Source organism: Rahnella rivi (assembly GCF_019049655.1).
GTDB classification, from domain to species: Bacteria; Pseudomonadota; Gammaproteobacteria; order Enterobacterales; family Enterobacteriaceae; genus Rahnella; species Rahnella rivi.
In genome coordinates this window covers 57672-115342 of record NZ_JAFMOX010000055.1, presented here as the reverse complement: position 1 = coordinate 115342, position 57671 = coordinate 57672, and the positions used below count along the sequence as shown (strand labels likewise).

Annotated in this window: 50 protein-coding genes (2 of these 50 cut by a window edge); 23 read left to right on the top strand and 27 right to left on the bottom strand. The window is 55.1% G+C overall.

Annotated features, from left to right (window positions below):
- The first annotated feature begins 164 nt into the window (after positions 1-164).
- The 3 genes from J1779_RS09435 (at position 165) to J1779_RS09425 (ending at position 5029) form a co-directional block, all read left to right on the top strand.
- On the top strand, positions 165-944 hold the full coding sequence (locus J1779_RS09435) for a helix-turn-helix domain-containing protein (RefSeq protein WP_238485117.1): 780 nt from the start codon (positions 165-167) through the stop codon (positions 942-944).
- Positions 945-1030: 86 nt separating this feature from the next.
- Complete coding sequence (locus J1779_RS09430) at positions 1031-2329, top strand: MFS transporter (RefSeq protein WP_122095247.1); 1299 nt, start codon at positions 1031-1033, stop codon at positions 2327-2329.
- Positions 2330-2371: 42 nt separating this feature from the next.
- The gene (locus J1779_RS09425) at positions 2372-5029 is read left to right on the top strand and encodes a glycoside hydrolase family 78 protein (protein WP_238485115.1); all 2658 of its coding nucleotides are present in this window, start codon (positions 2372-2374) and stop codon (positions 5027-5029) included.
- Between the two features lie 67 nt (positions 5030-5096).
- Here J1779_RS09425 and nifJ read toward each other — a convergent pair whose 3' ends face one another.
- Complete coding sequence (gene nifJ / locus J1779_RS09420) at positions 5097-8621, bottom strand: pyruvate:ferredoxin (flavodoxin) oxidoreductase (RefSeq protein ID WP_217203634.1); 3525 nt, start codon at positions 8619-8621, stop codon at positions 5097-5099.
- A 304-nt stretch (positions 8622-8925) separates the two neighbouring features.
- On the opposite strand from nifJ, the gene J1779_RS09415 reads away from it, so the two are divergent.
- A complete protein-coding gene (locus tag J1779_RS09415; RefSeq protein WP_056770399.1) occupies positions 8926-9210 on the top strand; it encodes a putative hemolysin in 285 nt (94 codons plus the stop codon).
- A 109-nt stretch (positions 9211-9319) separates the two neighbouring features.
- Here the strand turns inward: J1779_RS09415 and hslJ are convergent, their stop codons facing one another.
- The gene (gene hslJ / locus J1779_RS09410; protein ID WP_056770403.1) at positions 9320-9742 is read right to left on the bottom strand and encodes a heat shock protein HslJ; all 423 of its coding nucleotides are present in this window, start codon (positions 9740-9742) and stop codon (positions 9320-9322) included.
- Between the two features lie 237 nt (positions 9743-9979).
- On the opposite strand from hslJ, the gene J1779_RS09405 reads away from it, so the two are divergent.
- The 5 genes from J1779_RS09405 (at position 9980) to J1779_RS09385 (ending at position 15124) form a co-directional block, all read left to right on the top strand.
- Positions 9980-11080: an ABC transporter ATP-binding protein gene (locus J1779_RS09405; protein ID WP_217203633.1), complete on the top strand. Its 1101-nt coding sequence runs from the start codon at positions 9980-9982 to the stop codon at positions 11078-11080.
- A gap of 65 nt (positions 11081-11145) precedes the next feature.
- Positions 11146-12426 carry an ABC transporter substrate-binding protein gene (locus tag J1779_RS09400; protein ID WP_183847191.1) on the top strand — a complete coding sequence of 427 codons (1281 nt, stop codon included), beginning with the start codon at positions 11146-11148 and terminating at the stop codon, positions 12424-12426.
- Between the two features lie 8 nt (positions 12427-12434).
- On the top strand, positions 12435-13346 hold the full coding sequence (locus J1779_RS09395; protein WP_056770412.1) for a carbohydrate ABC transporter permease: 912 nt from the start codon (positions 12435-12437) through the stop codon (positions 13344-13346).
- 11 nt (positions 13347-13357) lie between these two features.
- A complete protein-coding gene (locus J1779_RS09390; protein ID WP_122095627.1) occupies positions 13358-14173 on the top strand; it encodes a carbohydrate ABC transporter permease in 816 nt (271 codons plus the stop codon).
- 21 nt (positions 14174-14194) lie between these two features.
- Positions 14195-15124 carry a metallophosphoesterase gene (locus tag J1779_RS09385; RefSeq protein ID WP_056770417.1) on the top strand — a complete coding sequence of 310 codons (930 nt, stop codon included), beginning with the start codon at positions 14195-14197 and terminating at the stop codon, positions 15122-15124.
- A 79-nt stretch (positions 15125-15203) separates the two neighbouring features.
- Here J1779_RS09385 and J1779_RS09380 read toward each other — a convergent pair whose 3' ends face one another.
- Positions 15204-16196 carry a 2-hydroxyacid dehydrogenase gene (locus tag J1779_RS09380; RefSeq protein WP_056770420.1) on the bottom strand — a complete coding sequence of 331 codons (993 nt, stop codon included), beginning with the start codon at positions 16194-16196 and terminating at the stop codon, positions 15204-15206.
- A gap of 236 nt (positions 16197-16432) precedes the next feature.
- Between J1779_RS09380 and J1779_RS09375 the strand changes: the two genes are divergently transcribed.
- The 3 genes from J1779_RS09375 to J1779_RS09365 are packed head-to-tail and all read left to right on the top strand — an operon-like array spanning position 16433 to position 19697.
- Positions 16433-19159 (top strand): YdbH family protein, encoded by a 2727-nt coding sequence (locus tag J1779_RS09375; protein ID WP_217203632.1) that lies wholly within the window; start codon positions 16433-16435, stop codon positions 19157-19159.
- The gene (locus tag J1779_RS09370) at positions 19156-19350 is read left to right on the top strand and encodes a YnbE family lipoprotein (protein WP_122095252.1); all 195 of its coding nucleotides are present in this window, start codon (positions 19156-19158) and stop codon (positions 19348-19350) included. The genes J1779_RS09375 and J1779_RS09370 overlap by 4 nt, the downstream gene beginning before the upstream one ends.
- Before the next feature lie 8 nt (positions 19351-19358).
- A complete protein-coding gene (locus J1779_RS09365) occupies positions 19359-19697 on the top strand; it encodes a YdbL family probable chaperone protein (RefSeq protein ID WP_235533375.1) in 339 nt (112 codons plus the stop codon).
- 138 nt (positions 19698-19835) lie between these two features.
- Here J1779_RS09365 and J1779_RS09360 read toward each other — a convergent pair whose 3' ends face one another.
- Positions 19836-20453: an FMN-dependent NADH-azoreductase gene (locus tag J1779_RS09360; protein WP_056770427.1), complete on the bottom strand. Its 618-nt coding sequence runs from the start codon at positions 20451-20453 to the stop codon at positions 19836-19838.
- Positions 20454-20756: 303 nt separating this feature from the next.
- Here J1779_RS09360 and hrpA point away from each other — a divergent pair, with 303 nt between their 5' ends.
- The gene (gene hrpA, locus J1779_RS09355) at positions 20757-24632 is read left to right on the top strand and encodes an ATP-dependent RNA helicase HrpA (RefSeq protein ID WP_183847184.1); all 3876 of its coding nucleotides are present in this window, start codon (positions 20757-20759) and stop codon (positions 24630-24632) included.
- An 80-nt stretch (positions 24633-24712) separates the two neighbouring features.
- On the opposite strand, the gene J1779_RS09350 is transcribed toward hrpA, so the two are convergent.
- From J1779_RS09350 to rstA, 6 genes are all read right to left on the bottom strand, one after another.
- Positions 24713-25585 (bottom strand): trypsin-like serine peptidase, encoded by an 873-nt coding sequence (locus J1779_RS09350; RefSeq protein WP_217203631.1) that lies wholly within the window; start codon positions 25583-25585, stop codon positions 24713-24715.
- Between the two features lie 147 nt (positions 25586-25732).
- Positions 25733-25813 (bottom strand): small membrane protein YdgU, encoded by an 81-nt coding sequence (gene ydgU, locus J1779_RS25830; RefSeq protein ID WP_455567028.1) that lies wholly within the window; start codon positions 25811-25813, stop codon positions 25733-25735.
- A gap of 117 nt (positions 25814-25930) precedes the next feature.
- Positions 25931-26359, bottom strand: coding sequence for an acid resistance repetitive basic protein Asr (gene asr, locus J1779_RS09345; protein WP_056770436.1), 429 nt, complete (start codon positions 26357-26359; stop codon positions 25931-25933).
- Between the two features lie 774 nt (positions 26360-27133).
- Complete coding sequence (locus tag J1779_RS09340; protein ID WP_217203630.1) at positions 27134-28615, bottom strand: carboxypeptidase M32; 1482 nt, start codon at positions 28613-28615, stop codon at positions 27134-27136.
- A 2-nt stretch (positions 28616-28617) separates the two neighbouring features.
- The gene (rstB, locus tag J1779_RS09335) at positions 28618-29943 is read right to left on the bottom strand and encodes a two-component system sensor histidine kinase RstB (RefSeq protein ID WP_217203629.1); all 1326 of its coding nucleotides are present in this window, start codon (positions 29941-29943) and stop codon (positions 28618-28620) included.
- The gene (gene rstA / locus J1779_RS09330) at positions 29940-30671 is read right to left on the bottom strand and encodes a two-component system response regulator RstA (protein ID WP_056770445.1); all 732 of its coding nucleotides are present in this window, start codon (positions 30669-30671) and stop codon (positions 29940-29942) included. Before rstA ends, rstB begins: the two co-directional genes overlap by 4 nt.
- Before the next feature lie 316 nt (positions 30672-30987).
- Between rstA and J1779_RS09325 the strand changes: the two genes are divergently transcribed.
- The gene (locus tag J1779_RS09325) at positions 30988-31407 is read left to right on the top strand and encodes a hypothetical protein (RefSeq protein ID WP_056770448.1); all 420 of its coding nucleotides are present in this window, start codon (positions 30988-30990) and stop codon (positions 31405-31407) included.
- Between the two features lie 88 nt (positions 31408-31495).
- Here the strand turns inward: J1779_RS09325 and J1779_RS09320 are convergent, their stop codons facing one another.
- The 3 genes from J1779_RS09320 to J1779_RS09310 are packed head-to-tail and all read right to left on the bottom strand — an operon-like array spanning position 31496 to position 35256.
- The gene (locus J1779_RS09320; RefSeq protein ID WP_217203628.1) at positions 31496-32731 is read right to left on the bottom strand and encodes a cytochrome c; all 1236 of its coding nucleotides are present in this window, start codon (positions 32729-32731) and stop codon (positions 31496-31498) included.
- Positions 32728-34491, bottom strand: coding sequence for a GMC family oxidoreductase (locus tag J1779_RS09315; RefSeq protein WP_122095257.1), 1764 nt, complete (start codon positions 34489-34491; stop codon positions 32728-32730). The genes J1779_RS09320 and J1779_RS09315 overlap by 4 nt, the downstream gene beginning before the upstream one ends.
- 15 nt (positions 34492-34506) lie before the next feature.
- Positions 34507-35256 (bottom strand): gluconate 2-dehydrogenase subunit 3 family protein, encoded by a 750-nt coding sequence (locus tag J1779_RS09310; RefSeq protein WP_056770454.1) that lies wholly within the window; start codon positions 35254-35256, stop codon positions 34507-34509.
- 364 nt (positions 35257-35620) lie between these two features.
- Here J1779_RS09310 and J1779_RS09305 point away from each other — a divergent pair, with 364 nt between their 5' ends.
- Complete coding sequence (locus J1779_RS09305; RefSeq protein ID WP_217203627.1) at positions 35621-37135, top strand: YchO/YchP family invasin; 1515 nt, start codon at positions 35621-35623, stop codon at positions 37133-37135.
- Positions 37136-37239: 104 nt separating this feature from the next.
- Here J1779_RS09305 and uxuA read toward each other — a convergent pair whose 3' ends face one another.
- A complete protein-coding gene (gene uxuA / locus J1779_RS09300) occupies positions 37240-38424 on the bottom strand; it encodes a mannonate dehydratase (protein ID WP_122095259.1) in 1185 nt (394 codons plus the stop codon).
- Positions 38425-38621: 197 nt separating this feature from the next.
- Here uxuA and J1779_RS09295 point away from each other — a divergent pair, with 197 nt between their 5' ends.
- Complete coding sequence (locus J1779_RS09295) at positions 38622-39320, top strand: FadR/GntR family transcriptional regulator (RefSeq protein ID WP_217203626.1); 699 nt, start codon at positions 38622-38624, stop codon at positions 39318-39320.
- Positions 39321-39454: 134 nt separating this feature from the next.
- Here J1779_RS09295 and J1779_RS09290 read toward each other — a convergent pair whose 3' ends face one another.
- Positions 39455-39739 (bottom strand): DUF1161 domain-containing protein, encoded by a 285-nt coding sequence (locus tag J1779_RS09290; protein WP_217203625.1) that lies wholly within the window; start codon positions 39737-39739, stop codon positions 39455-39457.
- 46 nt (positions 39740-39785) lie between these two features.
- Positions 39786-40154, bottom strand: a complete 369-nt coding sequence (locus J1779_RS09285) for a DUF1283 family protein (RefSeq protein WP_056770469.1) — start codon at positions 40152-40154, stop codon at positions 39786-39788.
- A gap of 134 nt (positions 40155-40288) precedes the next feature.
- On the opposite strand from J1779_RS09285, the gene J1779_RS09280 reads away from it, so the two are divergent.
- Complete coding sequence (locus J1779_RS09280) at positions 40289-40615, top strand: YnfA family protein (protein ID WP_183848176.1); 327 nt, start codon at positions 40289-40291, stop codon at positions 40613-40615.
- Here J1779_RS09280 and J1779_RS09275 read toward each other — a convergent pair.
- Entirely contained in the window at positions 40612-41517 is a 906-nt protein-coding gene (locus J1779_RS09275; RefSeq protein WP_056770472.1) for a LysR family transcriptional regulator, read from the bottom strand. The genes J1779_RS09280 and J1779_RS09275 overlap by 4 nt on opposite strands.
- Positions 41518-41827: 310 nt before the next feature.
- Between J1779_RS09275 and J1779_RS09270 the strand changes: the two genes are divergently transcribed.
- Entirely contained in the window at positions 41828-43123 is a 1296-nt protein-coding gene (locus J1779_RS09270) for an NCS2 family permease (protein ID WP_056771944.1), read from the top strand.
- 78 nt (positions 43124-43201) lie between these two features.
- Here J1779_RS09270 and J1779_RS09265 read toward each other — a convergent pair whose 3' ends face one another.
- From J1779_RS09265 to J1779_RS09245, 5 genes are all read right to left on the bottom strand, one after another.
- A complete protein-coding gene (locus J1779_RS09265) occupies positions 43202-43579 on the bottom strand; it encodes an HVO_A0114 family putative DNA-binding protein (protein ID WP_056770475.1) in 378 nt (125 codons plus the stop codon).
- Entirely contained in the window at positions 43576-43950 is a 375-nt protein-coding gene (locus J1779_RS09260; RefSeq protein WP_217203624.1) for a toxin-antitoxin system TumE family protein, read from the bottom strand. The genes J1779_RS09265 and J1779_RS09260 overlap by 4 nt, the downstream gene beginning before the upstream one ends.
- Positions 43951-44106: 156 nt before the next feature.
- The gene (gene ydfG / locus J1779_RS09255) at positions 44107-44856 is read right to left on the bottom strand and encodes a bifunctional NADP-dependent 3-hydroxy acid dehydrogenase/3-hydroxypropionate dehydrogenase YdfG (protein WP_056770477.1); all 750 of its coding nucleotides are present in this window, start codon (positions 44854-44856) and stop codon (positions 44107-44109) included.
- A 123-nt stretch (positions 44857-44979) separates the two neighbouring features.
- The gene (locus tag J1779_RS09250; RefSeq protein ID WP_217203623.1) at positions 44980-46035 is read right to left on the bottom strand and encodes an aldo/keto reductase; all 1056 of its coding nucleotides are present in this window, start codon (positions 46033-46035) and stop codon (positions 44980-44982) included.
- A gap of 47 nt (positions 46036-46082) precedes the next feature.
- A complete protein-coding gene (locus J1779_RS09245) occupies positions 46083-47528 on the bottom strand; it encodes an MFS transporter (protein ID WP_238485114.1) in 1446 nt (481 codons plus the stop codon).
- A gap of 362 nt (positions 47529-47890) precedes the next feature.
- On the opposite strand from J1779_RS09245, the gene J1779_RS09240 reads away from it, so the two are divergent.
- Entirely contained in the window at positions 47891-48910 is a 1020-nt protein-coding gene (locus J1779_RS09240) for a DUF3829 domain-containing protein (RefSeq protein WP_217203621.1), read from the top strand.
- Between the two features lie 57 nt (positions 48911-48967).
- On the opposite strand, the gene J1779_RS09235 is transcribed toward J1779_RS09240, so the two are convergent.
- The 5 genes from J1779_RS09235 to J1779_RS09215 all read right to left on the bottom strand — a co-directional run bounded on the left by J1779_RS09235 (position 48968) and on the right by J1779_RS09215 (position 54087).
- The gene (locus J1779_RS09235) at positions 48968-50056 is read right to left on the bottom strand and encodes an ABC transporter ATP-binding protein (RefSeq protein WP_217203620.1); all 1089 of its coding nucleotides are present in this window, start codon (positions 50054-50056) and stop codon (positions 48968-48970) included.
- Positions 50057-51010, bottom strand: a complete 954-nt coding sequence (locus tag J1779_RS09230; protein ID WP_217203619.1) for a carbohydrate kinase family protein — start codon at positions 51008-51010, stop codon at positions 50057-50059. It lies immediately after the preceding gene.
- 26 nt (positions 51011-51036) lie between these two features.
- On the bottom strand, positions 51037-51876 hold the full coding sequence (locus tag J1779_RS09225) for a carbohydrate ABC transporter permease (protein WP_122095266.1): 840 nt from the start codon (positions 51874-51876) through the stop codon (positions 51037-51039).
- On the bottom strand, positions 51873-52775 hold the full coding sequence (locus tag J1779_RS09220) for a carbohydrate ABC transporter permease (protein WP_056770501.1): 903 nt from the start codon (positions 52773-52775) through the stop codon (positions 51873-51875). The genes J1779_RS09225 and J1779_RS09220 overlap by 4 nt, the downstream gene beginning before the upstream one ends.
- Positions 52776-52836: 61 nt before the next feature.
- Positions 52837-54087 carry an extracellular solute-binding protein gene (locus J1779_RS09215; protein WP_122095267.1) on the bottom strand — a complete coding sequence of 417 codons (1251 nt, stop codon included), beginning with the start codon at positions 54085-54087 and terminating at the stop codon, positions 52837-52839.
- A 306-nt stretch (positions 54088-54393) separates the two neighbouring features.
- Between J1779_RS09215 and J1779_RS09210 the strand changes: the two genes are divergently transcribed.
- Positions 54394-55566, top strand: coding sequence for an ROK family transcriptional regulator (locus J1779_RS09210; protein WP_205965082.1), 1173 nt, complete (start codon positions 54394-54396; stop codon positions 55564-55566).
- 120 nt (positions 55567-55686) lie between these two features.
- Entirely contained in the window at positions 55687-57039 is a 1353-nt protein-coding gene (gene guaD / locus J1779_RS09205; RefSeq protein ID WP_217203618.1) for a guanine deaminase, read from the top strand.
- Positions 57036-57671 carry the 5' portion of a TetR family transcriptional regulator C-terminal domain-containing protein gene (locus J1779_RS09200; RefSeq protein ID WP_217203617.1) on the top strand. Its footprint extends 3 nt past the window's final position, so only the first 636 of its 639 coding nucleotides appear in the window; it begins with the start codon at positions 57036-57038; its stop codon lies off the right edge, out of view. Before guaD ends, J1779_RS09200 begins: the two co-directional genes overlap by 4 nt.
- Position 57671, top strand: partial view of a xanthine dehydrogenase small subunit gene (gene xdhA, locus J1779_RS09195; protein ID WP_217203616.1) — a 1-nt sliver only. 1403 nt of this gene lie beyond the right edge of the window; only 1 of the gene's 1404 nt is visible here; the start codon is cut by the window's right edge — 1 of its three bases falls inside, at position 57671; its stop codon lies beyond the right edge, outside the window. Before J1779_RS09200 ends, xdhA begins: the two co-directional genes overlap by 4 nt.

Below are 57671 nucleotides of genomic sequence, written 5' to 3'. Positions count from 1 at the left end.
CGCTTTAATCATGCCATCGGAGCGGAATAATCATTCAGGGAACAGGATGAATAATTAAATCCCTTATAAGGAATTAACTCGGTGATTTTATGAGGACATTACAGGTCAGGGATTTCTTTCTTTCAGAACAGCACGCTTTCAGTTTATTCGATATGAATCACCAAATGATGGAAGATGTCCACCGGCATGAATTTGATGAGTTGGTTATTGTTCGTCACGGTAGCGGGTTTCATATTATCAACGATCAGGTGGAGTTTATCTATAAAGGGGACTTCTTTCTGGTGGCGGCTAATGATATTCACTGCTATCAGTCAACCAATAAATTGTCCGTGATAAATGTCTTGCTGCATAAAGAAAGGGAATTTAAATTCATTCAAAACATTGATGCGTTAATTCATCCAATCGCCGAACCTCCCTGTACGATGAAAAAACATCACGTAAGCCTTACCGATGAGGAACTGAATAAAATAGGCAGCGTGGCTGACATGATTAATTCACAGTGCGACGCAGAGTTTGACAGCCATTACTTTGCCTGCGCGGAGTCCGGCCTGCTGTCGATCATCGTGACGCTCTTTCAGTGCGCCAGCAGAAAAGGGGACCGCATCCACAACACTGATAGCGGCAAGCGACACCTGCTCAATTATTTACGCGAGAATTACGCCAGCAGCATTAACTGGGACTATTTATGCGAAGAAAGCGGCGTGGCGAAAAGAACCATGTTCCGCTTTATTAAAGAAATAACCGGATATACGCCTGAACAGTTTCAGAGCCGGTATCGCCTGTTAAAAACGCAGGAGTTATTACGCACATCAGATTATCCGATTGGCAAAATTGCCACGCTGTGCGGATTTAATAACGCCCCGCGCTTAACCGAAGCCTATAAAAAACAGTTTCAGCGCACCCCCTCTCAGGAACGTGCGCGGGTGAGTAATAGTGTTATTTGAACGTCACGGATAAAAATAAGTCATTCCTCTGCAAAACAAAAAACAGTGAGAGATAAAATTAACGATAACTCATAAAGGTAATTATTATGTCAATCATCAAACGGACAAATCCCTGGTATGTGGGGGGAGTCTCTGGCATGGCCTCTTATATTGATTCTTCGGCAATTGTATCAAACGGAACGGCACTGGTTATTTATCAGAAAGCCATCGGAACAACGTCAGTGGAAATCGGGATCCTTTCCGGTGTATTAACGTTATGTATTGCACTCGGGGCACTTCTTGGCGGCAGGCTGGGAGATTGTTATGGCAGACGTAAAGTCTTTATCACCACCATGGCGATGATTATTACCGGCACCCTGTTACTGGCGTTTGGCATTAATTTCCAGATGCTGCTTATCGGCACTCTTTTCGTCGGGCTGGGAACGGGGGCCGATCTGCCGGTTTCATTAGCCACCATTGCCGAAGCGGCTACCGATAAAAACCGGGGCAAAATTATCGGGCTTTCCAATCTTTTATGGTTCCTGGGCATCGTGATGACGATGGCGATTTCCGCCATGGTGGGCGGCTGGGGCCAGGCTGGGGCACAAATCATGTACCTTCATGTTTGCGTTGTCGCGGCAATATTACTGTTATTACGCTGCACTATACCGGAATCGGGATTATGGCTGAGTGCTAAACAAGATCGTGAAAAAGGCATTTCCAGCGTTCGTGCCCAAAAGACAGCATTTAAGGATCTGATCCGGGGGAAATATCTCTGGCCCTTCGTCGCGCTGTGTATTTTCTACAGCTTCACCAATCTTGCTGCGAATACAGGCGGGCAGTTTGGGACATATATTGCGGTGAACGTGGTAGGCATCAGCGTGGAGAAAAATTCTCTGTGGAACCTGATGACCATGCCGGTAGGCGTGGTGGCGGGAATTATGTTTATGCGGTTTGTCGATACGAAAAAACGGATGCCGACCTTTATTCTCGGCGCCTTCTGTTTTGCCGGGGGATTTTTCCTGCCGGTAATATTTAATTTCTCTCCCATCTCCTGGTTCAGCTGTTTGTTCTTTACCGCGCTGGGCAGCGGGCTGGCGTTTGAAGGCATTATGAAAGTCTGGTCGCAGGAATCATTCCCGACCATGCTCCGCTCAACGGCGCAGGGCATTATTGTGGCGATTTCCCGTTTATCCTGCGGTTTGCTGGCCTTTGTCACTCCGTTATTACTCGATGCCGGGCCGATTGCGCTGTACTCGATTTTATCCACGGTCGTGGCACTCGGATTATTGATTGGCTGGCTGTGTTTCCACGGTAAACCCCGTAATGAATTTAAAAGTGAGGCTGAACCTTTCTTTGAGGATTCGCCGGTATTTCATATTGATACGCCCGCAGCAAAAATTTAATTCTTTCACAGTGAAAGGATCCCCTTACATAAGGAATGCGAAATGATGTTATCAGTGAGCAAACTGACGTTAGACCACGAACCGGCTTTATCGGGCGTGGAAAGGTTACCCGTGATGGGATGGAAAATCGAGAGCCGTCATCGCAATGTCAGACAAACCTCGTATCAGCTGCAAATCAGTCAGGATATTTGTTTTAACCAGATCATTTTCGACAGCGGCGTCCAGCACAGTGAACAGTCGAACAATATTGTTTTAGCGAATGTCACATTAATGCCTTCTGCCCGTTATTTTGTCCGTGTACGTGTACAGGATAATTATGCTGAAACCAGCGCATGGAGCGAACCTGCCGGGTTTATTACCGGTCTGCTTGATAGCGGTTGGCGCGCAGAGTTTATTTCGGCGGAGAAACCAGAGGACAAAAATAACTCAAAAGCCACGCTGGTAAGAAAAACCTTCGAAGCAGACAGTCATAAATCCATTTCCTCCGCGTTTGCGCATGTCAGTGCGTGGGGTATTTATCAGTTGTATGTGAACGGGAATAAAGTCGGCACAGATGAACTGACGCCGGGATGGACCAGTTACGCTCATCATTTGCTTTATCAGACGTATGATCTCACGGATATCCTCAGCGGCGGGCTAAATGTTATCGGCGCGATGTTAGGTGCCGGCTGGTATAAGGGCGATATGGGGTTCACCCGCGACCGTAATTATTATGGCGAAAATACCGCGCTTATTTGTCAGGTTGTCATTACCTATACCGACGGCTCACAAGACATCATTAACACTGACGAAAGCTGGGAAGGGGACGATTCTCCCATTCTGTTTGCGGAAATTTATGACGGCGAAATTTACGACGCCCGGCAAGAACAAACCGGCTGGAGCTCGCAGAAATTCACCCCGCGGGTCTGGCGGCCGGTCAGGGTGATGGCAGGCGATAAAACGGTGCTTAAAGCGCAGGCAAGCGGCGCGGTCAAGCAGACAGAAAGGCTGAAGCCGGTCGCGATGATCACCACGCCGCAGGGCGACCGCGTGATCGACTTCGGTCAAAACCTCAGCGGCTGGGTGGAATTTTGCGTTAAAGGCCGCGCGGGGCAGAAAGTGATACTGCGCCATTTCGAAGTGCTGGACGCCGCGGGAAATGTCTATCTCGATAATCTGCGCTCCGCGAAGCAGCGCACCGAATATGTGCTCAAAGGTGAAGGGGAAGAGTGCTGGCATCCGCACTTTACCTGGCAGGGGTTCCGTTATGTAAAAGTCGAGGAGTATCCGGGTGAGGTGGATCTGAATAATTTCACCGCCATTGTCCTGCACTCTGCGATGGAACAAACCGGCGAATTCTCCTGCTCCAGTGCGGAACTCAATCAGTTGCATCACAATATTCTGTGGGGACTGAAAGGCAACTTTATCGATGTGCCAACGGACTGCCCGCAGCGCGATGAGCGGCTCGGCTGGACGGGGGATGCGCAGATTTTCTGCCGCACCGCCAGTTATCTGATGCAGACGCGAAATTTCTTCGCCAAATGGCTGACCGACCTGCGTTATGACCAGACACCTGAAGGCGGCGTGCCGCATGTTGTCCCGGACATTCTGACCAACCATTGCGGCAAAGATCGTTTGCTGGCCGATGGCGGCACCCATTCGGCTTCTGCGTGGGCCGATGCGGCGGTGATCAACCCCTGGACGATGTATCTGATGTACGGCGATACGCGGGTGCTTGAAGATCAGTACGACAGCATGAAAGGCTGGATTGATTTCATGGAGGCGCATTCAGAGCATCACCTCTGGCGCTATAAACTCCAGTTTGGCGACTGGGTGGCGCTGGACGCAAAAGAAGGCAGCTATTTCGGGGCAACGCCCAACGATCTGACCTGCACGGCCTACTTTGCTTATTCCACGCTGCTGTTTTCTAAGGCCGCCAGCGTATTAAACCGCACCGCGGATCACCGCAAATACGCCGATCTGCATGACAAAATCGTCCACCGTTTCCAGCAGGAGTTCTTCACTCCCGCCGGCAGGCTGGCGGCCAGAACCCAGACGGCACATATTCTGGCGCTCTATTTTAATCTGGTTCCGGAGGCCTTCCGCCAGAGAACAACAGAGACGCTGGTCGAACTGTTAAACGAGCACGACGGCCATCTGGTGACCGGCTTCGTCGGCACATCTTATTTCTGTCATGCCCTCAGCCAGAATGGCCGGCTGAAGGAGGCCTGGCAGTTATTGCTGAAAGACGATTTCCCGTCATGGTTGTATCAGGTCAAAGCCGGTGCGACGACGATTTGGGAGCACTGGGATGGCATCAAACCCGACGGCTCAATGTGGAGCGCGGACATGAATTCATTCAATCATTACGCCTATGGCGCGGTGGGTGAATGGTTATACCGCGTAGCGGCAGGCATTGAAGCTGACGAAGATCAGCCCGGATTCAAACATGCGGTCATTCAGCCGCGGCCTGGCGGCGGCCTTGACTGGCTCGATGCCCGTTATCAGTCGATTTACGGCGCGATAGGCGTGCGCTGGGAAGTGAATGGTCAGACAGTGGATCTTCGGGTCAGCATTCCGGCCAACACCTCCGCAACGCTCCTTCTGACGGACGGCAAAACATTGCATGAAACCGATGGCATTGATTTTGTGCCCTGCGTGCAAGGGTATACGGCGGAAGTGGGGTCGGGGGAATATCGGGTGAAATATGCGTTAGTTTGATTTTCAGGTCGTGGGTTGCCGCTGGCGGGCTATATTCCACCAGCGGCTCCGGTTATTACCGCGAGACTTAAGACTCCGTTTTCTTCCCTGCCAGCATCGCCAGAAAATCATATTTCTGCTGCAACTCTTTCTCCGCTGCGGCATACAACATTTCCGCGACTTCCGGCTGCTGTGCATTCAGCCTTCTGAAACGCTGCTCGTTATTGAGCGTGTCAGTCAGCCCGCTGGATGGTGGCCTTGAGTCGAGCGCCAGCGCCGGTTTCCCTTCTTCCACACGACGCGGGTCGAAGCGGTACAGCGGCCAGAAACCGGTGGTGGTCAGCTGTTTCATCTGATCGTGGCTGAGTGCCAGATCATAGCCGTGTTCCTCGCACGGGCTGTACGCGATAATCAGCGACGGCCCCGGATAGGCTTCGGCTTCCTGAATGGCTTTGACGGTCTGGTTGAGCTGCGCACCGAGGGAAATCTGCGCGACGTAAACATGGCCGTACATCATCATGCTGACACCCAGATCTTTACGCGATTTGCGTTTGCCCTGTTCGGCGAATTTCGTCACCGCGCCGAGCGGGGTGGCTTTCGACTGCTGTCCGCCGGTGTTGGAATAACACTGGGTATCGAGCACCAGCACGTTGACGTTTTCCGTCAGGCTCAACACGTGATCCAGCCCGCCGAAACCAATGTCATACGCCCAGCCGTCGCCGCCAATCAGCCAGATGGATTTATCCACCAGATAATCGGCGTCCGTTGCCAGCTGCCGTGCGTCCGGCGTGTCGATGTCTGCCAGAATTTTACGCAGCGCCGTGACGTGTTCGCGTTTCACTTCCGGCGTGGAAGTGTCATCGCGCAGGCCGCCTAAGACGTCCGCCGGAATATGTTCCTCCAGCGAGGCGACTAAGCGCAGCACGCGGCGGCGGTGCTGATCAACCGTCAGCCGGAAGCCCAGACCGAACTCGGCGTTATCTTCAAACAGCGAGTTCGCCCAGGCCGGACCACGGCCTTCGGCGTTGGTGGTGTAAGGCGTGGACGGCAGGTTACCGCCGTAAATCGAGGAACAACCGGTGGCGTTGGCGATCAGCAAGCGGTCGCCATACAGCTGGGTAATCAGTTTGATGTACGGCGTTTCGCCACAGCCGGAGCAGGCACCGGAATACTCAAACAGCGGCGTGATCAGCTGCGACGTGCGGATGTCGATGCGTTCCAGCGTGCTTTGATCAATCTCCGGCAGTTTGAGGAAGAAGTCGTAGTTTTCGCGTTCTTCCTCCAGATGCTCAATGCGATCCGCCATGTTAATGGCTTTGATCGACGGATCCTGACGATCTTTCGCCGGGCAGACTTCGACGCACAGATTACAGCCGGTGCAGTCTTCCGGTGCGACCTGCAACACGTATTTCTGGCCGCGCATATCGCGGGATTTCACATCCAGCGATTGCAGTGCAGACGGCGCAGCGTCCAGGTATTCAGGCTGAACCACTTTGGCGCGGATCGCCGAATGCGGGCAGGCGGCGACGCAGTGGTTGCACTGGGTACACAAATCCGGTTTCCAGATCGGCACTTCTTCGGCAATGTTGCGTTTTTCCCACTGCGTGGTGCCGGTTGGCCAGGTGCCGTCCGGCGGGAACGCCGAAACCGGCAGCGCATCGCCAAGACCTGCCAGCATCGCGGCGGTCACCGTTTTCACAAAGTCCGGTGCGGCATCGGAGACGATCGGCGGGCGTTTGCGCGGGTTTTCAGGAATGGGCTGCAACGGCACGGCAACCAGTTCTTCCAGCGTTGCCCCGAGCGCCATCCAGTTGCGGGTCACCACGTCTTCGCCTTTGCTGCTGTAGCTGCGGGCGATTGCACCCTGCAATTCTTTCAGCGCTTCGTCACCCGGCAGGATCTGCGTCAGGTGGAAGAACGCCATCTGCATGACGGTATTAATGCGTGCGCCGAGTTTACATTCCCGGGCAATTTTGGCGGCGTTGATCACGTAGAAACGGGCTTCACGCTGATGCAGGGTCGCCTGCACTTCCAGCGGCAGCCGCGCCCAGACTTCATCGGCGCTGAATGGCGTATTCAACAGGAAAATACCGCCATGACGCAGGCGCTCTGCCATCTGGTAAAGATCGATAAACTGCCACTGATGACACGCCACGAAATGCGCCTGCGTCACCAGATAGGCAGACTTGATCGGAGATTGGCTGACGCGCAAGTGCGACACCGTCAGGCCTCCGGCCTTTTTGGAGTCGTAAACGAAGTAACCCTGCGCGTACATCGGCGTGCTGTTACCGATGATTTTGATGTTGTTTTTGGTCGCCGACACCGAGCCGTCGCTGCCCAGCCCGTAGAACAACGCTTCCAGAGAGGCGCGCTCCGGCAACTCTTCTTCTGTTACCGGCAGGGACAACCCGGTGACGTCGTCATAAATGCCGACAGTAAAGCGCGGGCGCGGCTGGCTCAGCGACAGTTCGCGAAATACTGACATCACGCAGTCCGGGCCGAACTCTTTCGAGGATAATCCGTAACGGCCACCGATCACTTTCGGCAGCGAATCACGTTCGCCACGCGAATAGGCTTCGGCCAGCGCGGTCATCACGTCCAGGTACAACGGCTCGGCCAGCGAGCCCGGCTCTTTGGTGCGATCGAGCACCGCAATGTTTTTCACCGTTTGCGGCAGCACGGACAACAGATGTCCGGCACTGAACGGGCGGTACAAACGCACTTTCAGCACGCCGACTTTCTCGCCCCGCGCATTCAGGGTTTCGATCACTTCTTCTGCGGTGCCAATGCCGGAGCCCATAAGGACGATCACCCGTTCGGCCTGCGGATCGCCGACATAGTCGAACGGCTTATATTCGCGGCCGGTGAGGGCGGCAAATGCATTCATTGCGTCAATAACATGCTGGCAGGTGGCGTTGTAGTAAGGATTGGTGGCTTCACGCGACTGGAAATACGTGTCCGGGTTAGCGGAGGTGCCACGGATCACCGGATGATCAGGTGAAAGTGCGCGGGCGCGGTGGGCGTCAATCTGCGCCTGCGGCAGCATCTGCTGGAGGGTATCGTCACTCAGCGGGGCAATTTTATTGATTTCATGCGAGGTGCGGAAACCGTCGAAGAAATGGATAAACGGCACGCGGCTGTTGAGGCTGGCGACCTGCGAAATCAGCGCGAAATCCTGGGCTTCCTGCACACTGGCGGCAGAGAGCAGGGCGCAGCCAGTCTGGCGTACCGCCATAACGTCGGAGTGATCGCCAAATATCGACAGCGCGTGCGTCGCCACGGTACGGGCGGCGACGTGCAATACAAACGGCGTCAGCTGACCGGCCAGTTTGTACAGAACCGGGATCATCAGCAACAGACCCTGCGACGAGGTGAAAGAGGTCGATAATGCGCCGGTCTGCAACGCGCCGTGGACGGTGGAAATCGCGCCGGCCTCGGACTGCATTTCCATTACCGTCGGGACATCGCCCCACAAATTTTTCTTTCCTTCGCCTGACCAGGCACCGGCAATTTCGGCCATGGTAGAACTCGGCGTGATCGGATAGATGGCAATGACTTCGTTAGTGCGATAAGCCACGGAAGCGACTGCGTTATTACCGTCAGTGGTGATCATGGAATACCCTTTGCTTGCTCACAAAACAGGCCGGTAAATATGCGGTTTTACCGGCAAGAATGATAAAAGCTTAGCAGAGGGCGGAATAATCAATTTATCCTGATTGTGTGCAAGGTTTTTTATTAGTCAGGTGAATGAATGGGCCGTGCGGGAAGCGAAAGTGTTTCTGTTTATGAACAAAACCCCGATTTTTAGGAAAAAGTTGATGTTCTTTCGCCGGAAGGCTCGACGCAGACGAAAAACGTCGGATATGATGACCGTTCTATAATTCCCCGCTATATCGCACTATTCAGGAGCAGGACAGATGATCACTGCGTTTCGCGTGTTACTGGCCACCGGCGTGCTGGTGTTATCCGCATGCAGCAGCCACGAAGAGTCGGCTGATGTTCCACAAAAAGGCAACAGCGTGAATGTTGGCCAGCGCACCGTGAATATGGACAGCCCGGCGTTTGCTGCCTGTTCTATGGCAGGCGGACAATTGCGACTGGCTCCTCAGCTTGACGGCAGCCGCGTCGGGATGTGTTCAATGGCGAATGGCCGTCAGTGCTCTGAAAGCGCGTTGATGCAGGGCCGTTGTACTGCAGGCTAATGTACCGCAGGCTAATGTACCGCAGGCTAAGCTTTTACCCCAGTCACTGACCTTGGTGAGCTTCCGGGGCATGATGTTACTTGTTGCTCAGACCTGATCCCAAACGGGATTACATCCGGTCTTTGAGGCGATAAATCAGCGTATGTTTGCCCTGTGTCAGGATCATTTTGTGATCCTGCAAGGTCACTGCTGCGCCATGACTGAGCACATCACCTATCACCTGATCCCATTTGTTCAGATTCTCGTCGCTGCACAGCATCCGGGTGGAGGCCAGCCCTTTCACGGTCAGCACGTTGTTTTGCAACTCGCCCTGGCCGAAGAAGTTATTACACATTTTGCCGGAAACGTGCATTTTCTCGCCAAACTCGATCTCCGGAATACGCCCCTGCGCCGCCGGAACGGTCTGCCCGTCAACGCTCAGCAGTTCAAACCGGTGATGCTGTAAATCGTGTTGTTTCACGGTGGTGTCCTGACCCATGCTGCATGCACTCAGTGTGATGGCTGTCGCCAGAATAAACAGTGCCTTTTTCATCTTCTCTCCTGAGAAATATTCCATTCACATTCTCCGATGCAATAGATTCATCTGGATAATGCGTAATTTTCAATTCTATTGTAGCGTGAATGAATAAGGATGTTAAAGGCCAGATTGGCCTGGGAGAGCCACTGCGCCCGTTCTGCCCGTATTCCCCCTGTCATCTGCACATCATAAAACCGTCATTTTACCCCGCTAGGTTATGCCCATCCTCGGTCACAGAGATGCATTACGGGCATGAGCTATTTATCACTCCATCACATCCAGAAATCATGGGGAAACAAGGTCGCACTTAACGACATCAGTTTTGATGTGGAAGAGGGCGATTTCATTGCGTTACTGGGGCCGTCGGGCTGCGGTAAATCCACCATGCTGCGCACTATCGCCGGGCTGGAGTCTGCCGACAGCGGGACGATTTATTTCCGTCAGGAGGATGTCACCGCGCTCTCGCCGTCGCAGCGCAAACTGTCGATGGTCTTTCAGTCCTATGCGCTTTTCCCGCACATGAGCGTGCGCGAAAATCTGCTGTTCGGCCTGCGGGCACGGGGGGAAGACAAGCGCCATTTCGCCGCCCGTCTGGCTGAGGTCGGTAAACTGATGGAGTTGGATCAACTGCTTGACCGGTTGCCGTCGCAGCTTTCCGGCGGACAGCAGCAGCGCGTGGCGCTCGGGCGGGCGGTCATCGCCAATAATAAGCTCTGCCTGATGGATGAACCGCTGTCCAATCTTGACGCCAAACTGCGCCAGAGCATGCGCCGCGAAATCCGCGCGATTCAGAAAAAGCTCGGTCTGACGATGGTTTATGTCACCCATGACCAGACGGAAGCCATGAGCATGGCCGATAAAATCATTCTGCTTAATGACGGCTGCATCGAGCAGCACGACACGCCGGACAACCTCTATAACAACCCAACCAGCATTTTCGCTGCGCAGTTCATTGGTGCGCCGCCGATGAATATCCTGCCGCTGGTGCATCGCGGTGCGCATCATTATCTCGCCAGCATGCCGGTACCGGTGGTGGAACATCCGGACGAGGCGCTCAGTCTCGGGCTGCGGGCTGAAGATATTCAGCTGACCGACGCGGCGCACGCCGGTCTTACCGCGCTGGTCATCAGCCACGAATACATGGGGGCCGACACCCTGGTGGTGTGCGCGCTGGCCGGATACCCGGAGCCGCTGACCGTGAAAGTCGCCGGTATGCGCCGCTTTGCCGAAGGCCAGGCGGTCGGGCTGCAATGGGCAACCGGCGCACAGTATTTTTTCTTCACGGCGGGCGGCAAGCGCTGTTATCGCGCTGAACGTGCCTGTTTACCCTCAGAAAATAAAGTCGCTGTGTAATTTGTACCTTTTGTTTTTATTCATTTTTTGACTTCACAACACGGTTAAATGCCAAAGGGAAAATCATGTCACCTGCTCATCGTTTCTCACGCCTTGCCACTGCATTGTTGTTGATCACCGGCACCTCCGCATTTGCGGCTGACCCGGTTAAATTGCAAATGTATTACCCGATCGCCGTTGGCGGCAAAATCAGCCATACGGTAGATACCCTGGTGGAAGACTTCCAGAAAACCCATCCGGACATCAGCATTCAGCCGGTATATACCGGTGATTACGCCACCACCGTCACCAAAGCGCTGACCGCGTTTCGCGGTGGCAATGCGCCGCAAATCGCGGTGATCGGTGATATCGAAGCCTATTCCCTGATTGACGCGGGCGCGATCCTGCCGGTCAGCGATCTGGCCAATGACGCCGAGGGCAAAAAGTGGATCGACGGCTTCTATCCGGCGTTTATCCGCCACATTCAGGACAAAGTGTGGAGCATTCCGTTCCAGCGTTCGACCGTGGTGTTGTACTGGAACAAGCAGGCGTTTGAGAAAGCCGGTCTGAACGGCGACACGCCACCGGCCAACTGGCAGCAGGTGGTGGATTTCGGCAAGAAACTGGTGATCCGCGACGGTAACGACGTCAAACAGTGGGGCATCGAGATCCCTTCCACGCCAAACGGCTACTGGAACTTCCAGGGGATCGCCGCCACTAACGGCAGCCATCTTGATAACGGCAAAGGCACGGCGGTCACCTTCGACACGCCGGCTAACGTCGAAGCCTTACAGTGGCTGACCGATCTGGCACAGAAAGACGCGGTATCGCCTAAAGGCGCGATTGCCTGGGGCACTACGCCGCAGGACTTTATCGACGGTAAAACCGCGATGATGGTCACCACCACCGGTAACCTGACTACCGTGCGCGACAACGCGAAATTCCCGTTCGGCGTGGCGATGCTGCCTGAGAAAACCCGGCGCGGCAGCCCGACCGGCGGCGGTAACCTGTACGTCTTCAAAAATACCACGCCGGAACAGCAGAAAGCGGCGATGGCGTTTATCCGCTGGGTCTCCGCGCCTGAACAGGCTGCCCGCTGGAGTATCGCGACCGGTTATGTCGCGACGTCTCCTGCCGCGTGGGAAACACCAGTGATGCAGGAGTACGTAAAAAAAGTGCCACAGGCGCTGGTTGCCCGTGAACAGCTGAAATATTCCCAGCCTGAGCTTTCCACCTACAACAGCGTGCAGATCCAGGAACTGATGAACCATGCGATCGAAGCCGCCGTGACGCAGGCGAAAACCCCGGCAGATGCGCTCAGTTCTGCGCAAAAACAGGCTGACCGTCTGTTGAAACCGTACCAGTAAGGAACGGCATGAGCACTCTGCACGCTGTCGCACCGGCACCCCGCACACGCGGGTTGTCTTTACAGGTTTATGGCTACCTGCTGCTGTTACCGGCACTGGGCTTTTTGCTGATGTTTACCCATTACCCGATGCTGGCAACGCTGTGGGAAAGCGTGTTCAGCGCCGCGCGCAACGGGCATCCGGCGCAGTTTGTCGGGCTGGATAACTACCGCGCCTTGCTTGACGACGATACTTTCCTGCTGTCGCTGCGTAACAACCTGCTGTACGCGGCGATCACCATTCCACTGTCTGTCGTGCTGGCGCTGCTGATGGCGCTGGCGGTTAACCGCCGCCTGCGCGGTAACGCCGTGACCCGTGCGGCCTTCTTCATTCCTTCTTTACTGCCGATGGTGGCGATCGCCAATTTGTGGCTGTTTTTCTACACGCCGCAGCTCGGGTTGCTCAACAAGCTGCTGGCGCTGTTTTCTCTGCCCGCCGTCAACTGGCTCGGGCAGCCGGATACCGCGCTGTACAGCCTGATGGCCGTCTCGGTATGGCGTGAAGCGGGATTCTTCATGATTTTTTATCTCGCCGCGTTGCAGCAAATCGATCCGCGTCTTGCCGAGGCGGCTGAAATCGAAGGGGCGTCGCGGGGGTATTATTTTCGTCGCGTGCAGTGGCCGCTGCTGATGCCCACCACGCTGTTTATTTTGATCAACGCCTCGATGAATGCGTTCCGTATTGTCGATCAGGTGATCGCCATGACCAACGGCGGGCCAAACAACAGCACCAGTTTGCTGCTGTTTTACATCTACCGCACCGCCTTCAGTTACTGGGATTTGCCGTATGCCTCGGCGATGACCGTTGTGCTGCTGGTGATCCTGGCGAGCATTGCGCTGATCAAATTTAACCTGATGGATAAAAGGGCACATTATCAGTGAAACCTGATGCACTGCGTCACACCGCGTTCGGCCAGTACGGCCTGAATCTGATCACCTGGCTGGCGGCCTTACTGTGGTTTTTGCCGATTCTGGTGGCAATCTGGGTCGCGCTTCATCCCGCGTCCGAGCAGGGCAGTTTCTCGCTGTTTGCGCCGCTGACGTTGCAGAATTTTATCAACGCCTGGCATGCCGCGCCGTTTGCCCGCTACTTTCTCAATACCACGTTACTGGTACTGATGATTGTGGTCTGCCAGATGGTGCTGGCCACGCTGGCGGCCTACGCGCTGGTGCGGTTCAAAATGAAAGGCGGCGGGCTTATTTTTGCGCTGATTTTATTGCAGCTGATGATAAGCCCCGACGTTCTGATCCTGAATAACTATAAAACCATCAGCGCGCTGGGATTGCGCGACAGCCTGCTGGGGATTGCCTTACCGTATTTTGCCTCGGCGTTTGCCATTTTCATGCTGCGTCAGACCTTCAAAAGCATTCCGCTGGTGCTGGAAGAGGCGGCGATTGTGGAAGGCGCCAGCCGGTTTTACATTCTGCGCAAAATCTACATTCCGCTGGCGAAGCCGATTTATGTGGCGTTTGCTCTGGTGTCGATAAGCTTTCACTGGAACGACTTCCTCTGGCCGCTGGTCATCACTGATTCGGTGAAGGTCCGGCCAATCACCGTGGGCTTGCAGCTTTTCTCCGCGCCGGAACAGGGCGTGCAGTGGGCGCTGATCAGCGCCGCGACGCTGATGACCGTGCTGCCGCTGCTGGTGTTGTTCCTGGTGTTTCAACGTCAGTTCGTTCAATCCTTTATGCGGGCGGGCATCCGTTAATTCGCCCGACAGGAGTTTCTTATGACCGATATTCTCACTTCTCCGTCGTTGTCCCCGGAGCAGGAACAGGCGCTGGGTAAGGTCAGCGCGCTCTATCAGACACCGAAGATGCATGATGCCAGCGTCTCCGGTCAGCGCCTGCGTTTCGGGCTGATTGCCGACCCGCAATATGCCGACGCCGTGACAGAAAAGGATCGTTATTACCGCAACAGCCTGAATAAACTGGCCACCGCGATCACCGAGCTCAATGATCTGAAGCTGGATTTCGTGGTCACGCTGGGCGATCTGGTCGATCGCGACTGGTGCAGTTTCGAACCTGTGCTGAACACCTACGCCGCACTGCGCCATCCGCATGCGGCGCTGATCGGCAATCATGATGCGCAGGTGATTTCACAACATCTGGGCGCGCAGACACCGGCGCTCGGCCTGCCGAAAAGCTACTACGCGTTCACGTTGCCGGGTTACCGCTTTCTGGTGACCGATGGCAACGACGTCAGTCTGTACTGCAATCACGCCAACGGCGACGATCATCAGCTGGCAGAATTTATGCTCGATGAACTGACCGAATGCCAGCAATCGCAGGCGCAGCCGTGGAACGGTGCGGTAGGGCGCAAACAGCTGGCGTGGATCGAAGAACACCTGAAACAGGCGAAAGCGCAGGGCGAAACGGTGCTGGTGTTCGGGCATTACCCGCTGACGCCGGTGAACAGCCATAATCTGTGGAATTGTGAAACGCTGGTGGAACTGCTGTGCCGCTATCAGGTGCGCGCCTTCTTTGCCGGGCACGATCATCGCGGGGGTTACGACCGGATCGAAAACACCGACTTCATCACCCTGAAAGGCATGGTGGATGGCGAAAACCGTTTGCCGTTTGCCAGTGTCACGCTGGACGGTGATGTCCTGACGATCACCGGCTACGGGCCTGAAGTCAGCCGGGTGCTGAGTTTTTAAGGGCAGGTTCTGCCGGATGACCCAAAAAAAAGGCTCACCGCAGTGAGCCTGATTTTGCACAAACCGTTTCGCGCAGTAGTTACGCCGTCAGCAGATTTGGACAGGCCACGCCTTTCCCCAGCTGATCAATATTCATCAGCGTGGTTTCTGAAATGCTGGTCAGCGCGTCACTGGTCAGGAATGCCTGATGTCCGGTGAACAGCACGTTGTGGCAGGAAGAGAGGCGGCGGAAGACGTCGTCGAGAATGACTTCGTTGGAGTTGTCCTCGAAGAACAGATCGCGTTCGTTTTCGTACACGTCCATCCCCAGTGCGCCGATTTTCTGCTTTTTCAGCGCATCAATGGCGGCGGTGGCATCAAGCAGTGCGCCACGGCTGGTATTGACGATCATCACGCCATCTTTCATTTTGGCGAAAGATTGCGCATTCAGCAGATGGTGGTTTTCCGGCGTCAGCGGGCAGTGCAGGGAAATCACGTCAGACTCGGCGTACAGGGTGTCCAGATCGACATATTCTGCGCCAAGTTCCAGCGCCAGCGGGCTCGGGAACGGATCGTAGGCCAGAATACGCATACCAAACCCTTTCAGGATCCGCATGGTCGCCACGCCGATTTTACCGGTGCCGATGATCCCGGCGGTACGCTGATACATGTTAAAACCGATCAGCCCTTCCAGTGAGAAGTTGGCTTCACGGGTACGCTGATAGGCGCGGTGAATGTGACGGTTGAGACACAGCATCATGCCGACCGCGTGCTCGGCGACGGCTTCCGGTGAGTAAGCCGGAACGCGCACAACGTCAATGCCCAGCTCCCGGGCGGCGTCCAGATCGACATTGTTAAAGCCCGCACAGCGAAGCGCCAGCGTTTTCACCCCAAGGGTCGCCAGCTCCTGTAACACATCACGCGATCCGTCATCATTCACGAAAATGCACACGGCATCTGCGCCGATAGCGGTTTTCGCCGTTTGCGGGGTCAGCAGAAAATCGAAGAACTCAAGTTCATAGCCATAATGCTGATTCACCAGTTCCAGATATTTCCGGTCATAATTTTTAGTACTGTAGACAGCCACTTTCATGGTGTTTCTCCGCAGTGAGTTTGAATCTGTGGCGATGTTGTTTCCTTATGTTTTCTAAGGAATAAAACGTTTTGGAAACAATTCGCGCAATACGACCAAAGTAACAGAGCGCGGGATGGCAGACAATTTATCCTGTGCTATTCAGGCTCAGGGCACTGGTTTTTCAACCATCAGTTGTTACGCTAATTATGTTATCTTGCGGGCAGTTACACATTTAGCGAAGAACAAGGCAAGTCATGCGGAACGGACTTAAGAAAAGCGTACACGTGATCCTGAGTATAGTGGTGATTCTTGTCCTGCTTATTTGGGTGTTATGGAAAACCGTGCCGCGCTGGCTGCCGCCTCTCGCCAGCCACTGGCTGCCCGCGGGAACACAGCTCTCGCTGAACGGTTCCCCGCACTGGTCGGGCGGCAGCCTGCAACTGCCGGGGCTGCGCTATGCCGCCGGTGATTGCGTGCTTGCCAGCGCAAAAGATGCGCGCCTGAGCAAAAAGACCGGGCGCTGGGCGCTGGATCTGGACACCCTCACCGTTGACACCGCCTGCCTGACGAAGCTGCCCGCCAGTGACGGCCAGTCCACCTTATCGCTGGCCGACATCCAGAGTGTGCTTCCCGCAGGGCGGGTCAATATTGCGCATTTCTCTGTCACGCCGTGGCAGCGCTATGCCGGGAAATTACAGCTCGATAATACCGGCGGCGTGCAGCACCTTTCCTTTAACGGCGAATCGCTGACGCTGGATGCAATCCTCGACGGCAACCTTACACTGGCGATCCACACCTTCAGCCTGACACCGCCGGGCAGCGATCAGCCCATCACCCTGAGCGGAAAACTGCTGCTTCCCGCCACCTTCGACAGGCTGCCTGAATCCGGTGAACTGCACGCGGAAATGCGCACCGCCCAGGTGCCCAATCCGCTGGATATTCAGCTGAGCTGGCAGGCCACCGAAGGCGTACTGACGCTGACTGAAAAAGGCAGCGAGTCGCCACTGGCGAGATTACCGTGGAAGCTCAATGACAAAGAGCTGAACATCACTCAGGGACAATGGCGCTGGCCGTACGCCCTGCAACCGCTGGCGGGCGGCATCAACCTGACGCTCAGCGACTGGACGCAGACCTTTGATCAAACCAACATCACCGCGCGCCTGAACGTGCTGACTCAGGGTCACAATGGCAAAGCCAACGTGGTGCTGACGATGGGGCCGGGCCGTATCGGGCTGCTCGACAGCAATCTTGATTTCCGGCTGACCGGTCAGGCGAATTTGCAGGCGACCTCGCTGAGCGCGTCACTGCCTGGCGTGCTCAGCGGCTCGGTGCTCAACCCGACGCTGTTATTGCGCAGCGGTTCCCTGTTACGGGCCTGGGGTAAACCTGTGCCTGAACTGACCATTACCGATGCCCGCTGGCCGCTGGCCGGTGTGAAAGTCTCTGCGCAAGGCGTCAGCGGCCCCTTACAGGCGATCCTCAAAGCGCAGCACAGCTACTGGGGCAAGTTTGATTTGCATCTGAACGGAAAATCGCAGGCGTTCTGGCCGGATGCCGGGCAGTGGGATTTCAATTACTGGGGCAACGGGCATCTGCCGCCGCTCAGCGGCCGCTGGGATATGTCCGGAAAAGGCCAGTGGCATGACAACGTGATCCGCATAAACAGTTTGTCGACCGGGTTTGCCCGGCTGCATTACGGCATTGTGGATGTGGATGCGCCGCGCCTGACGCTGGAACAACCGTTTGTCTGGCAACGTCCGGTGCCTGAACGTTTCAGAAAACAGTACCCGGATCAGCCTACGGTGTTTAAAGGCGACATCAGGCTGGTGGCGAAGAAAATCGCCTTTACCAACGGCGGTTATCTGCCGCCTGCAACCCTGACGCTGCAACTCAGCGGCGATACCCCCTCGCACTTTACCCTGCGCGGATCGCTTGACGCCAAACCGATTGGCCCGATCCGACTGTCCGGGCGCTGGGACGGTGAGCGTCTGCGCGGAGAAGGCTGGTGGCCGAAACAACAGCTCACGGCGTTTCAGACGCTGCTGACACCGGATCTCGACATCAAATTACGTGAAGGATCTTTCTACGCGCAGTCGGCATTTTCCGCCGCGCGCGGTCAGGGTTTCATTGCGGGCGGTCACTGGGTGGTGAAAAACGGCGGCATGTGGCTGAAAGACGGCGACCTGAGCGGGCTGGATTTCAGTCTGCCGTATCGCCTGCAGGATGCGGTCTGGCAGCTGGGCGTCACACAGCCGGTGATGCTGCGCATCGGCGAAATCAACAACCTGATCACGATGAATAATATTACGGCGGATTTGCAGGGCCATTATCCGTGGAGTGAAGACAAACCGCTGACGCTTTCCAATCTCGGTGTGGACGCGCTGCGCGGGCACCTGAGTTTGTCGGCGCTGCGTATGCCGCAACACGATGCGGCCGTGCTCAAACTGGAAAAAATCAGTCTCAGTGAGTTATTCACCGCCCTGAAACCCAAACAGCTGGCGATGTCAGGAATGATTTACGGAGAGTTACCGCTGTATGTGGACAATCCAAAATGGATTATTCATAACGGCTGGATAAAAAATGACGGCGGCCTGACCCTGCGTCTCGATCAGCAATTTGCCGATGCGATGGCCAGCGGCAACTTCGCCAATGGTATGGTGATTGGCCTGCTGCGATATATGGAAATCAGCCGGTCAGAGGCGCAGGTCAGCCTCGATAATCTCGGTGAAATGACAATGGCCGCAAAAATCGACGGCGTAAATTATACCGACACGACGCACGGCGGTGAAAAAGAGAAACGGGAAGTCGTGCTCAATTACACCCATCAGGAAAATATCTATCAGCTGTGGCGCAGTTTGCGCTTTGGCGACAATCTTCAGGAATGGCTGCAACAGCAGGTTTCCTTACCCGCGAATGCGCTGTCGAAAAGCCCCGCAGACGCCGGGCAGAAAAAGGATCAATCAGTGAGGAAGGTACAATGAAACAGCGACTTGTCGGCCCGTGCGTGGTGCTGGGCGTTATGATGCTCAGCGGCTGCGTTCCCCGCATCGAACTGGCTGCGCCAAAAGAGCCGATCACCATCAATATGAACGTCAAGATTGAGCATGAGATCCACATCAAAGTGGATAAAGACGTCGAAAATCTGCTTAAAAACCAGAACGATCTGTTTTAGGAGCCGATATGCCCAGGGCATTTATCAAAAGATTCAGCCTTATGCTGCTGACCAGCGGTTTACTGCTGTGCAGTCAGGCGTTCGCGTTAACACTCAGCGAAGCGAAACAGCAAGGTCTGGTGGGGGAAACGCTTTCCGGCTATCTGGCGCCGGTCAGAGACGATCAGGAAAGTATCGCCTTCGCGACGCGCATCAACGACGCCCGCAAACAGCAGTATCAGCAAGTCGCGCAGGATAATCAGGTCACCACCGACGATGTCGCCAAACTGGCCGGGCAAAAACTGGTCGCCAGAGCCGGAAAGGGCGAATGGGTGCGCGGCATTAACGGGAAGTGGTTGCAGAAGTAAAAACAGACGTATTCATTCATGGCGCAGGGAAATAAAAAAGCGCGCTATTAAGCGCGCAAGAGGGTTTTCACAACAACATCAGAGCGGGTTTTCAGACACAGATTTTAAAGAGAGTAGCCCGCGCCCTGATTGTGAAAATTAAGCAGCAGCCAGTTCTTTGATCGCGGCGTCGATGGCGGCTTTCGCATCAGTCTGCGCTTTGGTCGCCACTTCAGGGCCGTATGCGATGCCTTCCGCGTAAACGAATTCTACGTCGCTCATGCCCAGGAAGCCCAGGAACAGAGACAGGTAAGGGGCAACCAGGTCGCTCGGGGTGTCTTTATGGATGCCACCACGGCTGGTCAGAACGATAACGCGTTTGCCTTTCACCAGGCCTTCAGGGCCTTTCTCGGTGTATTTGAACGTCACGCCCGCACGCGCTACCAGGTCGAAATAGGTTTTCAGCTGTGTAGGAATGTTGAAGTTGTACATAGGTGCAGCGATAACGATCACGTCGTGCGCCTGCAGTTCGTCGATCAGGGTGTTGGACAGCGCCAGTGCTTCTTCCTGACGTGGTGACAACGGAGCATCGGAAGGACGCAGCGCGCCAACCAGTTCACCGTCGAGTACCGGGATCGGGTCCGCAGCCAGGTCACGTACTGTCACGGTAGAACCGCTGTTCGCAGCCTGATACTGTGCAACAAGATAATCAGCCAGTTGGTTTGACTGAGAGAAGTTAGCCAGAATGCTTGATTTCAGGACGAGTACTTTGCTCATTAGAGAGTTCCTTAACTGTGTGATACATAGGGTGCAGGTTTTTATAACCAGAACGTACCCGGAATGGAACTTACTTTATTCAGAAAGCTTATGCAGTGATAGCGCAATATTTAGAGATCTATCATCAGTTTTTTTGAATAAATCAGAAACCGAACATTCCTCGCCCGATTTTCAGCATGTTCAACACCTTGTGCTAACATAGCGCCAGGCAGGTAAGGCGTGGCCCTTCCTCATCACCCATTCAGATTCAGTTGACGGCATCTCTGATCCCCGTCAGCAGACATGTAACAAGGAATTCCGAACGTGAAATCACCGCTCGCGGCACTATCAGCGCAGTTAGACGGGCTGATGCTACGTGACCGGCAACGCCTGCAACGTCGTTTGCAGGGTGCCAACAAGATCAACAAGCCTGAAGCCCTCGAGGCATTAAGTGCTGAAATCCAAAACGCGATCACTGAGAGCCTGAAAAAAGTCAGCTCCCGCGAAGCATCACGACCAAAAATCAGCTATCCGCAAAATCTGCCGGTCAGTCAGAAAAAAGACGATATCTTTAACGCCATTCGCGACCATCAGGTGGTGATCGTTGCCGGGGAAACCGGTTCCGGTAAAACTACGCAGATCCCAAAAATCTGCATGGAGCTTGGGCGCGGGATAAAAGGCGTGATCGGCCACACCCAGCCGCGACGTCTGGCGGCGCGTACGGTGGCGAACCGTATTGCCGATGAGCTGGACACCACGCTTGGCAACACGGTCGGCTATAAAGTCCGCTTTACCGATCAGGTCGGTGACAACACGCTGGTCAAACTGATGACTGACGGTATTCTGCTGGCCGAAATCCAGCAGGATCGCATGCTGATGCAATACGACACGCTGATCATCGATGAAGCGCATGAGCGCAGCCTGAACATCGATTTCATTCTCGGTTATCTGCGTCAGTTGTTGCCCAAACGCCCGGATCTGAAAGTCATCATTACCTCGGCCACCATCGATCCGCAGCGCTTCTCACGTCATTTTAACAACGCGCCGATCATTGAAGTGTCAGGCCGTACCTATCCGGTTGACGTGCGTTACCGGCCGATTGTCGATGACGCTGACGATGTGGACCGCGATCAGCTGCAGGCGATTTTTGACGCCGTTGATGAGCTTGGCCGCGAAAGCATGGGCGACATCCTGATTTTCATGAGCGGTGAGCGTGAAATCCGTGATACCGCTGATGCGCTTAACCGGCTGGATTTACCGCACACTGAGATTTTGCCGCTGTATGCGCGGCTGTCGAACAGCGAGCAGAACCGCGTTTTCCAGTCGCACACGGGCCGGCGCATCGTGCTGGCAACCAACGTCGCCGAAACCTCGCTGACCGTGCCCGGCATCAAGTATGTGATTGACCCCGGCACTGCGCGTATCAGCCGCTACAGTTTCCGCACCAAAGTGCAGCGCCTGCCGATTGAACCCGTCTCACAGGCCTCCGCCAACCAGCGTAAAGGCCGCTGTGGCCGTGTCTCTGAAGGGATTTGTATCCGTCTCTATTCTGAGATGGATTTCCTGTCGCGCCCTGAATTTACCGACCCCGAAATTCTGCGCACCAATCTGGCGTCCGTTATTTTACAAATGACCTCGCTCGGGCTGGGCGATATCGCCGCATTCCCGTTCGTCGAAGCGCCGGATAAGCGCAATATTCAGGACGGCGTGCGTCTGCTGGAAGAGCTGAACGCCATCAATAATGCCGTCGATGGCCGTTACACCCTGACCCCGCTCGGTCGTCAGCTGGCGCAGTTGCCGGTGGATCCGCGTCTGGCGCGCATGGTACTGGAAGCGCAGAAAAACGGCTGCGTGCGCGAAGTGATGATCATCACCTCGGCGCTGTCGATTCAGGATCCGCGTGAGCGCCCGATGGACAAACAGCAGGCGTCCGATGAGAAACATCGCCGCTTTGCCGATAAAGACTCTGATTTCCAGGCGTTCGTCAATTTGTGGGATCACCTGAAAGTGCAGCAAAAAGAGCTGACCTCGGCACAGTTCCGTAAGCTGTGCCGCAGCGATTTTCTGAACTATTTGCGCGTACGCGAGTGGCAGGACATCTACACCCAGCTGCGTCAGGTGGTGAAAGAGCTCGGGCTGCCGGTGAACAGCGAACCGGCTGAGTATCGCGAAATCCACTGTTCGCTGCTGACCGGTTTGCTGTCACATATCGGCCAGAAAGATGTGGATAAACAAGAGTATACCGGTGCGCGCAACGCCCGCTTTGCGGTGTTCCCTGGCTCCGGTTTGTTCAAGAAGCCGCCAAAATGGGTGATGGTCGCCGAACTGGTGGAAACCAGCCGCCTGTGGGGGCGCATTGCTGCACGTATCGAACCGGAATGGATTGAGCCGCTGGCGAAGCATCTGGCGAAGAGCAGTTACAGCGAACCGCATTGGGAAAAAGCCCAGGGCGCGGTGATGGCGACGGAGAAAGTGACGCTGTACGGCCTGCCGATTGTGGCGGCGCGCAGCGTCAATTACGGCACCATCGATCCCGTGGTGTCGCGCGAACTGTTTATCCGCCATGCCCTGGTGGAAGGCGACTGGCAGACGCGTCACGCGTTCTTCCGCGCCAACCTGCGTCTGCGTTCTGAGGTCGAAGAGCTGGAACACAAATCCCGCCGCCGCGATATTCTGGTGGATGAAGAGACGTTGTTCCTGTTCTACGAACAGCGTATTGGCATGGAAGTGGTTTCAGGGCGGCATTTTGATACCTGGTGGAAAACACAGCCGCAGGACAGCCTCAACTTCGAAAAAAGCATGCTGATCAAAGAGGGCGCAGGCAATATCAGCGCCCATGATTACCCGAACTTCTGGCATCAGGGCAACATCAAACTGCGCGTCACTTATCAGTTTGAGCCGGGCACCGATGCCGACGGGGTCACGGTGCATATCCCGCTGCCGTTGCTTAATCAGGTCAGCGAACAGGGCTTTGACTGGCAGATCCCCGGCATTCGCCGGGAGCTTATTATGGCACTGATCAAGTCATTACCGAAGCCGTTACGCCGTAACTTTGTTCCTGCGCCAAACTACGCGGATGCCCTGATGGGGCGCATCAAACCTTTTGAAATGCCGCTGCTGGATGCGATGGAAAAAGAGCTGCGTAAGATGAGTGGAGTGACGTTGTCACGTGAAGACTGGCAGCTGGATCAGGTGCCCGATCATCTTAAGATGACGTTCCGCATTGTTGATGACAAAAACAAAACACTGCGTGAAAGCAAAGACCTGACGGCGCTGAAAGCCGGCCTGAAAGAGCAGGTGCAGCAGACACTTTCCGCCGTCGCCGACGACGGTATCGAACAGCGTGACTTGCATGTCTGGAGTTTTGGCACGCTGCCCGAGCGTTACGAACAGAAGCGCGGCGGGTATGAGGTGAAAGCCTACCCGGCGATAGTTGATGAAAAAGACAGTATCGCCATCCGATTATTTGACAGCGAACTGGAACAGCAACAGGCAATGTGGGGCGGAATGCGTCGCCTGCTGCTGCTGAATATTCCTTCCCCCATCAAATATCTGCACGATAAGTTGCCGAATAAAGCCAAGCTGGGGCTGTATTTCAACCCGTACGGCAAAGTGCTGGATCTGATCGACGACTGCATTTCCTGCGGCATCGACAAACTGATCGCTGAGTCCGGCGGGCTGGTGTGGCGCGAAGAGGATTTCGCCAAATTACACGAGCACGTTCGCGCTAACCTGAATGAAGCCGTGGTGCAGATTGCCATTCAGGTCGAGCAGATCCTGACGACGGTTTTCAACATCAATAAACGGCTGAAAGGTCGTATTGATATCAGCCTGGCGCTGGCGCTTTCAGATATCAAAGCGCAGATGTCCGGCCTGATTTACCGTGGTTTCGTGACGCAAAACGGCTGGAAACGTCTGCCGGATACCCTGCGTTATCTCAATGCTATCGAGCGGCGGATGGACAAACTGGCGATGGATCCGCACCGTGACCGGGCGCAGATGCTGAAAGTCGAGAGTATTGAGAAACAGTGGCAGCAGTGGCTGAATAAATTGCCGCCGGTACGCCAGCAGAGTGAAGACGTGAAGGAAGTGCGCTGGATGATAGAGGAACTGCGCGTCAGCTATTTTGCGCAGCAACTTGGCACACCGTATCCGATCTCAGATAAACGGATTTTGCAGACCATGGAGCAACTGGTGTAATTCATTTTCGTGTGCAATAAAAAGCCGCCGGTTGTCTGTTGAACAACCGGCGGCTTTTTTATTTCCGCTGAGCGTATGGCTTATGGCGCTGGCGTTGTGCTCGCGCTGATCACCCCGGAAGAGAGCGTGCTCAGGGCATCGCGGATGGCGGGAACGGCCAGTGCGCGGTTATCGGCCAGATAGCGGTCCTGCGCGGCGGGCGCCGAGCTTTGGATCGCCACCAGTGACCAGCCGTCGGCATTTTTTATCAATAACGGCGAACCGCTGTCACCCGGAAGCGTGTCACAGCGGTGCGACAACACGCCTGGCTGCGCCCATCCGGTGACCTGACAATCCTGATGGACGTACAAATCATCCAGATGATCTTCCGGATACCCTGCCTGCGTCACTTTCCGGCCTTCCTGTTTAAGCAGGGCGGTCAGATCGTCGCGCGATCCACTCCATAACGGCAGGGGCTTGATCGGCAACGCCAGCTTCTCGTCAGTCAGGCGAATCAACGCAAAATCAAAAGGTGCCGCTTTCGGTGGCACAATCCAGCCTTCGCCATCGGCTTTGAGTTTCTTACCCAGTTTAGGATCCACCAGCGTTTGCAACGCGGTGATCTGATAACGCCATTTCTGATTATGGGAAATAAAGCGCAGGGCGACGACTTTATCGATGTTGCCCGGAGGCGCGAGAACGCAATGGCCGGCGGTCAACACCAGGTGTTTTGAAATCAGGGTCGCGGTACATAAATTACCGCTGGCGGTTTCTATCTGTCCGATAGCCTGCCAGGGCCAGTGCGACGAGGCAGCCACAGGCTGGCGCTGGTCATGACCAAAGAACAGGGCAGTTTTTTCTTTAACAGAGATAGCAGGTGCGTCATCGTCTGCATCATCCGGGGAGTCTGCATGGACAAGGGAACTGGCGGTAAAACAGAAAAAGCACAAAAACAGCGGTAACGCGATGCGCATAACATTCTGACCTTGAAAACAGGGAGAACCCAAGAACCCGTTATTATTGAACGATTATAGACGGTTATCATTGATGGTGGCTATTTTTGTATGATAATTCAATCTTTTGAGCAGATAACGAGCGTCATCTTCGCGGGTATAAACACTTCAGAAGTAGAAGAACAAGGTGATCAGACCGCAGAGGATCAGAGAGCACAGGGTGATTTCGAACAGGTAGCGGCGCAGCATCTTCCATCAGTACCTCAAGATAGAAACCGGAGAAAAAAACACCCGGCGAACCGGGTGTTAACTCTTCAGTCTTGATAATGGTGAGTGGATACGCTCACAAAGACTTCTTAGTACATCTTATGCAGCTGGTGTTGCTTTTGCAGCAGGAGCGGCTTTCTTAGCATGTTTTACGTGTTTTTTAGCAGCCTGCGCTTTCTGAGCAACCGGCGCTGCTTTTTTAGCGTGTTTCACGTGTTTTTTAGCGGCCTGTGCTTTCTGAGCAACTGGCGCTGCTTTCTTAGCGTGTTTCACGTGTTTTTTAGCGGCCTGCGCTTTCTGAGCCACTGGTGCTGCTTTCTTAGCGTGTTTTTTGTGTTTTTTAGCAGCCTGCGCTTTCTGGGCTACTTTCTTGTGAGTTTTGTGTTTAGCAACGTGCTTGGTAGCAGGTGCCGGAGCTGCTGTTGTAGTTGAAGCAGCAGGTGCAGGTGTTGCTGTAGTTTCAGCAGCAAAAGCGACAGAAGACAGACCCATTGCAGCGGCAACAACCAGAGCTAATACTTTTTTCATCTTTAATTCCTCAGAATTTTTGTTTAAGTGTCCACCCCACTGCGGGGCCGGTGAAAGAATAATAGGCGTAAGGGATCATGTTTTCCGTGAGTGATTGGTATCGGCGTGTAACGGAATGTACAGAGGGGCTGATTAATAAAATCAAGGAGTTAGTGGGGGTGGCGGTGGGGGTTTTAGGTTAAGGTCAAGTTCAAGGTCGTGGGCGCCGGCCCACACCGGGTTAAGGGGCGTAAACGCGCCCCTTAACAATCCTGCGTTTTTTTAACTGCGCGCTGTCGCTCGCGGGCTATGTTTCAGAAACTCCGGCTATTGCCGCAAACGCCGCCGCTTCGCGGTACTCTCATTTCAGGTTCGAACCCGCTCGGAAAAAACTCGCGGTTTCTCACCGTTCATTCGACGTCGTTTTGAGCGCGGCCAAAGGCTATGTAAAACGAAGGTTTTTCTCCTCCCCCTGCGATGTGGGAAGAGAAAATCAGAACCAAACACATTTCCTTTGATTTTGAAATGCCAGTGGCCGCGCTCAAAAATCACGCTGGAGGGAGTGGTGGAAAACCGCGCGTCTGTTTGCGCGGGTTGTAACCCGAGCGGAGGGCACCGCGCAGCGGCGGGATTTTGCGGCAATAGCCGGAGCCGCTGGAATATAGCCCGCGAGCGGCAGCGCGCAGTGAAAGAGCCCGGGGGGTCTTGGGGGCGGCGATATGCCGCCCCCCAAGTCGGTGTGGGCCGACGCCCACGACCTTGAACTTGAAGTTAAAGTGGATCCCCACCCAATACTTACAGGTATCTGCTCTCCAGATGCGCCCGGAAGAATGCCGGATTCAGGGTTTCGCCGGTGGCATTGGTCATCAGCTGGTCAGTGGTAAAACGGCTGCCGTGCTGCCAGATATTTTGCTGCAACCACTGGAACAGCGCCGTCAGGTCGCCGCGTGCGATGTCAGCCTGCAAGGTGGGAATGGCGGTGTTGGCGGTCTGGAACAGTTGCGCGGCGTACATTGCGCCCAGCGTGTACGTCGGGAAGTAGCCGAAACCGCCGTCGGTCCAGTGGATGTCCTGCATACAACCGTCGCGGTAATTGCCGACGGTATCGATGCCCAGATACTCCTTCATCTTGCTGTTCCACAAGGCTGGAATATCATCGACTTCAATGTCGCCTTCCATCAGCGCTTTTTCGATCTCGTAGCGCAGGATCACGTGTGCCGGATAACTCAGTTCGTCAGCATCCACACGGATAAAGCCTGGCTGGACGCGCTGGTTCAGCGTCATGAAGTTGCGTTCATCCAGACCCGGACGCTCGCCGAACTGCTCGATAACCAGCGGATACACGGATTTCAGGAATGGTTCGCTGCAACCGAGTTGCATTTCAAACAACAGGCTTTGGGATTCGTGAACGCCCATCGAACGCGCATTGGATACCGGCTGGCCGAGCCACTCTTTTGGCAAGTTTTGCTCATAACGCGCATGACCGGTTTCGTGGATCACGCCCATCATGGCACTGAGGAACTCGTCCTGGTTATAGCGCGTGGTGATGCGCACATCCTGAGGCACGCCGCCGCAGAACGGGTGGGCGCTGACGTCAAGACGACCGGCGTCGAAATTAAAACCGAGACGATCCATCACTTTCAGGCCGAGCTGGCGCTGCTTCTCGATATCAAACGGCCCCTGCGGTGTGATACGGCTTTCTGATTTCTGTTTTTCCACCACGGTCTGCAACAGATCCGGCAACCATGTCTTCAGATCACCAAACAGAGTATCGAGCTTTTGCGATGTCATGCCCGGTTCATATAAATCGAGCAGGGCGTCATAGCGGCTGATCCCGGCGGCTTCGGCTCGGAACTGCGCTTCCTGACGACTCAGTTTCACCACTTCTTTCAGGTTCTCAGAGAAACCTTCCCAGTCGTTGGATTTACGCTGTATGCGCCATGCCTGCTCGCAGCGGGCACCGGCCAGTGATTTTGCCTGCACCAGGCTTTCCGGCAGCAGGGCCGCCTGCTGATACTGGCGACGCATTTCGCGCAGGTTAGCCTGCTCAACGTCATTGAGTTGCTCGCCACCCGCCTGCACCAGCCATTCACCGACCTGCTTTGCGGTCAGGATCTGATGTGTCAGCACGCTCAGTTCCGCCAGCGCTTCTGAACGCGCCTGCCCGCCCTGGGGCGGCATCATGGCCGCTGCATCCCAACCGGCAATCGCAGATAAATGGCCGAAACGGGATAAACGGGCGAAGGTGTCGTGCAATTTTTTATACGCGATGGTCATTATTAGTTCCCTTCATGGTATTGGTCTGGTTGTTCGACAACCAGATTGAAAGTGGGTTTTACCGGCCAGCTGAAACGCATACTGGCACCGCCGAGCGTGCTGCTGTCGACGGCGACGCGCCCCTGATACGCGACGGCAATGGAGTGCACAATTGCCAGCCCCAGCCCGCAGCCGCCGGTGGCGCGATCGCGGCTCGGATCCAGGCGGACAAAGGGCTCGAATACGCGCAGGCGTTCTTCCGGCGGTATGCCGGGGCCGTCATCTTCCACTTGCAGACAGGCCGTTTCGCCATCGAGCCAGAGGCTGATGCGGATCATTTTCTGCGAGTAGCGCAAACCGTTGTTAACCAGGTTATCCAGCACGCGCTCCATCAGACGTAAATCGACGCCGCCGAAATCGATGTTTTGCGGCGCCTCAAAAGCCACTGTTCTCTGCGCGTTGATCAGGCGGAAATCATCCACTTTGTCTTCCAGCCAGTCGGCCAGATTTACTTTTTCCAGATGCAGCGCGACCTGCGGGCGGTCGAGACGGGCGTAAGTCAGCAGTTCATCAATCAGCGCTTCGAGCTGGCCGATGTCCCGGTTGATGGCGTTTTGTTCCGACTCTGGCAGGTTTTCGCTGATCGCCAGACGGTAGCGCAGGCGCACCAGCGGGGTACGCAGTTCGTGGGCGATGCCGTCGATCAGCTGTTTTTTACTGGCGATTAACGTGCTGATGTTATCCGCCATCTGGTTGAACGCCACGCCAACGCGGGTCAGGCTGGAGGCGGAATCAAAATTCACCCGTTCATCCAGGTGGCCGTTACCGAGGCGCAGCGCCGAGTTCTCCAGACGCAGTAAATCCTGCCAGTGCGGGCGCATCCACAGGAAAACCGGTAACGCCAGCGACAGACCAATGATCATCAGCAGCGCAAGATCGAGCAGCCGCATTTCGTGCATGTAAAACAGATAGGGGATCGGGCCGACCACCAGAACGTAATGGCTGCGGGGAACGCGCTGGATGAAGGTATATTCATCGTCGAGCGCGATGATTTCGCCTTCTTTTAACCGTTTGTCCAGTTCGGGGCTGAGTTTACGTTTACCGAGCGGCTCGATATGCAATTTGAAAGACAGGTTAAGATCCAGCGTATTGATGGTCTTGTTCCAGTCTTTAATGGGGATTTCCCTGAGTTCGCTGCGCATCAGGTACAGCGAGCTTTTCATCAGGTCATTCATGGACTGACGGCCTGTGCGTTCGGCGGTGACTTTGTACACCAGGCCGACCAGCATCGCCATGACCATAAAGCAGACCAGCAGTAACAGAAAGAACTGGACGAAAAGCTTTCTCATTCCTGAAGAGACTCCCAGGCGTTCGGGGCAAACAGATAGCCTTTATTGCGCACCGTTTTAATGCGGAAAGGTTCAAGCGTGTTGTCGTACAGTTTGCGACGAAGGCGTGAAATCGCCACGTCGATGCTGCGATCCAGCCCGTCATAGCTGACGCCGCGCAGGTTTTTCAGCAAGGCTTCGCGATCCATAATGCGTCCGGCGTGCGTCGCCAGTTCCCACAACAGATCGAAATCAGAGGTTGAGAGCACGATGGTTTCATCCACCAGCGTGACCTGACGGTTCACCGGATCGATACACAGCTGGCCGAAGTGCAGGGCGTTACCGCTGGTCAGCGTCTGAACCGGCTGTTCGCTTTGCGAGGACGGCGACGGATTCTGCCGCAGATGCAGACGCAGACGCGCCAGCAGCACCGCGGGCGGCGTGGTTTTCAGGATGTAATCACTCGCGCCCATTTCCAGCGATAAAATATGATTCATGTCGCTGTCCAGTGACGTCAGCAACACGATCGGGCCGGGAAAGACCGGGCGCAAATCACGGCATAACGTCATGCCATCTTTGCCGGGAAGCATGATGTCGAGCAGGACCAGATCGGGTTTTTCTTTCTCAATTCTTGCCTGCGCCGTATCGCCGCGGGGTTCAACCAGCACGTCGATATCATGTTTGCCCAGATAGGCGGCAATCAGGTTGCCGACTTCAGCATCATCTTCTACAAAAACGATTTTATTCATTAGGTTGCTGCTGTTAAAAATCCGGTGATTAGCATAGCGTGAGCGCGCGTCCGACGCTATGGGCGGCAATGACTCTTGCGGCACGCATTCCACAATTCAGGCGATTCTGTCGACTAAGTCTGAATTTTCAGTCTCCGCACTTTCGGCCTGCTACAGTCACTGTGTGAAAGCGCCTGAACTGACTGGAAAAGTGTCGGTGAACTATGCCATTATACAGGTGAATAATCGTGTCTATATGCATTGATTTGCTCAATATCGCCGAGTACGCCTTCAGACGTTCAATTGAACAGGCCCTGACCAGGAAGAGGAAGAGGGGATGAATGAAAACCGCCTGGTACCCGATGCGCGCAGTCAAAAAGCGTCCTTTGACTACATGGAATATTTGTCCGCATCCTGTAAAAAGAAATGGAGTTTCGTTGACGCCATTTATGGTGTGATGCCGTTCTTTGGCATGGTGTTAAAATCCCGTTCTCAAAAAGATAACTCGAAGCAAGAATCCTTGCGGGCGCTGGCGTTGCAGGTCGTTTCTACCCAGGTCAGCGACGAGACGAATATTGTCCGTCTGATTGAACTGGCGGAGCAGCAGGGCATGTACAACATCGATATTAATTTACCGTATTCCCTGACAGACGATCAGCTCACGGCAATTAAGGTTGAGTGCAAACATCTGGTACAGCTCAGCCAGAATAACGATCATCTGTTTGTACAAATTATGCAGATGCCGCCGCAGCACTGATTTCACAGTTTGTAACAGTTCAGTGACGACGACATGACAAAAAAGAAAGGCCGCGAGTGCGGCCTTTGTCATTTTCAGAACAGCGCGTTTATTTCTTCAGCGTTTCCCGCACATCTTTCACGTCTGACGCTGCCACTGGCGCAGCCGCATTGCCCCAGCTGTTACGGATGTAGGTCAGCACGTTCGCCACGTCCGCATCGCTCATGTTTGCGTCAAACGACGGCATTGACGGCGCGGTAGGTTTGCTGTCCGTCGCCACCGGCCGGCTGCCCGCCAGCACAACGTGGATAAGCGAGGTGGCATTGGTCTGGTTGATCAGCGCAGAATCCGCCAGACGCGGGAACAGACCTTCCTGGCCTTTACCGTCCGGCGTATGGCACGCAGAACAGCGGTCGGCATAGATGTGTTTCCCGGCGAACATCGCGCTGTCATCGGCTTTCACCGGCGCCGGGGCGTTATTCCCGCTGTCATGACCGCTGTCTTTGAGATAAACCGCCACGGCTTTCAGATCCGCATCCGTCCAGTGCTGCGACGAATTGGTCACCTCTTCCGCCATCGGTCCGGAGGCGATATCGAAACGGTTTACACCGGTTTTCAGATATTGCATCAGGTCTTCCTGCGTCCAGTTGCCCACGCCGGTGTGCTTGTTGGTGGTGATGTCCGGCGCGACCCAGTTTTCAACTACGGCGCCTTGCAGGAATTCACTGTCCTTGTCACCGCCAATCATGTTTTTCGGCGTATGGCAGGTGCCGCAGTGACCTAAACCTTCAACAATGTATGCCCCGCGATTCCATTCTGCGGATTTATCCATCTGCGGCCTGAATTCGCCTTTGTTGAAGTTCAGCCAGTTCCAGCCCATCAGGCTGGTGCGCACGTTGAACGGGAACGGCAGCTGGTTGGTTTCAACTTCGTGATGCACCGGTTGCAGGGTTTGCAGATAAGCCCAGATGGCGGCGTTATCTTCACGGGTCACTTTGGTGTAAGCGGTAAACGGCATCGCGCCGTACAGGCGTTTGCCACCGTGGCCGATCCCTTCAGACATCGCGCGCTGGAAGTCGTCGAAGCTCCATTTACCGATGCCGGTTTCCGGATCCGGCGTGATGTTTGCGCCCACTAAACGGCCAAACGGCGTTTCAATTGGCACGCCGCCGGCAAAGGGTTTGGCATCCGGCGTGGAAGCGGTATGGCAGGCGGCGCAGTCGCCGACGGTGGCCAGGTAGCGCCCGCGTTCCACCTGCTCGAACGAGCCGTCACCGGCGGCATGCGCCAGCCCTGAAACGCTCAGTGCCAGTAAACCGAGTGAGAAGGAGGTTAACTTTTTCATGCAATCATCTCTCCCGGCTTTTTCAGATAGAAGTTACGGATCGCGTGAGCCGCTTTGAACGCCAGCGCGCCGACGGTGCCGGTCGGGTTATAACCCGGATTCTGCGGGAAGGCAGAGGCGCCGACCACGAACAGGTTTGGCACATCCCAGACCTGCAGGTGTTTGTTCACCGAACTGGTGGACGGATCCGCACCCATCACAAAACCGCCGACAACGTGGGAAGACTGATACGGCGTGCCGTTCCAGTGGCCTTTCATCGGGTTTGCCACCAACTGGCGCGGATTCATCGCTTTAGCGATTTCCGCCACTTTGCCGGTGCAATACGCCGCCATTTTCAGATCGTTTTCCGGGAAGTCGAACGTTACGCGCAGCAGCGGACGGCCAAGGCGATCTTTGTAGTTCGGATCAAGCGACAGATAGTTGGTTTTGGTGGTGTAGCTGCTGGCCTCACAACCGATCGACATTGAGCTGAGGTAGTTGGCGACGGTCGCCTTTTTCCACTCGCTGCCCCATTTCGGTGTTCCCGGCGGAACCGGGCGATAACCGATGGGTGCGCCACCGATTGGCGTGACGCGGATGCTGCCGCCACCGAAGAAACCCAGCCCGCTGTGGTCGAAGTTATCGTTGTTGAAATCGTCAATACCCATGCCGACCGCGCCTGCGCCGATGAACGGGTTAAAGTTTTTATCGTCGAAGAACAGCTGCACGCCGTTGGCGGTCTGATAGGCGTAATTACGGCCCGTGGTGCCGCTCAGGCTTACCGGATCGTAAGGTTTTCCGATGCCGGAAAGCAGCATCAGCCGGACGTTTTCGAAGGTAAACGCGCTGACGATCACCAGATCGGCGGGTTGTTCCCACTCGTCGCCGGAGGAGTCGATGTAGATAACGCCGGTGGCACGTTTGCCGGTGGAGTCGGTCAGGACCTGCATCACTTCGCAGTTGGTGCGCGCCTCGAAATTCTCTTTGCGGACCAGCGCCGGTAAAACGGTCGTGATTGCGCTGGCTTTCGAGTAGTTCGCGCAGCCGTAGTTGGTGCAGAAACCGCAGTAGGTGCATGGCCCCATTTTCACGCCGAGCGGGTTGGTGTAAGGCTCGGAAATCAGTGAAGAGGGCACCGGGAAGGCTTTATAACCCATGTTGCGCGCGGCTTCGGCGAACAGCGTCGGGCCATAAGGCTGATCCATCGGGCGGGTCGGGTACTCAATCGAGCGCATCCCTTCATACGGGTTACCGCCGTCATGATGTTCGCCTTTCACGTTGCTGGCTTTACCGGAAACCCCGGCCAGACGTTCGAAAGAGGCGTAATGCGGCTCCATCTCATCCCAGTCGGTGCCCCAGTCCTGCAACACCAGCTCTTCCGGGATGGCGTTTGCGCCGTAACGTTCGGTGAGGTGGCTTTTCAGGCGGAATTCATCCGGCTGGAAGCGGAAAGTGATCCCCGCCCAGTGGTTGCCCGCGCCGCCGGTGCCGTTCCCCGGATGGAATGAACCCCATTCGCGCATCGGTAAGGCGGTTTGCGCCGGGTTGTTGCGGATGGTGATGGTGTTCTGGCGCGTGCGTAACATCAGTTCCTGACGGGAGTTGTAACGCAGTTCGTCGGTCACTGTCGCCACATTGAAATCGCGTGCGGTATCGCGCCACGGGCCGCGTTCAATCGCCACCACGTTCAGACCTTCGTCGCACAATTCATTGGCGATGATGGAACCGGCCCAGCCGAGTCCGATCACCACCACGTCAGTTTTGGGTAATTTCTTTGCCATAATAGTGTTCTGCCCTTAGCTCTTCATTTTCCACGCGTCGCCGCCTGAAATGCTCAGCGGTTCCAGATCGAGTTTCTGGTTATGTTTGCCGACATATTCACGGTAGTCATAACGTGCGCCGGGGAAGCCCAGCATTTTCCACGACACCATGTTGCGGTTGCCGCCATAAATCGGATCGGCAAAGAATCCTTCCATGGTGTTTTTCAGCACAATGGCGAAGAACAGTTTGGAATCGATCCCATCGAGAGCGATTTTTCCGCTTTCCAGACCGGACAAAATCTGGTCCTGCTGGTCGCCGGGCAGATCTTTGAACAACTTCTGATGCTGTGACTGGGTCAGTTTGTTCAGCGCGGCCAGACCGAGGCGGTAGCGCTGCTGCGGAACCAGCGGTGACTGATCGCCTTGTTCCGGCGTGCCTTCCTGGAAAGGGCCTTCCATATAAAGACGGGCATAGGTGCCGTAGAAACCGGCCATCTGGCGATCGATAAACACGGCACAACCGGCGTCTTTTCCACCCACGCTCAGATCGTCGGCGGGTACCAGACGGTCAACAATGGCTTCCAGGGTGGCGGCTTCGGCATCGGTGAAAAACACCCAGCCGTCGGTTTCAATCTGTGGAGGCGGGCTGGCGTCGAAGGGGCTCCACACGGGCGTACCTTTGAGCGTCACCGCGTTGGCGGCTTTGGCGGCGCCCAGCACTGCGGAGGCGGCCGTGAACGAGAGAATTTGCCGACGGGTTACCCCGGGCAAGGTTTTTTTGCTCATTTATGTTCCCTGTTTGTTATAGAAAATCGCTACAGAGGGCGGTCAGGCGTGCTATCAGCAACGCGCTGCAAAAGCAGTCGGGTGGCGTTGTGATAATCGTTAACATGCTAAGGATAAGTGATAAATCCGGGTAAGGATAAATAGAATGAATGTTAAAAATGTTATGAAATGTGTGTGAATGGTTTTTTATGTTGTAATTTTAGACGATTAATTGACGAATGTTTACATTTTAACCGTTAAGTTCATGGGGATAATCCGTCGCGGTCACCAGTAAGGGAAGTCTGATGTGGCCTTTCGTGGCCTGAGGGTTGAAATATGCTGCCTGTCAGCTAAGATCACCTCTCACTGGCAAAATGTGCAAGGCATGACAAACGTCACAGATTTTTTTTCATATTTATTGAAGCGTTCGGGACCTTCCTGTCTTTCCGTGCTTATCGCCGGGGCAGGGACTTTTTATGCTGTCGGCGCCTTTGCGCTGACGGCAGACCCGGCTGAAAGCAATTCCCCCGCCCTTAACCTCAGTTACGATCTTTCCGGCTTCCTCCCCGCCAGTGACCAGCAGTCAGCCTTCAATACCGGCGGCGGCGCTCAGCCTGCGGCCTTGCCGAGCCTGGGCAGCCAGTACATCAAAAGTGCTTCCGGCCCGACCGCAACTGAAAAGCAACTGGCGACGACCCTCAAAGAGCTTGGCACCACCACGGCAGACAGCGACGATCCGTTGCGCCTGCAGGCAGAAAATCTGGCGCTGGGTCAGGCGGCGAAGCTGGTGCAGAAAGAAACCAACAGTTTACTGTCACCGCTCGGCACCGTCAGCACCACGCTGGATATGACCGGGCATAATCTTGACGGCAGCTCCGGGCAGCTTTTCAGCCCGCTGTACAATACCGATAATAATCTGGTGTACAGCCAGATCGGTTTGCAGAGTGCGAGCGATGCCACGGTTGGGAATTTCGGCGTCGGACAGCGCATCAACACCGGCGCGTGGATGCTGGGCTACAACGCGTTCATCGATAATGATTTCGATCATCAGCTCACGCGTGGCAGTCTGGGGGCGGAAGCCTGGTCAGACTATCTGCGTCTCTCCACCAACTATTATCACCCGATCTCTTCCTACAAAGCGGACAGCCGCACCTCCGCCCAGCAGCGTCGTCAGGCGCGCGGGTACGACATCACCACCAAAGGGTATTTGCCGTTTTATCGCCAGCTTGGGGCATCGCTCAGTTATGAGCAGTATTTCGGTAATCAGGTGGATTTGTTCGGAAACGGCACGCGACAGAGCAATCCGTCGGCGGTGTCATTCGGGCTGAATTACACGCCGGTGCCGCTGGTGACGGTAATGGCCGAGCATCAGGCCGGTCAGGATGGCGATAATCAGGATCTGGTAAAACTGACGCTTAACTATCGTCTCGGCGTTCCGCTGGATCAGCAGTTGTCGGCGCGCAATGTGGCGGCGGCGAACTCGCTGCGCGGCAGCCGGATGGCGATGGTCGATCGTAATAATATGCCGGTGATGGAGTTTAAGCAGCGCAAAACCCTGTCGGTCTTCCTCGCCACGCCGCCGTGGACGTTACAGCCGGGGGAAACGGTTCCGCTGAAACTGCAATTACGCGCACTGAATTCTGTCGTGGCGCTGAGCTGGCAGGGCGATACCCAGGCGCTGAGCCTGACGCCGCCCGCCAATAACCGCAATGCCGAAGGCTGGAGTGTGATTGTGCCGCCGTGGGATGAATCGCCGGGTGCGAGTAACAGCTATCGCTTATCCGTTACGGTGGAAGACAGTCAATCGCAGAAAGTGACCTCGAACTGGATCACGCTGACCGTCGCGCCGCCGCTGGCCGCACAGCCGCAGTACGGTAACGACGCCGGTCTGAATTTCTGATCTGAGGGTCTGAGAGAAGGTGCGCTAACCTCCCCGGTGATGAAGGGGAGGGTGGCGCAGTTAAGACGATGTTGGCAGTTAACGCGTGCGCAGCCGGAGATGGCTTACTCTGTGAAGAAACTGACCTTCAGTGCCCGTTCAACCCCTCTCAGTTCCGCCAGCCCGCGTAAACGGCCAATAGCGGAATAGCCCGGATTGGTCTTCTTGTTCAAATCATCCAGCATCTGATGGCCGTGATCCGGGCGCATCGGAATAGCGCGCTGATTTCCGGCGCGGCGGCGGGTTTGCTCTTCGGTCAGAATGGCTTTGATCACCGCGACCATATCAACGTCACCGTCCAGATGGTCGGCTTCATGGAAACTTCCCGGTACTTCTTCACGCTGCGTCGCGCGCAGATGAATGAAGTGAACGCGATCGGCGAAGGTGGTCATCATCTTCACTAAATCATTGTCCTCACGCACGCCGTAAGAACCGGTGCAGAAACAGAAACCGTTATGGATGCTGTCTGCCGTGTCTTTCAGCCACTGCATATCTTCAATGGTGGAGACAATGCGCGGAAGGCCGAGAATAGGGCGCGGAGGATCGTCAGGATGAACCGCCAGACTCAATCCGCATTCCTCTGCCACCGGCACAATGCTGCGCAGGAAATGCGCCATGTTTTCACGCAGTTTGGCTTTGTCGATCCCGTCGTAAGTTGCCAGACGCGCGCGGAACTGTTCCAGCGTGTAGCCTTCTTCCGCACCCGGCAGACCGGCAATAATGTTGGCGACCAGGGTGTCTTTTTCTGCCTGGGTCATCGCCGCGAAATAATCAGCAGCCTGTTTTTGCTCTTCCGCGCTGTAAGAGGATGTCGCCCCTTCACGTTGCAAAAGATGTAATTCGAAGGCGGCAAAAGCGATGTGATCGAAACGCAATGCGCGGGAACCGTCCGGCAGGAGATAACCGAGATCGGTACGCGTCCAGTCCAGAACCGGCATGAAGTTGTAGCAGACGGTGTCGATGCCACAGGCCGCGAGGTTACGGATTGACTGCTGGTAGTTGGCAATGTGCTGCTCAACGTTGCCGCTGCGGGTTTTGATCTCTTCATGCACCGGAATACTTTCTACCACCGACCACACCAGACCTTTCGCTTCCACTTCGGCCTGACGTTTTTTGATCTCCTCAACCGGCCACACTTCGCCGTTCGGAATATGGTGCAGGGCGGTGACCACGCCGGTTGCGCCAGCCTGACGCACATCATCAAGCGATACCGGGTCTTTCGGGCCGTACCAACGCCATGTCTGTTCCATCTGATTTCCTTAATTATTTTACTGATGCTTGCCAATGTAGTTGACGCATGGCCGGTGATAAGTTCAATCTTAGTGCACGGCATGGTCCGGTGGTCTGCTGGTCAGGCCATCAGACCAACATATGATTCAGCATCAAACCGATGATTAATGTGATCGGGATAACAAATCTGGGATTCAGCACCAGCACGGAGAAAACAATGGAATTACCTACACTGAAAGTCGAACGGCTGTATCGCCAGATTTCTAATGTCCTGATTAACTGTATTAAGACCGGGCAATTTCTGCCGGGGGCGATGATCCCTTCGGAGCGCGATCTCTCCAAACAACTAGGCGTCAGCCGCTCCTCTATTCGTGAAGCGCTGATTGCGCTGGAGATCACCGGCTGGGTGGAAATTCGTACCGGCAACGGGGTGTACGTCAGCAATCCCCTGCCGGACGGCTCGCCGGTGGTTCACGCCGCGCCCGCAGAAGAGGAGTTCAGCCTGCAATCATTAGTGAAAGCGCGTCAGATTTATGAAGCCATGACCGCAGAGCTGGCGGCCATCAACGGCACTGACGACCAGCGCACGAAACTCAAAGAGATTGCCCGCGAGCTGAACGAGCTGAACGCCAACAATGACGCCTTCCTCGAAGCCGACCGCCGTTTCCATCTGATGATCAGCGAAATGACCGGCAACGAAGTGCTGCACGATATGATGGGATACCTGTGGGATAAGCGTCAGTCGCGCCGGTTTATGCGGCTTGAAAGCCACTATACGGAGGTGGATTTTGCGCGTGAGATGAACGCGGATCATCAGGGAATTTTGGATTCGATTCTGGCGCGGGACGGCGCGGGTGCCAAAGCGCGGATGAGCAGGCATCTTCAGCACGTATACGATCAGCTGTTTGCCGGGTGAGTGGTAGCGTGTGAGAAATTAAGGGGGGAGAAAAGGAATCAGGGGAGCAGAAGCTCCCCGGGGTATTTCGGTGTCAGGGGGTGGCGCAGTTAGCGTTCATCAGCCCGACATCGTCTGGCCGGTGCTGCCGAAGACTACTGAGAATCCTGGCTGGTGCCGGTTTTAGGGCTTGAGGCTGTCTCATCGCCCGCGTCCGCGGTTTTGGTGTAGATGATCTTCTGGCTGTCGTTTCCGCAATGCCCGACCACCTGTCCGCCGGCCTGATCGTTAGGTACGATGTCCAGTTTGAAGCCGGACTCCGGCAAACCGTTTGCAACGATTTTCGACGTAATATCTGCCTTCACGCTTTCACAGGAAGCTTGTGCGACGAGGGGGGCCAGCATGACCACCGCAAGACCGGCTAAAAGTGTCTTTTTCATCATTCATTCCTTTTATGAAAATCAACGTATCAATGAGTTTAGCAGATTACGGCGCCATTAACTGACGACCGGTCCGGCGATCGAGGCAGCGCTCGGTGTTCGGTTCCCAGTAGGCATTGATATTCTGGCTGGCTTCGCACTTGTCGCGCAGATCAACCGAGTTGTCGTATTTGGAGAAATCTTTCTCGTTGCGCTGGTTTTTCATGGCGCGCAGACGCTGGGTTTCATTCCACTGCTCTTTGCTCTGACGTGCTTCTTCGTTGGTCATGGCATCATTGCCGGTACCGCCAAAGACACAGGTTCCGCCCGCGCAGTTGGTGGCTGCCAGTGCAGGGGCCTGCCAGCCCGCTGTCATGACCAGCAAGGCGACCGGCAATACGCTGCGGGTCAGTCGGGACATAAACGTTGTATTCATTAGCTCATCCTTTTATTTTTACACATCGCTCAGGCGAATATATCAATTATAACATCCCGCTCAATGACGTCATCCTCTGACAGTGAACTCATTGATTTGTGATTGAACTACGGACTGTAAACCTGACAAATATGATGCTCAAAACTTCTTTACTGTTCTTTGCGACGGCGCTGGCGGAAATTATCGGCTGTTTTTTGCCTTATCTCTGGTTACGCAAAGGCGGCAGCGCATGGCTTTTATTCCCTGCGGCGCTCAGCCTGGCGGCTTTTGTCTGGCTGCTCACTCTGCACCCGGCGGCCAGCGGCAGGGTGTATGCGGCCTACGGCGGCGTGTACGTGATGACGGCGATGCTGTGGCTGCGCGTCGTGGATGGCGTGAAACTCAGCACCACCGACTGGCTGGGGGCCTGCGTGGCGCTGGCGGGAATGCTGATCATCATTTCCGGCTGGAAAGCCGCTTAATGCGTTAACTGCTCCATCATGACGATGACTTTCTGAATCACCATTTGCGCCGCGCGGGAAAGTTGCCTGCGCGGGGCGACGCACAAAGCCAGCGTCAGCGGCTTGGCGGTACGGCCCTGCAACGGCACAAACGCCAGCCGCTGTTCCTGCAAATCGGGCAGGACATCTAACAAACTCAGCACGCCGACCCCGGCACCTTTGCGGATAAGTTCGCGCATCATACGCACGTCATTACAGACGATCGACGGCGTTTCCAGCAGCTGATAACGGTTGTACAGCAGTTTGGCGCGGGCATTGACCATCAGCGGCTCAGACGGAATGATCTGCCGGTAAGCGGCGATATCGCTGAACGACAGCGACGTCTGATGAGACAGTTCATGCCCGACCGGCATGGCGATGCCGATCGGCAGTTCCGCAAACGCCCGTACTTCCAGCCCGGTATGTTCCACCGGATCAAGCAACAAACCGAAATCCACTTCTGCGGAACTCACCTGCTCGCTGATATTGCGGCTGTCTTCAATGCGGATATCAAAGGTCAGATAAGGGTGTTCCTTGCCGACGTCGGCAATCAGTTCTGCGACCATGCCTTCGCTCAGCGCAGCAATCATCGAAATCGTGACGTGACCGCGCCGTAATCCCTGGATTTCATCAAATCTTTCACGCGTGCGGGAAAATTCTTTTCGCCAGCGGCGAATGTCATCGAACAAGATTTCACCCGCCGACGTCAGTTTCAGCCCGGTCGGAAGCCGTTCAAACAGCGGGGTTTCCAGCGTCTGTTCGGCCTGTAAAATTTGCCGGTTGATGGCTGAAGCCGAGACGTGCAGCACTTCCGCTGCCTTGCGCAAACTTCCTGTTCGGGCGACCTCGGTAAAATATTGCGAAAAACGGGAGAATGGCGACATGGGTGTACTAATTTATGCAGTGAATAAGTGAGATATCTATTATGGACTGCATCACTCATTTTTCCTAGATTGTGCGATGCCCCTTTATAAAACAATGTCCTCAGGTTGTTTTATGTGCAAAGTGGCAATGACAGGGTTCGTCAAAACACGTTTTCAGCTCGTGTTCCGCTATCAGTATCAGGCAGTGGGGCGAATTGTGGCATCCTCACTGCGGGCGCGCGGGCGTGTTTTGAATAACAACACTAATAACAAGCGTGCGCTATTTGATCGCCAGATCAAAAGTGATCATGCGACCAAGAGATTCCTTCTCATGTTAGAAAAACTATTTAAGTTAAAAGCTCACCGTACTAACGTGCGGACTGAGATTGTGGCAGGACTGACTACGTTTTTAGCAATGGCCTATATTCTGTTTGTTAACCCGTCTATTTTGGGCGCGACGGGGATGGATAAAGGTTCGGTATTCGTAGCAACCTGTCTTGCTGCCGCAATCGGTTCCGCACTGATGGGCTTTATCGCCAACTACCCGATCGCGCTGGCGCCGGGCATGGGGTTAAACGCCTTTTTCACCTACACCGTGGTTCTGCATATGGGTTACACGTGGCAGATTGCGTTGGGTGCCGTTTTCCTTTCCGCCTGTATTTTCTTCGCGTTATCTATCTTTAAAATCCGCGAGTGGATTATCCGCAGTATTCCGCTGCCGCTGCGTTCGGCCATTGCCGCAGGTATTGGTTTGTTCCTGGCGCTGATTGCGTTGGAAAATGCCGGTATCGTGATCGCGAACCCGGCTACGCTGGTGGGGTTGGGTGATCTGACGAAACCGGGCCCGCTGTTCGCGATGCTGGGCTTTATCCTGATCGTGGTGCTGGAAGCGCGAAAAGTCACCGGCGCGGTGCTGATCGGCGTGCTGGCGGTTACCGTGCTGGCGATCGCGCTGGGCTATTCAGCCTTCGGCGGGATTATGTCGATGCCGCCGTCTATCGCGCCGACCTTTATGCAACTGGACATCAAAGGCGCATTCAACGTTTCGCTGATTAGCGTGATCTTCGCCTTCCTGTTTGTGGATGTGTTTGATAACTCCGGCACCCTGATTGGCGTGACCAAACGTGCCGGTCTGGCAGACGAAGACGGCAACATCCCGAAAATGGGCCGTGCGCTGGTGGCTGACAGCGCCGCTGCGCTGTTCGGTTCGCTGCTCGGGACATCAACCACCACCAGTTATATCGAATCGGCAGCGGGCGTCAGCGCCGGTGGCCGTACCGGTCTGACTGCGATTGTGGTTGCCATCCTGTTCCTGCTGAGCCTGTTCTTCGCACCACTGGCAGGCAGCGTTCCGGCCTTCGCCACAGCGCCTGCGCTGCTGTTTATCGCGGTGCTGATGACCTCCGGCCTGGCTGAAATCGACTGGAAAGACATCACGGTCGCCGCACCGGTCACCGTGACCGCGCTGACCATGCCATTCACTTATTCCATCGCCAACGGTATCGCGTTTGGTTTCATCACCTGGACGCTGTGTAAACTGCTGAGCGGCCGCTGGCGTGAGCTGAATTCTGCGCTGATCGTGCTGTCGATTCTGTTCGTGATTAAACTGGGCTGGCTGAGCGCGTAACCGTTACGTCAGACATCAGTAAGAAGAGGGCGCGGGCAGGTTTGCCGCGCCTTTTTTTGTGAGTGGCATACCCGTCAGTCAGGCTGCCGTTCTGGCGGCGGAGGGGAAATTCTCGACGCGGATATCAAATTCCGTAAACAGCGCGACCGGGCGTTTCCTGGCACCGAAAGCCACCATCTTCACAAACCCACGATTCTCGAGAGTTTTCAGCGTTTTGGACAAGTTGCTTTTATGTCGTCCTGAAAGTGTCGCCAGTTCTGTCAGGGTTTGCGGATTGCGCTCATACATCAGGCTGAGCAATGCAATATTGTCCGGGCTGAGGATCTGCGCCAGTGCGGCCAGTGAGTTGTACCAAATTTTCGGTTCATCCGCCGCTGGCTTATAGTCGCCCTTAAGGATAGCCAGCATACGCTGACGAACCATCTCTTCCGGCATTACGCCAATAAGTGCTTTCATTCGGACCTCTTAACATCCTTGATTATTGAGTCTGTTGCCTGCCAAAAATCGTCAAGCAGTTGGCAGGGTGATGTAAACATGTAGGGCGTTCCTTTTTGTCTGATTCCCTTATGCAGATGATCGAAGGTCACGGACCTGCCGTGATAAACGCCACGTTTGCCTGAGATCACTGCATGACTGTTATCCATTCCATACACCCGCTGATCGTGATTATCATGCAGCGTCAGGTTATAGCGAATGCCGTGGGGAACCGTCACCGTTTTCGGCACGCGCCGGGCTTCAATTTTCCACCAGTAACCTGACGTGGAGTAGTTAATCCAGCCATTAAGTTCCAGTAAGTATTCGAGTCCGTTCTCAAAATTAGCTTCCATAGTAGAACCTGTATGTTGTGAGGTGATCATAACTCTTTGTGCGAAATACAACCAGCACTATTCAGGTGCAAAATGCCGCTTTTCATCAAAATAAACCAATAAAAAAAGCAGCCTGAGCTGCTTTTCATTATTTTTCATCAGGTTCAGGAAGCAAGATCACTCTTCGCGATGGACCTGCAATCCGGCGAGAGACTGGCTGACTGGCATCATTTCGATGCTGTTGATGTTGACGTGCGCAGGGAGCGTGGACACCCAGAAAACAGATTCGGCAACGTCAGTGGCGGTCAGCGGGTTGGTGTTGTCGTAGGTTTTGCTGGCTTTCTCATCGTCACCCTTAAAGCGGATGTTTGAGAATTCCGTACCGCCGCACAGGCCCGGTTCGATGTTGGTGACGCGAACGTGAGTGCCGTGCAGATCGGTGCGCAGGTTCAGGCTGAACTGACGCACAAACGCTTTGGTCGCGCCGTAGACGTTACCCCCGGCATACGGCCAGTTACCGGCAGTGGAACCGATGTTGATCACATGCCCGGTATTGCGTTCAACCATGCCCGGCAAGACGGCGCGGGTCATGTACACCAGCCCTTTGGTGTTGGTGTCGATCATTTTGTCCCAGTCTTCCAGCGACGCTTTATCCGCTTTTTCCAGACCAAGCGCCAGACCGGCGTTATTGACCAGCACGTCGATGTTGCGCCAGTCAGCAGGCAGGCTGTCGATGGCATCCTGAATGGATGCGCGGTTAGTGACATCCAGTTCAACAGCGTACAGCGCGTCTCCCAGTTCGGCTTTCAGGTCGTCCAGACGCTCTTTGCGGCGGCCAGATGCAATCACTTTATGACCTTCTTTGACAAACCTGCGTGCGATTTCTGCACCAAATCCGGCAGTGGCGCCGGTAACAAAAATAATCATCCCGGTAATCCTCAATATTTAAGCAAGGTGCTCAGTGCACACAAAAAGACCTTCACAGTATTAACACAAAAATAACACGACCGGCACTCTCTGCCGACCGTGTTACGTTTCATTTTATTGCCGTTACTTTTTCAGATAGGGCGCAATCAGCGATAAATCCGCGGCGGACAAACGATCCGGTGCCGTCTGCGCCTGGTGCCAGTAAGGATACAACAAAGGCAACTGACTGACCTGATTAAGTCGTTCAATTTCTTCATTATTGAGAGTTAAACCGGCGGCGAGCAGGTTGTCCTGCAACTGAGATTCATTACGCGCTCCGACAATCACCGAGGTCACCTGCGGGCGGGCAATCAGCCAGGCCAGCGCAATCTGCGCCGCGGAAACGCCACGGGCTTCGGCGATGCTGACCAGCACATCGACCACGTCGTACAGCGCGCTTTCATCACGCACCGGCGGTTCGCCCCAGTCTGCCAGATGGCGGGTGCCTTCCGGCGCGGCCTGATTGCGGCGATATTTACCGGAGAGCAGGCCGCCTGCCAGCGGGCTCCAGACCAGCGTACCCAGCCCCTGATCTTGTGCGGCGGGCAGCAACTCGTATTCGGCTTCGCGGGCCTGCAGGGTGTAATGAATTTGCTGGCTGACCGGGCGGATATAATGATGGGCATCGGCCACGCCCAGCGTTTTCATCACATGCCAGGCGGAGAAGTTAGAGATACCGACGTACCGCACTTTCCCGCTGCTGACCAGATCGTCGAGCGCGCGCAGGGTTTCTTCCAGCGGCGTCAGGCCGTCCCATTCATGCAACTGATACAAATCCAGATAATCCGTATTCAGACGCTTCAGGCTGGCTTCGCAGGCGCGCAGAATGTGATGACGTGACGAACCGCGATCGTTCGGACCTTCGCCCATCGGGAAGCGGGCTTTACTGGCGACCAGCACGTCATGGCGTTTGTCGCCGAGCGCCTTACCGAGGATCACTTCTGATTCACCGCCTGAATAAACATCGGCGGTATCGAACAGATTGATGCCGGCATCCAGACATAATCCTATCTGGCGCTGAGCGGCCTCAACGTCGGTTTGCCCGGTTTTTGCGAATTTGCCCTGACCACCAAATGTCATGGTGCCGAGGCTTAAAACTGAAACTTTCAGGCCAGAGCGGCCTAACAGACGGTATTCCATGGTTTAACTCCATTTTTCGGATACGTAATTTCAGTCTGGCTGCGCCATTATTTTTCCGGTACAGCCGGTGGGGTTACAGATTCTTTTTTGCGTCGTATTTCATCGCCTGCCGTTTTGTCGAGCGTCAGGCTGTCGAGCGTACCGGCCAGTGAAAACAGGCCGATGATGATAAAAGCGATGTGAAACGTGCCTGTCTGCAACGTGTCGCTGGCGGGCAGAAAATGTCCGGCGATGCGCAGGGAAAGCGCGCCGATGGCGATACCCAGCCCGGTAGAAAGCTGCTGCGCGGTGTTAAACAGCGTATTCGCGCCCCCCATTTGTTCAGAAGGCACCTGCGAAAAGGCCAGCGTATTGAGGGCAGTGAACTGCATCGAGCGGCTCATGCCGCTGGCGAATAACAGCAGCAGCGTCAGCGCCGTCGGCACGTTTGGCGTTAACAGCGCACAGGCAAAAATGGTCGCAGAATTGATCAGGCCGTTAACCAGCATAATCGACTTAAAGCGGAAGCGGTGCAAAATCGCTGAGGTAAAAGGCTTCATCGCCAGATTTCCGGCAAAAACCGCGAGAACCAGCAAACCGGCATTAAAAGCACTCATGCCGTAACCGAGCTGGAACATCAGCGGCAGCAGAAACGGCAGGGCGCCGATGGCGATACGAAACAGCGAACCGCCGTAAATAGTGACGGCGTAACTTTTGATTTTCATCGCCGTCAGCGGCAGCAACGGGTGCGCCGCCCGGCGTGAATGCCAGATAGCCAGCGCTCCGGCCAACAGCGCGCCGCCGATCATCGCGAAAGGTTTCCAGTCGATACGCCCTTCATTGAATTTATCCAGCCCGAAGATCAGCCCGAGGCAGGCAATCCCGGTCAGCACAAATCCGGTCACATCGAAGGGCACGCCTCTTTCGCCGGGAATAAGCGGGATCAGTTTCCGGCTAAACCACAGAGCAATACACCCGAGCGGCACGTTGAGGATAAAGATCCAGTGCCATGAGGCATAGGTGGTGATAAATCCGCCGAGCGGTGGTCCGAGAATGGGGGCGACCAGCCCCGGCCAGGTGATGGTGGCGATGGCGCGGATCAAATCCGATTTCCGGGTGTTTTTCAGCACCACCAACCGCCCGACCGGCACCATCAGCGCACCGGCAAAGCCCTGCAACATTCGGGCAGCGGTAAACGTCGGCAGGCTGGTGCTGGCGGAACATAACACCGAGGCGAGAGTGAACAACACCAGCGCCAGCGAGAAGACGTTGCGGGTGCCGAAACGGTTTGCAATCCAGCCGCTGGCGGGAATAAATACCGTGAGCGTCAGAATGTACGCCGACACACCGATATTCATATCCACCGGATGCACGCCGAAATCTTTCGCCATCTGCGGCAGCGCGGTCACGATCACCGTGGCATCGAGGTTTTCCATAAAGAACGCGCCCGCCACCAGTAATGGCAAGGCAGAACCGGGCGGCAGCGAGAATTTTTTGTTTGAGAAGAAGCTCATAGAAGGTAAGCGCGCTAATGAAACAGGCAATGTCTGAGCATAGCGCATCGGGGTGCGACGTCAACGGTAGAGAACAGGAAAGGTTATCTGTTAATCATTCCTTTAACGCTAACGCGTTTTTTTACCTCTGTTATGTCGCGCAGGGTTAATACGCGAGGCGTAAATACGTGCTGGCAATATCATTTCGCACATTTAAATAGTCATCATTGTTCAGGTGGAACATAATGCCCGGCCTGTTTATTAATAATGGCAATGATTCATCAGTGTGTTGAATTATTATGATATTCATATTTTATATGTCCTATCGATAGTTATTTGTTCATTCGATATTTTTACCTCACAGGAATGAAGTTAATCTCATTATGAATAATAAATTTATATACGCAGTGCTCTTTTCATCAATTCTGGTTGCGTTATCAGGTTGTGATGATAAAAAGGCTGAGGCTAAGCCTGCTTATGTGGCTGCCAAAGTGGCTGATACAGCTGAAAAATCCCCTACACAGGCTGCCCGGAAAGCCTCAGCGGCAGTGGTTGCCGCAAAAATGCAGGTCTACATTAAATGCTACAGCCTGCTGGATGCAGGAATTAATCATTCCTTTAACCAATATTCAAGCTGGGTAAAAGATATTGATCAGGGGCCAGCAGGGAATGAAACTGAAGTGTCGGGAATGAGTCCTGTTAATAGCAAATTATTAGAGTTTTGTAATAATAAAATGCCACTGGCAGCTGAACGGCAACCGGGTATTCCAGAACTGGATCGTGCGGCGCTTAATTTCATAAAGTCAGCAAACAGTTTGAGTGAGGTGATGAATTCTCTGAGTCAATATTATCAGCAAGAGGATTATAAGAAAGATACCTTCCTGAAAGGAAAAACTTCACACGCTGAATTTATGAATAAACTAAAATCATATAATTCAGACTCTGTGGCATTCAGAAGCGCAATTGATACTGCTAACGATGCACAACAACTCGCCCGTTTGCAGGAAATCGAACAATCGGAGGGTAAAAATGCCCGCTATCATGCTTTGTCCATCGTGATAAATGCTAAAAAGCTGAATGCGATACTGGTGCAGGATAAATTTTCAGCCGAATCTGCCACGCGTATTGTGAGCGAAATACAGGCCTCTCTTGACGTGATGAAGCAGCCTTCCGCCAACACCGGGGAAAAACCGCAGGACTACAGCAAGCTGATTAAAAATATTGAAGAATATGTGCTGGCCGCGCAACAGCGAATTAATCATGTGCGGGATAACCAGCCATTCACCGAAGCGGAAAAGGCAAAGCTCACTGACCAGAAATCATCAGCGATGGTTGAAGGAACCTTTAATCATGCGATGAAAGCGAATAATGAAATGGTCGCGAGTTTTAACCTTCTGCAATAATCAAATTTTACCGTTATCGCACGAATAAAGACCCCGTTTTGTCGGGGTCTTGACCTTTTATTCCTCCGCCAGTCGTTCTCCCGTTGTCACATCAAACAAATGAATCGCTTCGCTGTTGGCCTCGAGATACAACGGCTGGTCGGCGCTGACGCGGGCACGTCCGGCAAACTGCACGTGCAGCGGGAATCCACTCCAGTCGATGTGCAGCAGGCTGCTTTCGCCGGTGACTTCCAGCAAGCGCAATGTGGCGGCAGGCTGCGTGCTTACCGGAACAGGTTTTAAGTCGTGCGGACGCAGCCCCAGAGTGACCGGTTTTCCCTCGGCGTGCCGCGCCTGCAATGCCCATTTCTCCGGCAGGGCGAACCACAGTTGATCGCAGGCCACGCCCGGCTGTCCGTCAATATTGCGGAAGACACCGCTGAGCAGGTTCATGGGCGGCGAGCCGATAAACCGCGCCACAAAGGTGTTAACCGGTTTGTCGTAAATCGACAGCGGGTCACCCTGTTGCACGATAAAACCGTCTTTCATCACCACGATATTATCGGCCAGCGTCATGGCCTCGACCTGATCGTGCGTGACGTACACGGTGGTGGTGCGAAACTGCTGATGCAGCGATTTGATCTCAGCACGCAGTTCCATGCGCAGCTGGGCGTCAAGGTTAGACAGGGGTTCATCGAACAGGAACACTTTCGGATTTCGCACCAGCGCCCGGCCCATGGCGACACGCTGGCGCTGGCCGCCGGACAAATCTTTCGGCAGACGTTTGAGCAGGTGATCAATCCCCAGGACTTTGGCAGCCTGTTGCACTTTGGCCTGCTGCTCGGCTTTCGGCACTTTTTTAACCTGCATGTGGAACGCCATATTTTCGGCCACCGTCAGGTGCGGATACAGCGCGTAACTCTGGAATACCATGGCGATATCCCGGTCGGCCGGGTCGAAATTATTGATTTGCTGTTTATCGAGCAGAATGTCGCCGTCAGACAGCGATTCCAGCCCGGCCAGCAGGCGCAGCAGGGTGGATTTTCCGCAGCCCGACGGGCCAACCAGCACGGTGAAACTGCCGTCAGGGATGGTCAGATCCAGCGGTTTCAACACCTGCACTTTGCCATAATGTTTGGCGACTTTTACCAGTTCTACCAGAGCCATTTAGATTTTCTCCACAAGGCCAAAAAGCGATTGCCAGTCAGGATAACGGCGCGGGGAACTGCCAATCGCAAAACCGGCGACGCGGACACCCCATTGCAGCGCCGTGGCAGGCGGCAGGCCATAAATCAGCGCGGATAAAAATCCGGCGTTAAAACTGTCTCCGGCACCGATGGTATCGACCACATCGACCGGTTCCGCGTGCTGATGCAGCGTCAGGCTTTTCGACCACAGCCGCGCGCCATCCGGGCCGCATTTCGCCACGCAGAAGGCGTTTTCCGCCATCTGCGCAAGCAGCGTCAGCGCGGCGATATCCAGCGTGGCCGCATCCGCCAGCCCGAGGGTTTCCACTTCATTAAGCAGCAGGGCGTCGCAATACGGCAGCCATGTTGATGCCTGGTCACGCAGCGCATCGCTCCAGTCTTCCGGCGGCCAGCCGCTGTCCACTGCCACCTGATAACCGCGCTGCTTCAGCACGACCAGCAGTTGCGGATAGTCAGCATAAAGCGCCGTACACAGCCAGGTGCCGCACAGCAATACCCAGTCACCGGCCTGCGCCGTTTCAGGGATTTGCGCCAGCACGTCCTGCATGGAAAGGCGAACGATGTGCCCCTGATTGCTGAAAAAGGTTCTTTCGTGATCAGGGTGCGTAACGCCAAACGTCAGCGAGGTTTCGCAGTCGCAGGTAGGCCAGCCCGGGGCGCTCTCTGGAAACATGCCCGCCAGCCAGCCGCTGAACTGGTCGTTGCCCTGATTGGCCACCAGCCGGAAAGGGGATCCGAGGGCGGAGAGCGCCAGCGCGCAGTTTCCGGCAGAACCGCCGGGGCGCAATGAACTGCTTTCGAGCATCGCTTCGGTGCCTTTTTTCGGCCATGCGTGCAGCGTGCTCATGATCAAATCCACGTTGATGTTGCCCGCCACATACAGCGTGGCGCGGGTCTGCGGTCTGGTTGTCATTGATGAGAATTCCCTGGTGTTCATAATCAGCCTTTGCTGCCGCCGGCGGTTAACCCGCTGACCATGGTTTTTTGCAGCCAAAGCGCAATAAAGAGCGGCGGAATGGCCGCAAGAATGCCAACGGCGGCGATCAGCCCGTCATCGGTGGCGCGCCCGGCGGTGAACCCGGCAATGGTGACCGGCAGCGTCTGGGCGTCGATATTGTTGGTAAACAGCAGGGCGTAGAAAAATTCATCCCAGGCCAGCAGCCAGCCAAACATGGCTGACGCGCCGAGCGCCGGTTTTGCCAGCGGCAGGGTGATGCGCAGCAAAACCTGCCAGTAGCGCAGCCCGTCGAGGCGGGAAGCCTGTTCGATATCCACCGGCAGCGCGTCGAACTGGTTTTTCAGCATCCAGGTCAGGAACGGCAGGATCATCGAGCAATACACCAGAATCAGCCCGAGGTGGGTATTGAGCAGCGTCAGCTGTTGCAGGATGAAGTACAGCGGCAGAACGAACGCCACCGGTGGCACCATGTAAATTGCCAGGCTGCCGAACAGCCAGCCGTCACGGCCCGGATAGCGTGAGAAGCTGTAAGCGGCCGGGATCGCCAGCAGCAGCGAAACCAGTGTGGCTCCGCAGGCCACCAGCAAACTGTTACCGAGCGCATGCAGGAACAGCGCGCCCGGCGTGCCGGCCTGTAAGGTCAGCAGGCTGGCATAACGGCTGAAATCCCAGTGGCGCGGCAGCCATTCCAGCGGAATGCGGGTCAGATCTTCCGCCGAGCTGACGCTCATCAGGAACATCCACAGCAGGGGGGCAAGAATCGACACGGCCAGCACCAGTGCGGCGAAATAGCGTAAAACGAGCCGGATTTTCTGTTTCATTCTGTGCTCCCTGAACGGCGCTGGCGCAGCAACATCACCATGTAAATCGTGATCAGCAGGGCGCAGATTAAGGTCATCAGTATCGCGTAGGCGGCACCGCTGCCAGCGCGCAGATAACTGAACGATTCCTGATAGACAAAGAAGCTGACGGTTTTGGTGCTGTCGAGCGGGCCGCCCCGGGTCATGACATAAATGATGTCGAAGACTTTAAAGGCATCAATGGTGCGCAGGATCAGCGCCACGGCCAGCGGTGCGGCAATCGCTGGTAAAGTGATTTTGCGAAAACGGCGGAAAGCCGATGCGCCGTCGAGCCGTGCGGCTTCGAACAAATCTTCCGGAATGGTCTGTAACGCCGCCAGCACCAGCAGGGTGATCAGCGGGTAGTTTTTCCAGATATCCGCAAACATCACCGCATTGATCGCCGAAGAGGGATCGCCCAGCCAGCTGCGGTAGGTATCAATCAGCCCGAGCTGGGAAAGCAGGGCGTTGATGCTGCCGTAATCCGGATTGAAATTCAGCCGCCACAGGGTGGCGTTGACGATGGTCGGCAGTGCCCAGGGCAAAATCACCAGCACGCGCAGGGCGCTGCGTCCCCAAAATGGCTGGTTCAGCAACAGCGCCACCAGTACGCCGATGATGCCTTCAATCACCACCGACACCACGGTGAAATACAGCGTGCGCCAGAGTGCGGCGCGAAAATCAGGGTCGGTCAGCGCATACAAAAAGTTCTCGCTGCCCACCCAGTTGGGCGCAGAGCCGTCGCCAATCAGACCGGCATCGGTAAAACTCAGCCACAACGTACGGACAAGCGGCCAGGCGGTGAGTAAGAACATCATCAAAAGCATGGGCGCGAGCAGCAACCAGGCCTGACGTTTCTCACGTTGCGGTAATGTCAGCATTCAGTTTTCCCGTCCCGCCATAGTCAGGCTATGGCGGGTATTTTTGGTGTTGGTCGCGAAATTAACGTAAACGATCAGCGGCTTGGGTTGCGGCTTCCATACCGTCCTGTGCCGGGGTTTTGCCCTGCAATACCGCCTGAATATTTTGCTGCAAGATATTGGATAAACGGGAGTAATCCGCCGTGACCGGGCGCGACAGCATCACGTTCAGCGAGGTTTTCGCCGCCGCAATCAGTTGCTCCTGATCTTTTTGCACTGCCGGATCGTCATAAGAGGATTTCCAGATTGGCAGGCTCAGTTTGGCGTATTTGTTCTGCACCGGCTGCGAGGTCATGTAGCTGATGAATTCCCACGCCTGATCCGGATGCGCACTGGCTTTGGCAATGCCCAGCCCCATCGAGCCGTTAACGCCGGACGCGCCGCCTGCGGTTTCACCCGGTGCCGGGATCACACCGACGTCACCCGCCACTTTGCTCTGTTTCGGATCGTTGGCCATGTTGTACATGTAGGTCCAGTTCAGCGCGAAAGCCGCATCGCCGTTGGAGAAGGATTTACGCACGTCCTCTTCCAGATACTCGCGGGAGTTCGGGTTGGTCAGCCCTTTATCCAGTGTCTCTTTCATGTAACTGATGGCTTTCATGGCGCCGGAATTAGTGAAGTTAAGTTTGCCGTCTTTGTAGAAATCGCCTTTGAACGCGGAAACCAGGGTGGTGTAATCGCACAGTAATGCTTCGGACTGCGACCAGCTCCAGACCAGCGGATATTTGACGATGCCTTTTTCTTTCAGGATCGCAGACTGTTTCTCAACGTCAGCCCAGGTGGCGGGCGGCGTGGTGATCCCGGCCTTTGCCAGCATGGCTTTGTTGTAATACAGATATTTGGTGTCGAGGATCCACGGCATGCCCCAGCGTTTGTCTTTATAGGTCACGGTGGAAATGGCACCGTCAAAAATCTTGTTGCTTTCCTCTGCCGGAATACGCGCCGTCACGTCCTGCAACAGGCCGTATTTGTTAAATTCGGCGGGCCAGATCGCATCGAATAACACCACGTCATAACCTTTGTCACCGGCACCGCGCGCGGCGACGATTTTGTCGTGCAGCGCTTCATACGGTACGAATTCCAGATTCACTTTGATATCCGGATGCTGCTTAGTGAAATCAGCGGCCATGGCGCGGATATCCGCTTCGCTGTACGCCGCCTGTGTCATAAACAGGGCGCTGAGCGTGGTTTGGGCCAGCGCATTGACAGAATATCCAAGAGTCAGGGCAGAGAGGGCGCACAGGGTGGCCGCAGGGGTAAATCGTAGGCTCATCGTCATTCTCCGAAACAGGGTTAAGTTTATTAAATCAATTTGATTGCTTTAATCGGCTAAAAAAAATGGGAAGGCATAACTCTGCCAGTCCCTGCGTCCCTGCCGGAATGTGCTACCGGGTTTTAAGGCGAATATCAAAACAGCGTAAAGTGAATAGTGACTGACGATTATTATTAACATGGCAATAACATTCAAAGCTGTGATGCCACCGTCATATTCATACTCTGTTATTTATAAAATCAATTTGATTGCTGTAATCACTCGCCACATACTGCCCGCAAGGTCTTCACCGCGGAGAGGGATGTGATAACAACTTCTGGCACCAATCTTGAGCACGCCCGTGCTCACAATCGTCGGGTGGTGATCGAAGCCATTCGCCTTAACGGTGAACTGACCCGTGCCGAAATTGCCCGGCTGACGTCGCTCACGCCGCAAACCGTCTCCAACATTGCCACCGAACTCGAGCAGGCGGGCATTTTGTCCTCCCACCTGCCGCGCCGTGCGGGAGGCCGTGGTCAACCAGCAACGCCACTGACACTCAATCCTGACAGCGCCTATTCCATCGGCATCCATCTTGATCATCAGTCGCTGCTGATTGTGCTGGTGGATCTGACCGGAACCGTTCGCTTTCGCAAACTGCTCCATGTGCAGAAACCGCAGCCAGAGCCCACGCTGGCTCTTATCGATCAGGTTCTGCAAGAAATGCGCCAACAGGTGAAAATTGACTGGCGAAAAATTCTGGGCGTCGGCGTGGTGATGCCGGGGCCGTTTGGCGTGGAAGGGATTTCCTCGCAGGGGCCCACCACGCTGCACGGCTGGGATAACGTTGATATTGAAGCCCGTTTAAGCGCCGCGACCGGCTGGCCGGTGACGCTGGAAAACGATGCGACGGTGGCGGCTATTGGCGAACGTTTTCACGGCGTCGCCAAGCAATTAACCTCATTTGTGTATCTGTATATCGGCACCGGTCTGGGCGCAGGCATCTTTACTGACGGGCGAATTTATACCGGCCATGCACACAATGCGGGCGAAGTCGGCCACATTGTGGTGCAACCGGGCGGGCGCGAATGCTATTGCGGCAATAAAGGCTGCCTCGAACGTTACCTTTCTTTGCAGGCCGCGTACGAAGCCTGCGGCCTGGATCCGGCCTCGGCGATGCCGGAAGATCTGCTGAGCGTGGATGAAAAACGCTTCGACCAGTGGCTGGATACGGCGGTGGAACCGGCGTTGCAGGCCATCAATATTATGGAATGTGTGTTCGATGCGCAGTGCGTGATCATCGGCGGCACCATGCCGAAACCGCTGGTGGAGAAGCTGATTAAGCGCCTGACGCCGCTGTATAATTCGGTGCGCAGCCGCTATGCGCAGAGTGCGCGCATACGCCTCGGCATGTCCGGCAGCGACACCCCTGCACTCGGTGCGGCGGCGCTGCCGATCTTCGACGAATTTAACCCGCAATATGAAGTGCTGCTGAAGTAGCGTTGCTGTCAGAAGTAAAAAACATCCGGACGGTCTGACCGGTTGGTCAGATTTGGCATAAGCTTTGCAAATGTTCTGTTATCAAACGTGAACGTGAATGTTGCAGAGAAGGACTATGCCATGAGTCAGATCATCACCCGCGCGGTACGCGGCAATTTCTTTGATATCCGCGAACCGGTTTTAACGCCGGAAGATGTTGAAGCGCAGGTGCGTTATATCGAAGACGGCCTGATGTTGCTCAGCGGCGGGCATATTGTCTGGCTGGGCAGCTGGCAGGAAGGCGAGGGCAGGCTGGCGCAGGCGCAAAAAACCGCCGGTCTGGACATCGATGATTACCGCGACAAGCTGATCGTGCCGGGCTTTGTCGATACGCATATTCACTATCCGCAAACCGAAATGATCGGCGCCTACGGCGAGCAACTGCTCGAGTGGCTGACCCGTTATACCTTCCCGACTGAACAGCAATATCACTGCGCCGACTATTCGAAGCGCATGTCGAAATTCTTCCTCGATCAGTTGTTACTCAACGGCACCACCACGGCGCTGGTGTTCGGCACCGTACATCCGCAATCCGTCGATGCGCTGTTTAAAGAAGCGGCAGATATCAATATGCGGCTGGTGGCGGGCAAAGTGATGATGGACAAAAACGCCCCTGACGCCCTGCTGGAAACGCCGGAACAAAGTGAACGCGATACGCGCGCGCTGATTGCGCGCTGGCACAACCGTCAGCGCCTGAGTTATGCGCTGACGCCGCGTTTTGCACCGACATCCTCGCCGGAACTGTTGCAGAAGGTGCGGCTGCTCAGGCAGGAGTTCCCCGACGTTTACATGCATACCCATCTGAGCGAAAACGTCGCGGAGCTGTCGTGGGTGAAAGAAATGCACCCCGAACATCAGCATTATCTCGACGTTTATCATCAGTACGGCCTGACCGGCGAACGCTGCGTGTTTGCGCACTGTCTGCATCTGGATGACAGCGAATGGGATTGCCTGCACGACACCGATTCGACCATCGCCTTTTGCCCGACCTCCAACCTGTTTCTCGGCAGCGGCCTGTTTAATTTGCAGAAATCCTGGCAGAAGCAGGTGCGCGTCGGCATGGGTACCGATGTGGGTGCCGGTACCACGTTCAACATGCTGGAAACCTTGTCGGAAGCCTATAAAGTCGGGCAGCTTCAGCGCTACCGTCTGTCCGCTTTCGAAGCCTTTTATCACGCCACGTTGGGCGGCGCGCGGGCGCTGCATCTCGACGACAAAATTGGCAATTTTAACGCCGGTAAAGAGGCGGATTTCGTGGTGCTCGAGCCGGGCGTCAGTGCGCTGCAAAAACTGCGCGCCGGCAACAGCAAAACGCTGGCCGAAAAGCTGTTTGTGCTGATGACGCTGGGCGATGACCGCAATGTGTACAGCACCTATGTGGATGGCGAACAGGTCTATGCGCGAGATGCTTTGCAGGGGGAGCGTTCAGCATGATGAACAATGACACCGGCGGTAAAGTCCGCATTGCACGTGAACGTACCCTGGAGAATATCCACGCGGCGGCGATTGCGGAATTCAGTGAAAAAGGCTTTCAGGGCGCGACCACCCAGGCCATCGCTCAGCGCGCGGGGATCAAAAAAGCCCAGCTGCACTATTACATCGCGGGGAAAGAGGAGCTTTACGAAGAACTCTTGCAGAAAGTGCTGAAAGTCTGGGGCGACATCATTCAGTTTGACCCGTCTGTCAGCGAGCCGGAAGACGTGCTCAGCCGCTATATCCGCAACAAACTCAACTTCTCGTTCGATCAGCCGGAACTCTCACGCATCTTCACCAGCGAGGTGCTCGGCGGCGGTCACTATTTACAGAAATACTGGCCACAGGCGACGCTGAACATTGCTGGCAAAGAGAACCTGATCCAGCAGTGGATTGTGCAGGGCAAAATCCGCGCACTGGATGCCCGTCTGTTCATCATGCATATCTGGGCGGTGACGCAGTATTACGCCGATTTCGCGGTGCAGGTGAAACACATGTACGGCAATTTCGAGGGCGATGAGCAGGCGCGCGAACACATCATCGATGAAGTCACGACACTGATTTTAAACGGCTGTAAAAAAGGAGGTGCCGTA

Bases quoted from the DNA above. Each gene is read 5' to 3' on its own strand.
- J1779_RS09260 (WP_217203624.1), bottom strand. From the start codon at position 43,950: ATGGAAGCTAATTTTGAGAACGGACTCGAATACTTACTGGAACTTAAT.
- nifJ (WP_217203634.1), bottom strand. From the start codon at position 8,621: ATGATCACCACTGACGGTAATAACGCAGTCGCTTCCGTGGCTTATCGC.
- uxuA (WP_122095259.1), bottom strand. From the start codon at position 38,424: ATGGAACAGACATGGCGTTGGTACGGCCCGAAAGACCCGGTATCGCTT.
- J1779_RS09315 (WP_122095257.1), bottom strand. From the start codon at position 34,491: ATGGCAAAGAAATTACCCAAAACTGACGTGGTGGTGATCGGACTCGGC.
- J1779_RS09215 (WP_122095267.1), bottom strand. From the start codon at position 54,087: ATGAGCCTACGATTTACCCCTGCGGCCACCCTGTGCGCCCTCTCTGCC.
- J1779_RS09225 (WP_122095266.1), bottom strand. From the start codon at position 51,876: ATGAAACAGAAAATCCGGCTCGTTTTACGCTATTTCGCCGCACTGGTG.
- J1779_RS09235 (WP_217203620.1), bottom strand. From the start codon at position 50,056: ATGGCTCTGGTAGAACTGGTAAAAGTCGCCAAACATTATGGCAAAGTG.
- J1779_RS09295 (WP_217203626.1), top strand. From the start codon at position 38,622: ATGGAATTACCTACACTGAAAGTCGAACGGCTGTATCGCCAGATTTCT.
- J1779_RS09380 (WP_056770420.1), bottom strand. From the start codon at position 16,196: ATGAAAGTGGCTGTCTACAGTACTAAAAATTATGACCGGAAATATCTG.
- asr (WP_056770436.1), bottom strand. From the start codon at position 26,359: ATGAAAAAAGTATTAGCTCTGGTTGTTGCCGCTGCAATGGGTCTGTCT.
- J1779_RS09435 (WP_238485117.1), top strand. From the start codon at position 165: ATGATGGAAGATGTCCACCGGCATGAATTTGATGAGTTGGTTATTGTT.
- guaD (WP_217203618.1), top strand. From the start codon at position 55,687: ATGAGTCAGATCATCACCCGCGCGGTACGCGGCAATTTCTTTGATATC.
- J1779_RS09325 (WP_056770448.1), top strand. From the start codon at position 30,988: ATGAATGAAAACCGCCTGGTACCCGATGCGCGCAGTCAAAAAGCGTCC.
- J1779_RS09340 (WP_217203630.1), bottom strand. From the start codon at position 28,615: ATGACCATCGCGTATAAAAAATTGCACGACACCTTCGCCCGTTTATCC.
- J1779_RS09430 (WP_122095247.1), top strand. From the start codon at position 1,031: ATGTCAATCATCAAACGGACAAATCCCTGGTATGTGGGGGGAGTCTCT.
- J1779_RS09400 (WP_183847191.1), top strand. From the start codon at position 11,146: ATGTCACCTGCTCATCGTTTCTCACGCCTTGCCACTGCATTGTTGTTG.
- J1779_RS09265 (WP_056770475.1), bottom strand. From the start codon at position 43,579: ATGAAAGCACTTATTGGCGTAATGCCGGAAGAGATGGTTCGTCAGCGT.
- hslJ (WP_056770403.1), bottom strand. From the start codon at position 9,742: ATGAAAAAGGCACTGTTTATTCTGGCGACAGCCATCACACTGAGTGCA.
- ydfG (WP_056770477.1), bottom strand. From the start codon at position 44,856: ATGATTATTTTTGTTACCGGCGCCACTGCCGGATTTGGTGCAGAAATC.
- J1779_RS09395 (WP_056770412.1), top strand. From the start codon at position 12,435: ATGAGCACTCTGCACGCTGTCGCACCGGCACCCCGCACACGCGGGTTG.
- J1779_RS09415 (WP_056770399.1), top strand. From the start codon at position 8,926: ATGATCACTGCGTTTCGCGTGTTACTGGCCACCGGCGTGCTGGTGTTA.
- J1779_RS09375 (WP_217203632.1), top strand. From the start codon at position 16,433: ATGCGGAACGGACTTAAGAAAAGCGTACACGTGATCCTGAGTATAGTG.
- J1779_RS09220 (WP_056770501.1), bottom strand. From the start codon at position 52,775: ATGCTGACATTACCGCAACGTGAGAAACGTCAGGCCTGGTTGCTGCTC.
- J1779_RS09270 (WP_056771944.1), top strand. From the start codon at position 41,828: ATGTTAGAAAAACTATTTAAGTTAAAAGCTCACCGTACTAACGTGCGG.
- J1779_RS09365 (WP_235533375.1), top strand. From the start codon at position 19,359: ATGCCCAGGGCATTTATCAAAAGATTCAGCCTTATGCTGCTGACCAGC.
- J1779_RS09360 (WP_056770427.1), bottom strand. From the start codon at position 20,453: ATGAGCAAAGTACTCGTCCTGAAATCAAGCATTCTGGCTAACTTCTCT.
- rstA (WP_056770445.1), bottom strand. From the start codon at position 30,671: ATGAATAAAATCGTTTTTGTAGAAGATGATGCTGAAGTCGGCAACCTG.
- J1779_RS09370 (WP_122095252.1), top strand. From the start codon at position 19,156: ATGAAACAGCGACTTGTCGGCCCGTGCGTGGTGCTGGGCGTTATGATG.
- J1779_RS09385 (WP_056770417.1), top strand. From the start codon at position 14,195: ATGACCGATATTCTCACTTCTCCGTCGTTGTCCCCGGAGCAGGAACAG.
- J1779_RS09320 (WP_217203628.1), bottom strand. From the start codon at position 32,731: ATGAAAAAGTTAACCTCCTTCTCACTCGGTTTACTGGCACTGAGCGTT.
- J1779_RS09405 (WP_217203633.1), top strand. From the start codon at position 9,980: ATGAGCTATTTATCACTCCATCACATCCAGAAATCATGGGGAAACAAG.
- J1779_RS09425 (WP_238485115.1), top strand. From the start codon at position 2,372: ATGATGTTATCAGTGAGCAAACTGACGTTAGACCACGAACCGGCTTTA.
- rstB (WP_217203629.1), bottom strand. From the start codon at position 29,943: ATGAGAAAGCTTTTCGTCCAGTTCTTTCTGTTACTGCTGGTCTGCTTT.
- J1779_RS09285 (WP_056770469.1), bottom strand. From the start codon at position 40,154: ATGAATACAACGTTTATGTCCCGACTGACCCGCAGCGTATTGCCGGTC.
- J1779_RS09250 (WP_217203623.1), bottom strand. From the start codon at position 46,035: ATGGAATACCGTCTGTTAGGCCGCTCTGGCCTGAAAGTTTCAGTTTTA.
- J1779_RS09280 (WP_183848176.1), top strand. From the start codon at position 40,289: ATGCTCAAAACTTCTTTACTGTTCTTTGCGACGGCGCTGGCGGAAATT.
- J1779_RS09310 (WP_056770454.1), bottom strand. From the start codon at position 35,256: ATGAGCAAAAAAACCTTGCCCGGGGTAACCCGTCGGCAAATTCTCTCG.
- ydgU (WP_455567028.1), bottom strand. From the start codon at position 25,813: ATGCTGCGCCGCTACCTGTTCGAAATCACCCTGTGCTCTCTGATCCTC.
- J1779_RS09350 (WP_217203631.1), bottom strand. From the start codon at position 25,585: ATGCGCATCGCGTTACCGCTGTTTTTGTGCTTTTTCTGTTTTACCGCC.
- J1779_RS09240 (WP_217203621.1), top strand. From the start codon at position 47,891: ATGAATAATAAATTTATATACGCAGTGCTCTTTTCATCAATTCTGGTT.
- J1779_RS09230 (WP_217203619.1), bottom strand. From the start codon at position 51,010: ATGACAACCAGACCGCAGACCCGCGCCACGCTGTATGTGGCGGGCAAC.
- J1779_RS09245 (WP_238485114.1), bottom strand. From the start codon at position 47,528: ATGAGCTTCTTCTCAAACAAAAAATTCTCGCTGCCGCCCGGTTCTGCC.
- J1779_RS09275 (WP_056770472.1), bottom strand. From the start codon at position 41,517: ATGTCGCCATTCTCCCGTTTTTCGCAATATTTTACCGAGGTCGCCCGA.
- J1779_RS09290 (WP_217203625.1), bottom strand. From the start codon at position 39,739: ATGAAAAAGACACTTTTAGCCGGTCTTGCGGTGGTCATGCTGGCCCCC.
- J1779_RS09305 (WP_217203627.1), top strand. From the start codon at position 35,621: ATGACAAACGTCACAGATTTTTTTTCATATTTATTGAAGCGTTCGGGA.